The sequence below is a fragment of the Methylobacillus glycogenes JCM 2850 genome, assembly GCF_000617925.1.
GTDB classification, from domain to species: Bacteria; Pseudomonadota; Gammaproteobacteria; order Burkholderiales; family Methylophilaceae; genus Methylobacillus; species Methylobacillus glycogenes.
In genome coordinates this window covers 56,622-114,292 of record NZ_BAMT01000007.1, presented here as the reverse complement: position 1 = coordinate 114,292, position 57,671 = coordinate 56,622, and the positions used below count along the sequence as shown (strand labels likewise).

Genomic DNA, 57,671 nt, shown 5'->3' with positions numbered 1-57,671 from the left:
TGCTGCGGTACACCGTGGAAAAACTGCCCTGATAGAGCCAGGCATCTGGATTGAGTGAATATATAGGCCGCGCAGAATCCACCGTAATCGTGCCAGCAATACTGTCACCGCCCATACTCACCGGGGTGATCCCTGCCAACACACTGATCTTGGCCACAGCGGCGGGGGAGATATAACTCAACGGCGCGTTCATGCTGTTGGCACAGGCCGCCGTCAGCTCAGCACCATCCACCAGAATGCGGATACGGTTGTCATTAAAACCGCGTATCACTGGCAAGGCCGAAACGCCACCCGCCTGATAGGCTTCCACCCCAACAAAATCCTGCAACAGCGCAGCGCTGTCGGCACTATTCACCATGCGCCTGTGCAACTGGCTATCGCTGTCGTGCGCATGCGCCTTCACCTCAACTTCGGGCAAGTGCTGCGTATCGTGCTCATGCTGCGCCACATCTTCAGCGGCCAGCGCCAGGTTGCTGAACGCCTGCGCGCTGAGCAGTTGCGCCATCAGGCATAACTGCCATTTCAACTTACATGCTTTCGCCTGCGGCGCTTTCTTGTTCTTGTTTACCAATGCACTGACCATACTGCCTCCCCAATCTGTAAGCACGCGTAGGCGCAACAACACGCCATTTCGACAAAGCAGCAGATTTTAAAGAAGGCAGCAGGATTTAAGAATGCGACATAATGCCGCACACCTTGATGGGGTAAAGGCTATGCAGCACGCTGTGCTTGCAGTGGCCGCAGGCATATAAATGGGTATAATGGCCGCCTGTGCGGGCGTAGTTCAATGGTAGAACGCTAGCTTCCCAAGCTCGATACGCGGGTTCGATTCCCGTCGCCCGCTCCAGTCCTATGTTAAGTATATGTACCATATATACTTAAGCTCATCCCCAAGGTGCTACTTCGTCAGACTACTACATAGGGAGTCTACGAATGCTTCAAGGTCTTTCTCGACGTTCTAGCGGTGTCAAAATGCTTTTCTAGCAGTTCGGCGTTGTGCTTATTCATGCTCGCCTCCCAGTTCCCGCTCTAGCTGTTCTATGCTTGGCAAGCTGGTTTGCAGTTCTTCAGGTAGGGAGCTATCAATTGGTATTCCGCCACGCCTATAGGTTGGGTTTTGTCGCGTAATGCGTATTCAGCTACCACGGTGTTTTTGCTCTTGCAGAGCAAGAGGCCGATGGTGGGGGTGTCGTGTTCGGCCTTCACCTGCGTGTCTACAGCGGTAAGATAGAAGCTCAACTGACCTAAGTGTTCTGGTTTGAATTTCTCTGCCTTCAGTTCGATCACCACATAGCAGCGCAGCTTGAGGTGGTAGAACAGCAGGTCTATATAAAAATCATCACCACCAACTTCCAGATGTACCTGGCGGCCGACAAAGGCAAAGCCCGCACCCAGCTCCAGTAAAAACTGGGTAATGTGTTTGACCAGTGCCTCCTCGATTTCCCGCTCGTTGGCCTCCTGGCCCACATCTAAAAAGTCGAACAGGTATGGATCTTTAAGGGCTTGCCGCGCTAAATCAGTACCAGCCGCGGGGAGTCGGTCAACAAAGTTGGTAACCGCCTGGCCTTCTCTTTCCAGCAAGCGGGTTTCGATATGGATTTCCAGGGTAGCGCGAGACCAGCCTTGCTCCACAGCACGCTGGGCATAGCCCAGTCGTTGTTCTGTCTGCTTCAGTCTGGCCAGCAACACCAGATTGTGGCCCCAGGGTAATTGTCCAACAGTCTGTTGGACAATTACCGCATCTGGCCAAGCCTCGGCAAATGAACGCATATACATGAGGTTGGCGCGAGAAAAACCCTTCATCTCTGGAAAAGCAGTCTTGAGATCGTGCGCCAGCCGCGCTATGACCTTAGCCCCCCAGCCCTGCTCGGCCTGCCGTTGCAAAATGTCACGACCAATCTGCCAGTAAAGCAGTACCAGTTCGCGGTTGACGGCCTGCGCCGCCCGTTGCTGGGCGCTATGGATACGCTGCTTTAGCTCTCCCAGCCAGTTGGCATAGCTTCTGGCACTGGAGCAAGTGATACAGGTTTATCGCTCATTGCACGACCTGTAACTGGCGGGAGATCTCAAGCTGTTTTTCCATCAGAGGGTCTGGATTACCTGGATTTTGTAGCCCATGGCACGCAGAATGCCAGCCAGCAATTGCTGCATGTCATCCAATTCCAGCTCACTGACCTTGTCCTTGATACGTTCCAGCGCCTGAGACTCGATATCGGCCAATGGGCTCCAGCCTATGGCGGCAATATTGCGCTCCCGAAAAGCGTCATACAGGCTGCCGCCTTCGCCGCGAACCATCCACATACGCGCCATGCTATCTCCCCGTACACCCGATTAATTTTTGTAGATTGAACCAACTTCAATTTTGCAATTATAGCGATGTAAAAAACCCAAGGTCGATTTAGATACCTGCCAAACCCGTTCAGCATTGTTGAACGCGTCAATGAAACAGCAAAATTGCCAAGGCTGCGACAGGCATAGATAATGCTGCCTCGTTTGGCGGATAAACTTTTACTTTCCTCCATACCCGCTATTCATTGGCAAGCTGCTATACCAACACTAGCCGCCGCCAAACCACCCCGGATTCCAAGTGTCGCCCATCACCGCTCCCCAGTCCCTCGCTGCCAGTAAACGTAGGCAAGCGCTATTCCTATTCTTCCTGATCACTGGTCTGGCCTTAGCCTCCTGGGTCACACGCACACCAGCGATTCGTGATCAACTCGGCGTCTCTATCGCGCAAATGGGGCTAATCCTGTTCAGCATTTCGGTAGGGGCCATGAGCGGAATTTTGAGTTCAGGCCACTGGGTGCGGCGTTTTGGCACACGGCCTGTGATTACCACAGGCATGTTCTTGTTATTGGGTGGGTTAGTGGTATTGGCCGTGGGCATTGCATTGGCGCTGACCATGCTGGTGACGCTGGGTTTGGGTTTGTTTGGCCTGGGCGTGGGGCTGGGCGAAATTGCGTTGAATATCGAAGGCGCGGAGGTGGAGCGGCTGACGCAACGGCCGACTTTGTCCATGCTGCATGCCGGGTTCAGCTTTGGCACCTTTGTCGGCGGGCTGCTGGGTATCTGGCTGGCTAGCCTGGCTTTCCCGGTGGCCTGGCATGTGGGGCTGACCGTGCTGTGCTGTTTCCCGGTCACGTTGTATGCCTTGCGTGCGATTCCTGCTGGGTTTGCCCAGCACTTGCAGGGAGAGCATAAAAAGCCTGTGGCCAAAGTCAGTATGTGGCAAGACAAGCAGTTGTTGTTTATTGGGTTGATTGTGCTGGGCATGGCACTGGCCGAAGGGGCGGCGACGGACTGGATTCCCATTTTGATGGTGGATGAGCACGGTTTTGATGCTGCCTTGGGCTCTATGCTGTATACCGGCTTTGCTGGCATGATGCGCTGGGGCGGTTCAGCGGCCATTATTTCCTCACGCGCTTTGGCCGCGTGCGCGTGGTGCGCGCCAGCGCCTTGCTCGGGGTGATAGGCATAGGGCTGGTGATTTTTGCCAGCAATCCCTGGCTGGCAGCGGGGGCGGTGTTGTTCTGGGGCTTGGGCACTTCATTGGGCTTTCCCTTGTCGATTTCCGCCGCCAGCGATACCGGGCCACACCCTGAAGCCCGCGTCAGTGCGGTGGCCACTGCGGGTTATGTGGCTTTTCTGGCCGGGCCACCCTTGCTGGGCTTTGTTGGTGAGCATGCCTCGCTCAGGCATGCCTTGTTGATTGTGCTGGTGCTGGTGGGTACGGCGTTTTTCCTCGCACGCGCAGTGGAGCCCAAGGTCAGGTTTAAGTAACCGTATTTTCCACAATCAAGCACAGTGCATCACGGCATGCGCTAGTGCTCTCAGCAAGGCGGGTGGCGCTAGCGGCTGCTCGCATCCACGCCAGTGCTTTTTCTCACTTTTCGATAACCAAGTGTGAGGCGCCAGCACCATTCACCAGCAGTTTTACTCTTTTTTACGTCCAGCAGCATCTCGCTGCAAGCCATGATTAGTACGGACTTATCCCTATTGCACAAGCCAGATGCCCCAAGGTTTTGGCGGCACTGAGCTGTATAAAATCGCACGGATTCCTTATTAAATTTTCGTGACTAGTTTATGATGTCATGTAACTGAACCTGGGCATCTCCTCATGGACGCTATGCATGCCGCTGATATATCCAGCGGTGCATCTATCAAGCCACCATGACGCCAGGCAGTGGCAGACCCACAGGGCGGCACTGACCTCAAGGCAAAGTAATTTGTGTTCCCCCCTGGACCAAGAACTTTTAAGGCAATCATGAAGAACCTCAATCTCGTCGATACCGCCAAGGTGTTGATACTTGATGACCAAGCTGTGAGCCGTTCCATTCTTTCCAAAATCGTCCGTAATTTGGGCCCTGGCATTAAGACCATAGAGTTTTCATCCCCAGTCGAAGCCCTGGCTTGGGCGCAGGAAAATACTGCCGATCTGTTATTGGTGGATTATGAAATGCCAGGCATGAATGGCCTCAGCTTCATCAATGAGATTACCCGTCTGCCGCTTTACCAATCCGTGCCCACCATCATGATCACCATCAAGCAGGATGTGGAGATACGCTACGCAGCGCTGGATGCAGGGGTTACCGATTTCCTCACCAAGCCAGTGGATATGCATGAATGCATGGCCCGCTGCAAAAACCTGATTACGCTGCGTCAACAGCGCCTGAGCCTGGAAGATAAAAGCCGCCTGCTGGAAGGCATGGTGCGCGAAGCCACGGAAAGCATACTGCTGCGCGAGAAAGAAACCCTGATGCACCTGGCGCGCGCCGGGGAATATCGCGATTACGATACCGCCCAGCATTTGCTGCGTATGTCGCTCTATAGCCGCGTGCTTGCCGAGGCGCTGGGCTTCCCGGAACAAGAAGCCGAACTGATAGAGCTGGCCTCACCGCTGCATGACATAGGCAAGATTGGTATTCCCGATAGCGTGCTGCTGAAAAGCGGGCCATTCACCGGGGATGAAAAGAAGGTGATGCAGCGTCACCCGCTGATAGGCTACGAAATTTTGCAGGGCAGTCCTTCGGTGTTTTTGCAGAAGGGCAGCGAGATTGCGCTGGCGCACCATGAGAAGTTTGATGGTTCTGGTTACCCTTATGGCATTTCCGGCCATGAAATTCCCTTGTCGGCGCGGATTGTTGCCGTCGCCGATGTATTTGACGCGCTAACCAGCACTCGACCGTATAAGGCAGCCTGGAGCCTGGAAAAGGCCATGGAATATCTGCATGCGGAAAGTGGCAAGCATTTCGACCCAGAGTTGATCAAGCTGATAGATGGCGTACGTCCGCTGTTTGAAGAAATTCACGCCCGCCACCCGTCCTGAAACAAGTAGCATTTTTTTCATTATGAGGGCTTGTATATAAAGCCCTCTCAGTGCAACCTATAGCAAAACTGCTGTGATTGCAGTGTGCTGCCCCCGGTTGCAGCGTCCAACAACCGCCTTTGAAGCCTTGCTCAAGCATGAACTCATTGATGCAGTCTCTACACCGGGGAGCACAACACTGGCAGCGTTTGCGCCAGGCTTGCAACCCCCTTGAACTGGAACAGGCCCTGATCCGCATAGGCATTGGCTTTGCGCTGATCAGCTTCCTGCTGTTCCGTCATTTCAGCGGCCTCGCCACCAGCCCCAGTGATGCGCTGGCCTTGCCGATTGCTCTGTCATTCCAGGCGCTGTCCTTTGTGCTGCTGGGCTTGATTCTGTTTATGAAGCGCCATGACAGCCCACGCAGGCTGGCAGGTGCCTGGTTGGATATAGGCAGCACCACCTTGTTCATGATTATGACGGGTGAACTGGGCGTGATGTTGGTGGGCGTGTTTCTCTGGGTGACCTTTGGCAATGGTTTCCGTTTTGGCAAAAAGTATCTGATTCATTCGCAGATATTGAGCCTGCTGGGCTTTCTCTACACCATCAACGTCAATCCCTTCTGGCTGCAACACCAGACCATCAGCTACAGCCTGTTGTTGATGCTGCTGGCCTTGCCGCTGTATGTGGCCACGCTGATCACGCGCATTGAAGAAGCCAGGCAAAAAGCCGAGGTGGCCAATCACGCCAAGACGCGTTTTGTCGCCAACATGAGTCATGAAATCCGCACCCCGCTCAATGGCATCATCGGCATCAGCACCCTGCTGCGCAACACGCCGCTCAACACCGAGCAGGATGAACTGCTGCGCACCCTGGAAAGCTCGTCCAAGGCCTTGCTGTCACAGCTCAACAATGTGCTGGATTTCTCCAAGATAGAGCAGGAGAAAATGCAGGTAGAGCAGACCGAGCTTTCCCTGCAAGCCTTGATAGACCAGACCGTAGAAGTGTTCAAGGGTCAGGCCCTCAACAAGCGCATTGCGCTGGAAGGCAATGTGCAGGTAGAGGCCGGGCGAGTCAAAAGCGATCCTTATATCCTGCAACAGATTCTTGCCAACCTGGTGGGCAATGCGGTCAAGTTTACCGAGCGCGGCTCAGTAACCGTCAGCGTGCATGCGCTGCAAACCACAGGGCAGCAGGGTATTTATCGCTTTGAGGTGGTTGATACCGGGGTAGGCATAGCGCCAGAGCAGCGTGAGCATATTTTTGAGAGCTTTACCCAGGCCGATATCTCCACCACGCGCAAATACGGCGGCAGTGGCCTGGGGCTTACCCTGGCCAAACGTCTGGTGGAAGCCCTGGGTGGCGAGCTTAGCCTGAGCAGCACCCCAGATGTAGGCAGCCGCTTCTGGTTTGACCTATCACTGGAGACTGCGGCCACTCCTGTGATTGAGCCTGTTGTGACCAAGCCTGTCAGCACCCCGGCGCAGACGCAATCACTGCGCATTCTGGTCTGCGAAGACAATGCCACCAACCTCACCATCCTGGTCAAACTGTTGCAACTGCCTGGGCATAAGGTGGCGATTGCGCATAATGCCGATGAACTGCTGGATAAACTCGAAGCTGAGCAATTCGATCTGGTGATTTCCGACCTCAATATGGCGGGCATGACCGGGATAGATGCTCTCAAGCTGTATCGCTTCCTGCGACCGGATGACAGAGAAACCAAGTTCATTCTGTTTACCGCCGATGCCACGGTGGAAACCCAGCTAGCCGCCGAAGTCGCGGGCTTTGATGCTTTCCTCACCAAGCCTATAGAAACCAAGCTGCTGTTTGACACCATAGCCAGCCTCAAGGGTGGTCAGCCAGTGTCTGGCCAGGTGGCGCATCTGTATGTGGGCAAGCAGGCACCTCCAGAAACGGTAGAGACCGCGCAAGAAGTACTCTCTACGGCAACCTTGTCTGAGCTAGAACTACTCGGCGGTCAGGACACCATGTTTGTGCCACGACTGCTGAGCAAATATGTGGCCGACTGTGGTGCCTTGATCAAGCTGATACGCCAGAACCTGGCAGGCAAACGCTTTGGCGAGATTCATGAGTTCTGCCATGCACTCAAGGGCAATAGCTTGAGCATAGGCGCAATGGCGGTGAGCAGGCAGGCCGAGTTGCTGGATAATGCCAGTGCTGCCGAGCTACGTTTCCGCGGCACCATGATGCAGGATCAACTGGAGAAGGATTTTGAGGCCACGCAACAGGCCATCAATCAATATCTGAGCAGCCGTCAGGCAGCTTCCAGCTAACAAAAAGCCAGCCTATTCAGGCTGGCTTCTATTCCGACAGACCTTATCGGCAGCTCTATGGCGATAAGATGCCCCGGCAATAGGCCAGTACCTCACCCTACCGCACGCACCAGTGGCACAGCCTGTTCTGCGGGCGCATCACCCACCTTGGTGTTTTGCGCCCTTACCAGGCGCTCCATCACCTTAAGGTTGCGCTCAGTCAGGCGCATGGCGGCATCTACCCAGATTTCGGTGATATCAATCAACTCTTCACGCGTCAGCTGATTAGTACGTTGCTTGGCTTTCTGTATAGCCTGGAATGAGTTCAGCGATTTATGCGTCTTGCGCACCCAGTCCTGCACGGCTTTCTCGCCTGCGCCAGTTTCAGCCAGCACATCCACCACGCCCATATCGTAAAGTTCTTCCGCGGTGTAAACCTTGCCAGAGCGTACCATCTGCTCGGCGGCACGCATGCCTATGCGGCGAGAAAGGAAGCTCAAGGCCCCCATACCGGGGAACAGGTTGAACAGCACTTCAGGCAGGCCCATGACCGCGCCTTTTTCTGCCACCAGCACATGCGCTGACAATGCCGCTTCAAAACCGCCACCCATGGCCTGACCTTGCACCAAGGCGATAGTCGTAATCGGTGCCTGCATATTGTAGAAAGTCCACAGGTTATCTACGCAGAGGTGGGCATAGGCCAGCAGCTTCTTTCTATCTTGTTGTTCAATGGCATGCTTGAACGCTGCCAGGTCACCACCCAGGTTGAACACACCCTCAATATCAGACGCCAGCACCAGATAGTTGGTTGGATTGAGAGGTTTATGCACGGGGCTGGCATGCGCCGCCTCCAGCTGGGTGTGATGCATGAGCAATTCGCTCAGGCAAGTGCGGTTAAAGCAAGGCCGTGGACTGGGCTGCATAAAAGACCAGGTCACACCAAACTCTGCTTCATAATGCGTACGCAGTTGCTCAAACTGCACACTACTCAACGGATCAAAATCAACAACAGCATTCATGACAAGCCCCCAATTAACGCAAAAATTAGTCGGTAATACGCTCAAACACGCCATGCCGCGTCATTTTTATATGTTATTGATTCACAATTGGTAACGACTGGCACATTAACAGCTATCATCTCGCAAGCTAACCTATGTCGGAACGGAGATTAAAGTGATTAAACGCGCTGTATTCATCGGATTGCTCCTGGGAGTGGGTAATCTCAACTCAGCTTATGCTGCTGGTTTTGCCCTGATAGAACAAAGCGCCTCTGGCTTTGGTAATGCCTATGCTGGCATGGCCGCACGCGGCGATGATGCCAGCACGCAGTTTTTCAACCCGGCCAATCTCTCTCTGTTACCTGCAGGGCGCCAAATGGTGCTGGGGCTGAGCCTGGTAAAACCTAGCGCAAAACTCGACGATGCCAGAGCCAACCAGCAAGGCACTGCCATCCCAGGTAATGGCGGTGGCGATGCCGGAGTGCTGGCCATGGTGCCTAATTTTTACTATGCCGATGACTTGGGCAACAAGCTTAAATTTGGCCTGGGCGTCACCGTGCCCTACGGCCTCAGCTCGGAATATAACAAGGGTTGGGTAGGGCGCTACCATGCGCTGGATTCGGAACTGATGACCCTCAACATCAACCCTGCAATCTCCTGGCAAGCCACGGAAACCCTGGCGCTGGGCGGCGGTATCAATCTGCAATACGTCAAGGCCAGACTGACCAATGCCATAGATTCCAGCGCACTGTGCATGCGCTCACCGCTGGCAGGGGCGTGCCCGGGTGCTGGCCTGGGCCAGATAGGCAATGCCGCTGCTGACAGCTATGTAAAACTCGAAGGCGATGACTTAAGCTGGGGCTTTAATCTAGGCCTGGTGTACAAACCGACAGAAGGCACAACGCTGGGGGCCGCCTACCGCTCGCATATCAAGCACGAGCTCAAGGGTGAGGCAGATTTCCGCCGTTCTCCACAAATCAACCAACTGCCGCAGCTTGCTGGCCGCCTCACAGATGGCGATATCACCGCTGGGCTATCTTTGCCAGAAACCGTCTCCTTAAGCCTGGCACAACGCGTGACCGACAAGCTGGAACTGCTGGCCGATATCACCTGGACCAACTGGAGCCGCTTTAAGGAATTGCGCGTGAAGTTTGATAATGTCGGCCAGGCCGACAATGTCACCACCACCAGCTGGAACGACAGCTATCGTTACTCTCTGGGCGGCAATTACCGTTATAACGATGATGTGACCTTGCGTCTGGGCGTAGCTGGATCAATCAGCAGTACCTGACGCGCAGCACCGCACCCCGCGGATTCCGGATGCAGACCGGGTCTGGTTTGCCGCTGGTGCCAGTTGGAAACTGGATGCCTATAACACCATAGACTTTGGCTATGCCTATCTGCGCATGAAAGATGCCAAAATCAACCACAGCACCGAAGGCCAGGTGAATCACCAATTGCAGGGAGAGTTTTCACCCAAGGTCGATATCATCAGTGTGCAGTGGGTGAGGGCGCTTTAATCGCTAAGCAGCAATACGAAACAAACAGCCCCTGTCAGCATTAAGGCCGACAGGGGCTGTTTGTTGCAAGACTCAATGCGTGAGCTTGGAAGCCTAGATGCGTGAGCCTGAAAGCTTAAACAACTAGTCTTAAGCACTGAAACTAAAACACTGAAACTAGTGTTTCAGCGGTGTATCCGACCAATCCTGCATCGCCTGGTCACCTGGCCTGTCGACCTTGACCTCAGCGTTATCGGTATCGGTCACCCAGCTAACTGGGATGTAATGGTGCTGACCCTTATCATCTTTTTGCAGCTTGATCTGGTCGCTACCTTCCATATGGTCAACCGTCGCAAAACGGCCACCGTTGGAACAGACTACAGGCATACCTGGCAAAATTCCGTGTGAAAGACCCATGATGCTTCTCCTTGTCTATCAATTGATCAACGAGTACTCATCCTAGGCCACACTCATCAACACTATGATCCGCTGCTGGCTGAAAAGCCTGTCAGAATTCATTAAGTCTGCTGTAGGCCATGCCTGCGGCTACTTACCTCTCAAGCAACTCAAGCCTGCGCGCGCACCACCAGCACATCACTAGGCACACTATCAAGAATGCGCGTGGCCACGCTGCCGAGCAACACCCCCAGCAGGCCACTGCGGCCTTGGGTAGCTACCACCACTAAGTCCACCTGTTTATCGGCTACATACTTTTCCAGCAGCAGGTCGGGTTCGCCATATTCCACCACCACTTCAATGCCTGCGGCCCGCTCGCCTGCCACTTCGGCGATAAACTCCTCGCAGTTTTTCAGTGCATCGATACGCAACTCGGACTCATAAGCCACTCGGTCATCCATACGGCTGGCAAAATGCGCATGGGCGGCATGAAACACCACCAGTGACTCCGGCCCAAATAAATCCAGCGCCCGTGCCAATGCTACGCGTGACACGGCTGAAAGATCGGTCGCCACCACAATGCGCTGGTAAGGCTTGCGTGCACGCTTTTTTACCACCAGCACTGGCACTTGCGCCTGACGCGCCAACTCGGTCACGGTGTCACCCAACAGGGCACGTTCAAACACGCCATCACGCTTGATGCCAGTGACAATCAAGCCTGCCGATAACTCCTCGCTCACCTTGAGCACTACCTCGCTGGGTCTACCCGGCTGCACTCTGGCACTCACGGCAGCCGTGATCTCCGCCCCCAACTCAGCTTCAAGCTGGGCTTGCACTGCCATGCCTGGGTCTTGTGGCTGACGCCAGCTAGGCTCATCCAGCACCGCCTGTGGCCGCTCGAATGCATGCACCACGGTCAGTTTGGCTTTCCATTGCGCTGCCAGTTGCAAGGCTCTATCCAGAGCCCGGTCACTGCGTGCACCCAGGTCAGTGGCCAGCACCAGCTGCTGCGGATAATGACTCAAATAATCAGTAGTCAACATGTTCCTTTCTATTGTTCTTCGTCATCTCTGACTTGTGTTCTTCGTCATGCCTGACTTATATGCCAGCCATCACAAGACATCAAACCTTGCACCTATCAAGACAGCATAGGGCAAAGCCAAGGGCAGGACAATCTTACAAGCCAGCCTGAAGCAATTGATAGTGCAAATACGCCTAAACCAGGCGGTAAACCTCAAGACCCAAGAATTTTCTGCGCCATAGCCTGACCAAGCTTGAACAGCGCATACGCATAGCCGCAGAGGCGACAATCACGGTTGTAGCTTTATTAGCGAGATGATTAGGCTAAAATAGTCGCTTGTATTGCGCCGCTGTTGAACTCAGCACCTCAATCAGCAATCCAGTACTGCGCAAACTCACTCAGGACCCATCATGGAAACCACCATCAACCTCATGCCCCCCACAGTACTCACTTTTGCCGCCACTGACCCCAGTAGTGGCGCAGGCTTGCAGGCCGATTTGCTTGCGCTGGCCAGCATAGGCTGCCACCCGCTTTCCGTGGTGACTGCCATTACCGTGCAAGATACCGTAGGCGTGGAAAATGTCGTGGCGCTGGACCCAGACCTGATCAATGAACAGGCCCGCACCATTCTCGAAGACATGCAGATATCTGCCTTCAAGCTGGGCATGCTGGGCAGCGTGGAGAATATTGCCGTCATTGCCGAAATTGTGGCGGATTACCCCGATGTGCCCTTGTTGATAGACCCAGTGCTGTCATCAGGCCGTGGCGATGAACTGGCCAATGATGCCATGCAAGAGGCCATGATAGACCTGCTGTTCCCGCAGGCCACACTGATAACCCCCAACAGTCTGGAAGCGCGCCGCCTAGCTTACGCCATTGATGACAGCGATGATCTGGAGAATGCCTCCATGGATGAAATCGTTGATCGCCTGCTGGCTTTGGGCCCGGAATATGTCTTGGTCACAGGCACCCATGAGCGCTCACCCCAGGTCATCAACAACCTTTACGGTTCGCAAAAGTTACTGCGCTCCTATACTTGCGAACGTTTGCCTGGCAGCTACCATGGCTCTGGTTGCACGCTGGCCTCGGCGATAGCCGCTTGCCTGGCCCACGGCTTAGGCATGGAAGAAGCCATCGCCGAAGCCCAGGAATATACCTGGCAATCCCTGCGCCATGCCTTCAGGCCCGGCATGGGGCAATTTATACCTGATCGCTTGTTCTGGGCGCGTGAAGAAGTCGATGCAGAAGAATAAAGCGGCCTTAGGTGGCCTCTACGCGATCACTGCGGATGACACCGATACCGCGCAGCTGCTAGCGCATGTTGAAGCCGCCCTCAGTGGTGGTGCCCGCATTCTGCAATACCGCAACAAGCGTGTGCATGGCGCGGCGGCACTGGAGCAGGCCCAGCAGTTGCAGGCATTGTGCACCCGCTATGCAGTGCCGCTGATCATCAATGACGATGTGGCACTGGCACTGGCTGTTGATGCAGCTGGCGTGCACCTGGGCATAGATGACGGTGACATCCGCGCTGCGCGCCAGCAGTTGGGCGCTGACAAAATCATAGGTGCCTCCTGCTATAACAATCTGGCGCTCGCCACCCAGGCTGCCAGATTAGGCGCGGATTATGTGGCCTTTGGTGCCTGCTTTCCCTCTGCCACCAAACCCGATGCACCGCGTGCCGAGCCGCAGTTGTTCCGGCAGGCCAGAGATTTGGGCCTGCCCATCGTCGCCATAGGCGGCATCAATCTGGATAATGCGGCTAGCATTATCACGGCTGGCGCTGACGCCATCGCCGTTATTGGTGCGCTATGGCAGGCAGACGATATTCAGGTCCGCGCGCGCGCATTTACTCAACTCTTTTAGTTAACCCATTATTCAAGCGAGTTTGCCATGAGCAAAAACCAGCAATTATTCGAGCAATCCAAAGCCCTGATTCCCGGCGGCGTCAATTCCCCGGTGCGTGCCTTTGGTTCGGTGGGCGGCACGCCTATCTTCTTCAAGCGCGGCCTGGGCTCCAGGCTTTGGGATGAAGACGGCAAGGAATATCTGGACTATGTAGGCTCCTGGGGGCCTATGATTCTGGGTCACGCCCAGCCCGACGTCATTGCGGCGGTGCAAGCTGCTGCGGCCAACAGCCTGTCGTTTGGCGCGCCCACTGTGCTGGAGCTGGAAATGGCCGAACTGCTGACCAAGCTGGTGCCCAGCATGGAGCAAGTGCGCCTGGTCAGCTCGGGCACCGAAGCTACCATGAGCGCAATTCGTCTAGCGCGTGGCTTTACCAGCCGCAGCAAGATTCTCAAGTTTGAAGGCTGTTACCACGGCCATGCCGATTCATTGCTGGTGAAAGCGGGTTCTGGTGCGCTCACCTTTGGCCAGCCCAGCTCAGCAGGTGTTCCACCAGAACTGGCCGCTCACACCCTGACCCTGCCCTATAACGACAGCGCAGCACTGCAACAGCTGTTTGCCGAACTCGGCGCAGAAATCGCCTGCGTGATTCTGGAGCCAGTGGCAGGCAATATGAATCTGGTGCAGCCTAACGCTGAGTTCCTGCAAGCCTTGCGCAGCCTGTGCAGCCAGTCCGGTGCCCTGCTGATCTTTGATGAGGTGATGACCGGGTTCCGTGTAGCGCTCGGTGGTGCGCAGCAGTATTACAACATCAAGCCCGACCTCACCACCTTGGGCAAAGTGATAGGCGGCGGCCTGCCTGTGGGCGCGTTTGGCGGCCGTGCCGATGTCATGGCTTACCTGGCGCCGCTAGGCCCAGTCTATCAAGCGGGCACCTTGTCCGGCAACCCGGTTGCGGTGACAGCAGGTTTGGCTACGCTCAAGCTGCTGCAGCGCCCAGGTTTCCATGATGAGCTGGCAGCACGTACGCGCCAGCTGACCGATGGTCTCAGCGCCGCAGCCAAGCAAGCTGGCATTGCCTTTAGCGCACAGAGCGTGGGTGGCATGTTTGGGATTTATTTCAGCGAGCAATGCCCTAACAGCTTTGCCGAGGTCATGCAGGCGGATAAAGCGGCATTCAACGCTTTCTTCCATGCCATGCTGGATGAAGGTGTTTACCTGGCACCTTCCGCCTTTGAAGCCGGTTTTGTTTCTATAGCACACAGCGAGGCTGATATTAATCAGACCATAGAGGCTGCAAGCCGCGCCTTTGCTTGCTTGAAGTAAGACCCACGCGCGGCCTCAGTGCCGCGCATGAGTGCTGTATGTTGTTGAAATAATTATCATTTACCAAAAAATTTATTGCGCCAAAATCTTGCAATTTACCCGTAGTAATACTAAGGTTTAAGGCTTTCTCGGAAACGCGTACGCCCTGCATCCCAGGCCGCTAACCGCTTCCGAGAGCAGCAGTTGCATGGACTTCCAAACCTATAGTTGGCAAGAGGGTAGCGCAGATGAATTTCGAGTCAGACGGCCAGGCTGTACAGCGTTCTGGGGCACCAGCTCCACAAGGCCTGTACGATCCCCGGCAGGAGCATGATGCCTGTGGCGTGGGCTTTGTCGCCAATATCAAGGGCCGTAAAAGCCATCAAATAGTGCGCAATGGCTTGCGCATATTGGCCAACCTGACGCATAGAGGTGCCACGGGTTACGACCCCAAGCTGGGTGATGGCGCGGGCATACTCATGCAAATCCCCGATGCCTTCTTGCGCAAGGAAGCGCTCAAGCTCAACATCAACCTGCCCGCTGAAGGGCAGTATGCCTGCGGCACCATCTTCCTGCCGCAATCCATCAATGGTCGCCTTGCCTGTGAATCCATCATCACCCGCATCATCCATGAGGAAGAGCAGCACTTCCTCGGCTGGCGCGATGTGCCGCGCGATAACAGCAATATTGCCGATGCTGCCCGCGCCGTAGAGCCTGTGATGCGTCAGGTGTTTATCCAGCAGGGCAGCAGTGTCACTGACCAGGATCATTTTGAACGCAAATTATTTGTCATCCGCAAGCGGGTAGAGCATGCCGTGCGTGCGCTCAAGCTGGACGACATGGCGCAGTTCTACATCCCCTCACTCTCCAGCCGCACCATTGTTTACAAAGGCATGTTGCTGGCCAATGAAGTTGGTGTTTACTATCAAGACTTGCAAGATGAAACCATGGTTTCGGCATTGGCCCTGGTGCATCAGCGCTTTTCCACCAACACCTTCCCGGCCTGGGATTTGGCGCACCCGTTCCGCATGATTGCCCACAATGGCGAAATCAATACCATGCAGGGCAACGTCAACTGGATGGCCGCGCGTCATGAAACCATGCGCTCGGCTTGATCGGTGAAGATCTGGAAAAACTCTGGCCGCTGATAGTGGAAGGCCAGTCCGACTCTGCCGCCTTCGACAACGCGCTGGAATTGCTGGTGGCAGGGGGTTATTCCTTGCCGCAAGCCATGATGATGCTGATTCCCGAAGCCTGGTCTGGCAATCCGCTCATGGATCAGGAGCGTAGGGATTTCTATGAATATCACGCCGCCCTGATGGAACCCTGGGATGGCCCGGCCGCTGTGGCCTTTACCGATGGCCGCATGATAGGTGCCACGCTGGATCGCAATGGCTTGCGCCCCGCACGCTACCTGATCACTGACGACGATCACGTCATGCTCGCCTCCGAGATGGGGGTATTGACCTTCCCTGAAGAGCGCATCGTCAAGAAATGGCGGCTGGAACCCGGCAAGATGTTCTTGATTGATATGCAGCAGGGCCGCATCATTGATGATGTGGAGATCAAGCGCAATCTGGCGCAGGCTCAGCCTTATCGTGACTGGATTGCCCAGTCACGCATCCATCTGGATGAACTGGTCAGCAATAGCAGCGATGCTGATCAGGCCCGGCTCAGGCTCAAGTCACCGCTGATTGATCTGCAACAGGCTTTTGGCTATACCCAGGAAGACCTCAAGTTCATTCTGCAGCCCATGATACAAAATGGCGAAGAAGGGGCTGGCTCCATGGGCAATGACAGTGCCTTGCCTGTACTTTCCAGCAAGGCCAAGCAGCTTTACAGCTATTTCAAGCAGTTGTTCGCCCAGGTCACCAACCCGCCTATAGACCCAATCCGCGAAGAGCTGGTGATGTCGCTGGTGACCTTTATCGGCCCCAAGCCCAATCTATTCGGTGCCAGTGATGGTCATCCGCCATTGCGCCTGGAAGCCAGCCAGCCTGTACTGACGCTGGAGGCACTGGAACAACTCAAGCAGATAGACCAGACCACGGACGGGCGTTACCGCGCCCTGGTGCTGGATGCAACTTATCCGGCCAGCCTGGGTGCCCATGGCCTGGCGCAAGCGGTAGAGACTTTGTGCAAGGCCGCCCGTGATGCGGTGCATGCTGGCTTTAACCTGTTGATTTTGTCTGATCGCAATGCCAGCGCCGAGCGTCTGGCGATTCCGGCCCTGCTGGCCTGTTCTGCCACGCACCAGAAACTGGTGCATGAGGGCTTGCGCACCAGCACTGGCCTGGTGATTGATACGGGTTCTGCGCGTGAGGTGCATCACTTTGCCTTGCTGGCAGGCTATGGTGCCGAAGCGGTTTGCCCGTGGCTAGCCTATGAAACCATACGCAGCATGTTGCCCGAGCCGGCTGACGCAGCGGCGGCTTTCAAGAAATTCATCAAGGCCATCAACAAGGGTCTGCACAAAGTCATGTCCAAGATGGGCATTTCAACTTATCAATCCTATTGCGGCGCGCAAATCTTTGAGGCCGTGGGCCTCAATTCTGGCTTCGTGCGCCAATACTTCACTGGCACTGCCACCACCATAGAAGGCATAGGCATTGCTGAGGTAGCCGAAGAAAATCTGCGCCTGCACCAGGCAGCATTCGGCGATGACCCGGTGCTGGCAAATGCACTGGAAGCAGGTGGCGATTACGCCTTCCGCGTGCGCGGCGAAGAGCATTTGTGGACACCAGAGTCCATCGCCAAGCTGCAACACGCCACACGTACCAACGAGGCCAGCACCTACAAGGAATACGCCCAGCTGATTAACGACCAGACCCGCAGACATATGACCTTGCGTGGCCTGTTTGAGATCAAGCCTGTGGGCTCGCCCGTGCCGCTGGAAGAAGTAGAAGCGGCCAGCGAGATCGTCAAGCGCTTTGCCACGGGCGCGATGTCGCTAGGCTCTATCTCCACCGAGGCGCATGCCACGCTGGCCGTGGCGATGAACCGCATAGGCGGGCGCTCCAACACTGGCGAAGGCGGTGAAGACCCCAAGCGCTTTGTGCGCCTGACTGCGGATAGCAGCATGGCCGCCGTGATAGGCGCTGATGCCATAGAGAAAGATATTCCGCTCAAGGCGGGTGACTCCCTGCGCTCCAGCATCAAGCAGATTGCCTCTGGCCGCTTTGGCGTGACAGCGGACTATCTCGCCAATGCCGATCAAATTCAGCTGAAGATGGCGCAAGGTGCCAAGCCTGGCGAGGGTGGTCAATTGCCCGGCCATAAGGTCAGCCCTTATATCGCCCAGCTACGTCACTCGGTACCAGGCGTTGGTTTGATTTCACCGCCACCGCACCATGATATTTACTCGATTGAAGATCTGGCGCAGCTCATTCATGACGCCAAGAATGCCAATCCCGAAGCCAGTATCTCGGTCAAACTGGTCTCAGAGACCGGCATAGGCACGGTAGCTGCTGGTGTTGCCAAGGCCAAGGCCGATCACATTGTGGTGGCCGGGCATGATGGCGGCACCGGGGCTTCGCCTATCTCTTCCATCAAGCATGCGGGTACGCCCTGGGAGCTGGGCCTGGCAGAAACCCAACAAACCCTGGTCTTGAACCAGTTGCGCGGCCGTATCGTCTTGCAGGTGGATGGTCAGATCAAGACCGGGCGCGATGTGGTGATAGGCGCTTTGCTGGGTGCAGATGAATTTGGCTTTGCCACCGCACCGCTGGTAGTGGAAGGCTGCATCATGATGCGCAAATGCCACCTCAATACCTGCCCCGTAGGTGTGGCCACACAGGACCCAGTGCTACGTCAGCGCTTTACTGGCCAGCCTGAGCATGTGGTGAACTACTTCTTCTTTGTTGCGGAGGAAGTGCGTGAGCTCATGGCACAGATAGGCCTGCGCAAGTTTGATGACTTGATAGGACGTGCCGACCTGCTGGACATGCAGGCAGGCATTGCACACTGGAAAGCCCGTGGCCTCGACTTCACGCGCGTGTTCCACCAGCCTGTGGTGGCCGAGAGCGTTTCTCGCCGCCATGCTGAATTGCAGGATCACGGCCTGGATAAAGCCCTGGATCGCAAGCTGATTGCACAAGCCAGCCAGGCTTTGGAAACTGGTAGCAAGGTGGTGATTGAATCCCCTATCGTCAACACCAACCGCAGTGTAGGCACCATGCTGTCTTACGAAGTGGCACGTCGCTATGGCCGTGCTGGGCTGGCGGATGACACCATCACGGTCAAGCTCAGCGGCACCGCCGGGCAAAGTTTTGCCGCCTTCCTCACGCGTGGCATCACGCTGGAACTGAGTGGTGAGGGTAATGACTACGTCGGCAAGGGCTTGTGTGGTGGCCGCATCATCATCAAGCCGCCCGCCGCCTTCCGTGGCGTGGCCGAGAACAACATCATTGTCGGCAATACGGTGATGTATGGTGCCACCTCGGGCGAAAGCTACTTCCGCGGCGTGGCGGGCGAGCGCTTCTGCGTACGCAATTCCGGCGCCTCAGCCGTGGTTGAGGGCCTGGGTAATCATGGCTGCGAATATATGACCGGAGGCACGGTGGTGGTACTCGGCCCCACCGGGCTTAACTTTGCAGCGGGCATGTCTGGCGGCGTTGCCTATGTGCTGGACGAAGACGGACTGTTCAGCAAGCGCTGCAATCACAGCATGGTCAGCTTGTCTGCTGTAGAAAAAGCCAGTGATGAACTCGCGCATGGCCACCATCTGGGACAGCACGACGAGATTATCCTCAAAACCTTGATCGAAAAGCACGCCAGCCTCTCCGGCAGTGAAAAGGCGCAAAGCCTGCTACAACACTGGGATAGCGCTCTGAGCAAGTTCATCAAGGTCATGCCTAACGAATATAAACGCGCGCTGAGCGAAATGGCCGAAGCCGCACAAAGGAAAGCAGCATAAATGGGTAAGGTCACTGGTTTTCTGGAATTCGAGCGCCTTAATGAGTCCTATCTTCCGGTCGTTGACCGAGTCAGGAACTACAAGGAGTTTGTGCTACGTCTTTCTGACGAAAAAGCTGGCGTGCAGGGCGCACGCTGCATGGATTGTGGCATTCCCTTCTGCACCACAGGCTGCCCGGTCAACAACATCATTCCAGACTGGAATGATCTGGTTTACCAGCAGAATTGGCAGCAGGCGATAGAAGTACTGCACTCAACCAATAACTTCCCGGAGTTTACTGGCCGCATCTGCCCCGCCCCCTGCGAGGCAGCGTGTACGCTGAATATCAACGCCGATGCAGTGGGCATCAAGTCCATAGAGCACGCCATCATAGACCACGCCTGGGAACAGGACTGGGTCAAGCCACAGCCAGCCAAGGACAAGACCGGGAAAAAAATCGCGGTGGTAGGTTCAGGCCCGGCCGGGCTGGCAGCCGCACAGCAACTGGCGCGCGTGGGTCATAGCGTTGTGGTGCTGGAAAAGGAAAGCCGTATTGGCGGCCTGCTGCGTTATGGCATCCCCGATTTCAAGCTGGAAAAATCACATATAGATAAGCGCATGCAGCAAATGCAGGCCGAGGGCGTGGAATTCCGCGTTAATCAATATGTGGGCGTCAATGTAGATGCCGCAACGCTCACCAGCGAATTTGACGCCGTGGTACTGGCTGGCGGTGCCGAGCATCCGCGTGACCTGCCCATCCCAGGGCGCGAGCTGGATGGTGTGCATTTCGCCATGGATTTCCTCGTGGCACAGAACAAGGTAGTGGCAGGCGATAAAGTCGAGGATCAGATTCTCGCCAGCGGCAAGCATGTCATCGTCATTGGTGGCGGTGATACGGGTTCTGACTGCGTAGGCACCTCCAACCGCCATGGCGCAGCCTCGGTTACGCAGTTTGAACTGATGCCGCAGCCACCTGCCCATGAAAACAAGGAACTGGTCTGGCCCAACTGGCCGATCAAGCTACGCACCTCCAGCTCGCACGAAGAAGGCTGTGAGCGTGACTGGGCAGTGATGACCAAGGCGCTGACTGGCGAAAACGGCAAGGTAACAGGCCTGACTGCGGCCCGTGTTGAATGGCGTGATGGCAGGATGCAGGAAATCCCTGGTTCTGAATTCGCGCTGAAAGCGGATTTGGTGTTGCTGGCGATGGGCTTTGTCAGCCCCTTGCAAAAAGTGCTGGATGCCTTTGGTGTGGAAAAAGATGCACGCGGCAACGCACAGGCCAGCACAGAAGGCGCGCGCAGCTATGCCACCTCGCAGCCCAAGGTGTTTGCCGCTGGTGATATGCGGCGTGGTCAATCGCTGGTGGTGTGGGCGATACGCGAAGGCCGTCAATGCGCACGCGCCGTGGATGAGTTTCTCATGGGCAGCAGCACCTTACCGCGCTAGCTCGCGAGTTTTCAGCCCTCTGCTGGGTAGCCAACCAAGCTCTTGCTGGGCTTCAAACCAGGGCCACTGCAGATTCGCGGTGGCCCTTTCCTATTTAGCTACTTTCCTACTTAGCTAGTAAAATAGCCGCTTGATTTTCTGGATACACCCTCATGACGTCCCTAAAGAACGATACCTTCCTGCGTGCCCTGCAACGTGAGCGCACCGCCTACACGCCAGTCTGGATGATGCGTCAGGCCGGACGCTACCTGCCTGAGTACCGGGAAAGCCGCAAACATGCAGGCAGCTTCATGAGCCTGTGCCAAAGCCCGGACTTTGCCACTGAAGTTACCCTGCAGCCGCTGGATCGTTACCCGCTGGACGCTGCCATACTGTTTTCCGACATCCTGACCATTCCCGATGCCATGGGCCTGGGCCTGTATTTCGAAGAAGGCGAAGGCCCCAAGTTTGAGCGCACCTTGCGCGAAGAAAGCGATATTCTCAAACTGGCCGTGCCGGATGTAGGTAGCGATCTCAAGTATGTCACCGATGCTGTCAGCCAGATTCGTGGCGCACTGGATGGCCGCGTGCCCTTGATCGGCTTTTCTGGCAGCCCGTGGACACTGGCCACCTATATGGTGGAAGGCCGGGGCGGTACTGATTTCCTCACGATCAAGAAAATGGCTTATGCCAGGCCAGAGCTGCTGCATCGCATTCTGGATATCACCACGCAAACCGTGATTGCCTACCTCAATGCGCAAATTGCAGCCGGGGCACAGGCGGTGATGATTTTTGATTCCTGGGGTGGCGCACTTTCGCACCATGCTTATGAAGAATTCTCGCTGCAATACATGCGCCGTATCGTCAGCGCGCTGACCAAGGAAAATGAAGGCCGCGCCGTACCCAGCATCGTCTTCACCAAGGGCGGTGGTTTGTGGCTGGAAGCCCAGGCCGAGACTGGCGCTGATGCGCTGGGCCTGGACTGGACCGTATCGCTGGGTGAAGCCCGCCGCCGTGTAGGCAGCAAGGTTGCGCTGCAAGGTAATATGGACCCGGCGATTCTGCTATCCACGCCCGAGGCGGTGGAAAAGGAAGTAGCCGCATTCTGGCCGATTACGGCATAGGCAGCGGCCATGTCTTCAACCTCGGCCACGGCATTACCCAGTACACGCCGCCCGAGAATGCCGAGGCCATGATCAAGGCCGTACACGCCATCAGCAGCAAGTATCATCTTTAAACACTGATTCCAGCTCAGATGCCAGGTTTGCGGAACATTCCTGGCTCAAGGCTGCCATAGCTGATCATGAGCCACAAAGCAGTGTAATGAAGTGCTATGCTGCGCAAACCATTCAATAACATCCACTGGAGATAACCATGAAACTGCTTTCGACTTCCGTTTTAGCTGTATTTCTTGCCAGCTTGGCGCTGGGTGCCTGCAGTAACAAGCAGGAAGAAAATGTAGAAGCTGCCGCTGCCGAAGCAGTAGAAAAATCTCAGGAACATGCTGAGCATGCAGCAGAAGCCAATGCGGCCTCTGGTGAAGCACAAGAGCACGCACAGGAACACGCCGAGCATGCTGCTGAACACGCCAAGGAAGTTGAAGAAGCTGCGGATAAGCCCAAGGAAGGCAGCGAGTAATCTCTAGTCAATGTCACAGGCCGGGTGGCATTGCCCGGCTTGCTGACGATGTGCTTGGCTCAGCCCAGGCTGTTATGTCTTATACCCTGGTTTCATTCTCAAACCATCAGTCAATCCGCCCCTCCAGACTGGCTAGTCCAATTCCTACAGCAGAATCGGCTGGCGGCCTATAATCCCGCTAGCGCAGAATTTCTAGAATGTCCTCACTTTCACGCGAGGACAACAACATGAAAATCCGCACCCTGTTTACTACACTCTCCCTGCTGACCGTCAGTGGCATGCTCATGAGCAACCCCGTTATGGCGGGCAGCGAATTCAAAGGTCGCATAGACGAGCGCCCAACAGGCAATGTTGGTATCTGGACCATCAGTGGCCAGAAGGTGGAAGTCACCGAGAAGACTGATATTGACCCAGATCAAGGCCCGCTGGTGGTGGGTGCCTGTGTTGAAGTGGAGCACAAAAAAGGTGTGGCCACTGAGATAGAGACCATCAAGCCAGAGAAGTGCGGCAAGTAAGGTTCAGCCGACTTTAGGCCAAGACTTGCTTTAGACAAAAACCCGCAGCCGAGCTTTTATTCAGCCTAGGCTGAATACAGCTAAAACTCCTGCGGGTCTACGTCTATGGCCCAGCGTATTTTGTTGCTGAGCGGGTGTTGCCGCAATAAGGGTGTCAGTTGCCTTAACAAGGGCTGCATTACCTGCCTACTGCTAGCCTGCATCAGCAACTGGCCGCGCTCCATGCCTTTCAGGCGTTCCATTTGTGGCCTGACCGGGTCGTAGACCAGCGCCTCGCTGCCAAATTCACGCGCGGTATCGGCGGCATATTGCAGAAAACGCTGCACAGGCACGAAATCATTGGCCTCGGCCTTGATCAGCGCCAAAAACTCATAAGGCGGAAACTGCGTAGTCTCGCGCTCCTGCAACAAGCTCCCGGCATAGGCTGTGAAATCCTGGCTGCGCAAAGCGTTGAACAAAGTATGTTCGGGGAAGGTGGTTTGTATCAGTACTTCACCGGGCTTGTCGGCACGGCCTGCGCGCCCGGCCACTTGCATCAACTGCGCAAACAAGCGCTCTGAGGCACGGAAATCTGGGCTAAACAGGGCGCTATCCGTATCCAGCACGCCGACCAGGGTCAAATTTGGGAAATCATGGCCTTTCGCCAGCATTTGCGTACCCACCAGAACATCCACTTCGCCCGCATGCACCGCCGATAACATATCGCTCAATGCATTTTTCCGCCGCGTGCTATCCCTATCCACGCGCAATACTCTTGCGCCTGGCAGCAACTGATTGAGGGTTTCTTCCAGCCTTTGGGTGCCATGCCCGGTAGGGTGCAAATCTGGATTGCCGCAACTTGGACACTGCCGCACGATTTTCTGCTCATGGCCACAATGGTGGCAACGCAGCCGCCCCTGGCGCAAATGCACGACTAAACGGCTACTGCAGCGCATGCAGGGCGCTATCCAATGACAGGCATTGCATAGCAGCACCGGGGCATAACCACGGCGGTTGATAAACAACAGGCTTTGCTCGCCTTTTTCCATGCGCTCGCGTATGGCCTTGATCAATTGCGGTGATAAACCATCCTGCATGCTGACCTTGGAGACATCCACGCAGCGTATGGCTGGCAATTGCGATTGGCTGACAGCGCGCTGGCGCAGGCTTAACAAGCCATAGCGCCCACTCTGTGCGTTATGCCAGGTTTCCAGCGCCGGGGTGGCAGAACCCAGCAGTATGGGAATCTGTCGCCGCTGCGCGCGCACCAGCGCCACATCACGCGCGTGATAGCGCATGCTGTCCTGCTGTTTGTACGAGGTATCGTGCTCTTCATCGACAATAATCAACTTGAGCCTGGGCATGGGGGTAAATACCGATAGCCGCGTGCCTATGACTATGCGTGCAGCACCCGATTGGGCCAGACGCCAGTTTTGCAAGCGTTCACTCTCGCCCAGATTGCTATGCAGCGAGACCAGCGGAAAATCTGGCAGGCGAGTGCGAAAGCGGGCTTCCAGTTGTGGCGTCAGATTGATTTCCGGCACCAACACCAAGGCTTGATCTTCGTTATTTGCAAGCAGGGATTGCAGCAGGCGAATATAAACCTCGGTCTTGCCACTGCCGGTGATGCCATGCAGCAACCAGGGTTTGAAGCTTTGCGCCTGTTGCAGAATGGCACTCACCGCCTCAGCCTGCTCGGCATTGAGCTCAGGCTGCACACTGGAGGCGGTCAATGCAGTGCGCAAGCCCGCATATACCTGCTGTTCATTTATCCAGCCCAGCTGCTGCAAAGCAGCCATGGCCTTGCGCCAGCCCGGGCTTAAAGCCGTCAATGCCGACTCACTCAGCGCGCCATGTTCCAGCAAGGCGGCATACAGCCTGCGTTGTACTACTTGCCTGGGCGGCAGGGCATCTAGGCCTGCCTGCACGCCAGTGTCATTAAGGCTGTAGCTGAATTGTTGCCTGGCGGTGGCAGGCTCGGTCTGGCGCAGTCTGCCGGGCAAAGCGGAAAGCAAAGCCTGGCCAAAAGGGTATTGGTAGTAATCGGCACAAAAGCGGATCAGGGCAAAGAATTCGGCATCCAGTACTGGCTCTTCACCAAAATGCTGCAACACGGATTTAAGCTTGGCAGGTGCCAAGTCAGTGCTTGCAGGGAGCGCCGTCACTACGCCAACCTGCTTGCGGGCACCAAACGGCACCACCACGCGCTGACCTATGAGCAGAGGATAAGGGCTGTGGTAATCAAACACCCCATCCAGCGGCACATCAATCGCTACCTGGGCGATGTTCAAAGCTTGTGGGCTGTCGGCTGCAGCCATGCTATTGGCTTCCGGCATGGTCATGCGCTGCTGCTGGTATCGGGATGATGGTGGAAGTTCGACAATTGCATATCGGTGCAAGCTTGCAGTAGGTTAAAATGATGCTTTTATTCACGTTTGTAGCCTGCCTTGAAAGCACATCTTACCGAATTACTCCTACAGGCGGCAAAAAGCCTCACTGCCGATGCGGTCACCATCCAGCTGGAGCGCCCCAAGACTGCCCAGCACGGAGATTTTTCCACCAACCTGGCCATGATGCTGGCCAAGCCTTTGCGTCAGAACCCGCGCGCGCTTGCGCAAGCGCTTATAGACGCGCTTCCAGCCTCTGAATATGTAGCCAAGGTGGAAATCGCCGGAGCAGGTTTCATCAATTTCTTCCTCAGCCCGGCAGCGCGACAAGCCGTGGTCAAGGATATCCAACAGCAGGCCGGGCATTACGGCCACAATCAGCAAGGCATGATCATCAAGGGCAGGCGCGCAAGATACAGGTAGAGTTTGTTTCTGCCAACCCTACGGGCCCCTTGCATGTGGGGCATGGCCGTGGCGCTGCCGTGGGCGATTGCTTGTCACGCCTGCTTGCCGCCAGCGGCTGGGCAGTGACGCGTGAGTTTTACTACAACGATGCGGGCGCGCAGATTGATAACCTGACGCTGTCGGTGCAGTCACGCTGCAAGGGGATACACCCAGACAATGCTGCCTGGCCAGAATCCGGCTATAGAGGCGACTATATCGCCGATGTGGCACAGGCTTTCCTCGCCAAAGCGACTGTCACCGCTGATGACCAGCAGGTCACCGCCAGCGGTGACGCCGATGATGCCGAATCGATACGCCAGTTTGCCGTGGCCTATTTGCGCCATGAGCAGGATCTTGATCTCAAGGCTTTCCAGATTCAGTTTGACGTGTTTTCGCTGGAATCCGCGCTGTATAGCGACGGCAAGGTGGAAGCTGCGGTAGATAACCTGATCAAGAGCGGCCACACCTATGAGCAGGATGATGCGCTCTGGCTGCGCACCACGGACTTTGGTGACGACAAGGACCGCGTCATGCGCAAGCGTGAGGGCGGCTATACCTATTTCGTGCCGGATGTGGCCTACCATCTGGACAAATGGCAGCGCGGTTTTGAGCGCGTGATCAATGAGCAGGGCGCAGACCATCACAGCACCATCACCCGCGTACGCGCTGGTTTGCAGGCGCTGAATGTCGGCATTCCGCAAGGCTGGCCAGATTACGTGCTGCACCAGATGGTCACCGTCATGCGCGGCGGCGAAGAAGTGAAAATTTCCAAGCGTGCAGGCAGCTATGTCACCTTGCGTGACCTCATAGAAGAAGTCGGCTGTGATGCCACGCGTTACTTCCTGGCTGCACGCCGTGCCGATTCGCAGCTGGTGTTTGATATTGATCTGGCGCGCGCGCAAAGCAATGACAATCCGGTTTACTACATTCAGTATGCCCATGCCCGTATCTGCAGCGTGCTGAATGAATGGGGTGGCGATATTGCCCACCTCGCCAATGTTAGCCTGGCTGCACTGGACAATGAGCATGAGGCAGCCTTGCTGCAACGCCTCGGTGAGTTCCCTGATACCGTAGCCGCTGCGGCTCAGGAACTGGCACCGCATATCGTTGCCACCTACCTCAAGGAATTGGCTGGAGATTTACACAGTTATTACAATGCGCATAAATTCCTGGTGGAAGACAGCGCCACAACTGAAGCGCGTTTGGCCCTGGTAGCCGCCACGCGCCAGGTATTGCGCAATGGTCTTGCCTTGCTGGGTGTCAGCGCACCGGAAAAAATGTAGCTGAAAAAATAAGCGCATAACGGCATTGAATTATTAGATTTAAAGCATTGTCACAAACTGGCTTCAACGTAAGGCCAGGCCAACTGTTCATGAGGAAGAGGAAATAAAGTGAGTCGAGATTACAAGCCTGCACAGCGCAAGGCCAGCTCCAGCAGCAAGGGCAATAGCCCCTTTCTAACCGGCCTGCTGGTTGGTGTTCTGCTTGGGGTAGGCATCTCAGTTGCCGTGGCAATATTTGTCATGGGCAGTGATAGCCCGTTCAAGGATCATAATGCCAAGCCCAAACTGGCACCGGACGAGGTAGAGCTACCCAAGGAGCAGCCTAGCGCCAAGAATGACAATGCAGGCAGCGAGAAACCGCGCTTTGATTTCTATACCATCTTGCCTGGCACAGAAACCCAGGTAACCGAACAGGAAATCAAGCAGAAGGAAGCCGCCCCCACCCAAACGCAAGAAAGCTATTTCTTGCAAGTTGGCGCTTTCCAGACCGAACAGGAAGCCGATAACATGAAGGCCAAGCTGGCCTTGCTGGGCCTGGAGGCTATCGTGCAGACTGCGGCCATTCCGGGCAAGGGCACCTGGCACCGCGTGCGCGTAGGCCCATTTGCCGATCTCAACCAGATCAACAGCGCCAAAGCCGATCTTGCGCAGAACGGGTTCAAGGCTGACTTGATCAAGGTGAATACACCTGGTCAGTGATTTAGCCAGGTCAGCCAATGACGAAGCCATGCGTTAATGCATGGTAGTCACACAATACAAACCAACACTACAAAACAACACTAGCAAACAACAAGGACATACCATGAAAAAGCTTCTTGCCGCCCTGATGTTATTGGCTTCCACCACTGTGATGGCTGAGCCGCAGCTGGGCAACGACTACAACCAGACCGCCAAGACCATCAAGACGGACAACCCCAGCAAGATCGAAGTCACTGAAATCTTCTGGTATGGCTGCCCACACTGCTATCACCTTGAGCCAGGCCTGGCGAGCTGGGTGAAAAAGCTGCCACAGGATGTCTATTTCAAGCGTGTACCTGGTGTGCCACGTCCAGACTGGGCACCCGCAGGCAAGGCCTTCTACGCTCTGGAAGCGCTCAATCTGACCGAAAAATTGCATACCCAGTTGTTTGATGCCATCCACAAGGCTCGCAACGTCAACCCGGCTTCTGAAGTGCAGTTGATAGACTGGATTGCGCAAAAGGGCGGCCAGGATCGCAAAAAGGTTGAAGAAGCTTTTGCCTCCTTCTCCACCAACAACAACATTGTCCGCGCCATGAACACCTTCCGTGATTCCGGTGCCACTGGTGTACCTGCGCTGATTATTGATGGCCGCTACATCACTTCCAGCTCCATGGCAGGTGGCAATCAGCAGGTACTGCAAGTTGCTGATTACCTGATAGACAATGTACGCAAGGAAAGAGGCGGCAAGTAAGCGCTAAAACGCTTATCGCCAGCTTGCAGGCATGAACCCTGTACCAACACCCGCTGCTAGCCAGCGGGTTTTTATTACCGGAGCCTCCAGTGGCATCGGGCTGGCGCTTGCGCGTCATTATCTGCAACAGGGTGCAACGGTCGCCGTCACAGCACGCAGATTGGAACCCTTGCAGGCGCTGGCGGCGGAGTTTGCTGCAGGTCGCTGCCTGTATTATCAGGTAGATGTGCGCGACCCGCAGGCCATGCAGGCAACCGCGCAGGCCTTTATGCAGCAGATTGGTGGCGTGCCTGATATTGTTATCGCCAATGCCGGGGTCAGCCGCGGCACGCTGACTGAAGCTGCTGAAGACATTGCCAGCTTTCATACCATATTCGAGATCAATGTCTTTGGCCTGGTGCATACCTTTCAGCCATTTATCCAAGCCATGCAGGCGCAAGGCCGCCCTGGACAACTGGTAGGCATAGCCAGTGTGGCTGGCATACGCGGCCTGCCAGGCGCGGGAGCCTATAGCGCATCCAAATCGGCTGCGATAACCTATCTGGAAAGCCTGCGCAGCGAGATGCAGCACCACGGCATAGGCGTCACCACCATTGCCCCAGGTTATATCCGCACCCCAATGACAGACGTCAATCCTTATGCCATGCCTTTTATCATGGAGGCGGATATTGCCGCAGGCAAGTTTGCCCAGGCCATTGCCAGGCGCAAACGCTATGTGGTGATTCCGTGGCAGATGGGCTGGGTGGCGCGCTTGCTGCGCATGATTCCACGTGCACTCTGGGATAGATTGACACGTAACACCCAGCACAAACCACGCGTGCCGCTGGAATAATCCATCCTTTGTAGACCCCGGTAGTGACTAGTCCTTAGTTGAACGCCGGATCAATCCAGACTGACCTTCCACCCATACTTCACGCCTCGATAGGCCGTGACAGTGTTTCGCTTATTTATTTTTTGGTCTTTTCTCTTACTTTTTCATTCACCATGTCAGTCATACATGCCTACCACAGCATGTAGCGTAATCTCACGAAAACAAGGGTTTGGCTTAGTCATTAGCATTATTTTTTCTTATAAAATATTCCAGGCGCATTTATAATAAAAAGATTAAGCAAAAAATATTTTTCAATGACAAGTTGCAATTAATTTTTCTGTCCCCACATCGGTATTAATCAGACATACTTATACCTGTGGTCGAGATTGATTGTGTTGTATTGCGTTTTTCCATCATGTCTTCTATTCAAGGAGTTTTTTATGGTGAGTTCCTCTGCCAACCAACAAAACGAGACCACGGGTAGCTTCAGTGACCTCGTGCTCAAGGATCACGATGCTGCAGGCCATGAGTTACTGGTTGGTCTACATGCAATTGCGCTGGGTTTTGCCGAGCATGAAAATCTGCCGCAGCAAGCCCTGCTACAGCAAGCCGATAGACGCGCTTCATGGCATGCACTCTGGGTGGCGCTGTCGGTAGGTGACAAAGCAAGGCATTCAAGGCCGGGGATCAAGTCTGGCAAAGTGGCCAGTTCTCCGTACCGCCCAATCAGGCTGAAATCATGTTGCTGGATTCGCGCATCATCGACCCATTAGCCCATTGCAGCGTGTCACCCATGCAAAATGCCAGCCTGATGTCATCAGAACTGGTAGTAAAGCGCCTGAAGCTGAACGAGCTACGCCAGAAAAACCCCGCAATATATTGCTGATTGATGCTTTTGCCAGCGCAGGTGCAGAGTTATTAACACGCACCAAAAAACTGGCCAATGTCACAGTGATTGCGACTGCGGCCACACCGCAACTGAAACACTGGTTGCTGGATCAAGGCGCCAACCATGTGATTGATTACCACAAGCCCTGGGACACTCAGCTACAGACCTTGGGCATCAGCCATATCAGTGATCTGATCTGTCTGCGCAAGCTGGATACTGCCACCATTACTGCGCTGTTGTCGGGCTAAGTCGTAAGCACCTCATTTGAATGAGAGCTCACGGCGAGAGAAATTACGGCGGCTTAGAGTTCTCGGCGCAAGGCGCTGTTGAGCTGGTCTATCACCTCAGCCCAATCTGCATCCTGAAGCAAACCCTCGCGCAGGAAAGCCTGCTGTGAGGGGGTCCAGAACGGCGCATCCGCCAGGTTGATTGCATGAGGCAAGGGGGCATGCTGCAGTATGAACTGCTGTATGCCAGCTTCATCACTGGCCAAGCCCAATTGTGCAAACAGTTCGGAAAAACGATGAAAGGTCTGGCTCATATTGGCTACGCTCTAGGTTGGTTGTCGCAGGATTGATTCTGGATAGACTCACTATAGGTGACTCCGTTCCGCCATCCAATAGTTATCCAAGTACTTCCAAGCAATACCTCATCACAGCATGCTGCAAATAACCTAATCCGCTAAGCATATTATTTAATATTTTTTAATATTATAAAAAGATAGCGCTATATTGTCTGGATGAATATCCAGCAACTGCGTATCGTTCGCGAAGCCATACGCCACAGGTTCAATCTCACCGAGGTGGGCAAGGCTTTGTTTACCTCGCAGTCTGGGGTGTCTAAAAGCCTCAAAGACCTGGAAGACGAGCTGGGTGTTGAATTGTTCGAGCGCTCGGGCAAGCGCCTGGTAGGCCTGAGCCCGGCAGGGCAGGCCACGCAAGAAGTAGTGCAACGCATTTTGCTGGATATACAAAGCCTGCAGAAGATAGCCGCGCAATATGCGCAGAGCGCCAAGGGTAATCTGGTGCTGGCCACCACCCATGCACAGGCGCGTTATGCCTTGCCCAACTATCTCAAGCGTTTTGCGCTGGATTTCCCCGATGTACATCTGACCCTGCATCAGGCCAGCCCGGATGAAATCAGCCAGTTGCTGCTGGAGGGAGGTGCCGATATCGGCATTGCCACCGAAGGCTTGCACCAGGCTGAAGGCCTGGTGACCTTTCCCTGGTATGAATGGCAACATGCCATCGTGGCGCATAAAGATCATCCCATCATGCAACGCCAGCACATTACGCTGCATGATCTGGCCGAGTTTCCCCTGATTACTTACCACGCCGGATTAACCGGACGTTCGCGCGTGGATTCAGCCTTTCAGCGCGCCGAGGTTGAACCTGACATCGTGCTCACCGCCCTGGATGCCGATGTTATCAAGACCTATGTAGAGCTAGGCCTGGGCGTGGGCATACTCGCCGATATGGCCTTCAACCCTGAGCGCGATCAAAGCCTGGCCATGGTCAAGGCCGGCTATCTGTTTGGTACTAACACCACGCGTCTGGCGCTACGCCGTGACCATGTGCTGCGTGATTTTGCCTATGAGTTTATTGCCAGATTGGCGCCTGAACTTAACCGCGACACCATACGCAGCCAGCAGCAGTCCGCAGCGCCTTTGTTGTTTCAGGCCACCGCATAATGACCAGCCATTCCCCAAACACCAGCACCGCCGCACGGCTGCCAGCCAGCTGTAGCAAGGCATATGAGCAAAAGTCATGTGTCATGAAAAATGGCGGTTGGACGGCAGAAAACGCCTGACGTTATTCTCGCCGTACTGGGTCTTATAAAGGCCCGCTTATATATACAAAAGGGGAATAACATGCCGACTCAGTTCAGGCGCAAATCCACACTGCTGGCAATTCTAGGGGTACTCAGCACCAGCACCGCCATGACCATGGCTTCAGGTCTCACCGTATTGGGTGCCAGCTTGATCAGCACCGCCCATGCCGAAGAAGAAGCCAGCGATCCCAATCTGCAATCCATCACCGTGTTTGGCCGTGGCGAAACGCGTCAGGTCTCTGAAATCGGCAAGAGCGACATCGCCGAATCCACCCCCGGCTCCAGCCCGCTCAAGGTGCTAGCCCGCCTACCTGGCGTCAATTTCAATTCTGTCGATGCCCAGGGTAATTACGAGTGGGGCAGCCGCATCAGCATCCGTGGCTTCTCGCAAAACCAGCTTGGTTTTACCTTGGATGATGTGCCACTGGGTGACATGAGTTACCGCAATTTCAATGGCCTGCATATCAGCCGCGCGATTTCCAGCGAAAACATAGGCCGCGTGGTGCTGTCGCAAGGCACAGGCTCACTCGGCACAGCTTCTACCAGCAATCTGGGCGGTACCGTGCAGTTCTATACGCTGGACCCCTCCGACAAGCGCGGGGCCACCGCCGAGCAGACCTTTGGCTCCAACCTGCTGCGCCGCACTTATGCCCGTTTTGATAGCGGTCTGTTTCAAAACGGTGCCAAGTTCTCGCTGAGCTATACCGATCAAAATCTGGACAAGTGGACAGGCCACGGCCATCAGGAGCAACAACAGGTCAACACCCGTCTGGTGAAGGACTTTGACAATGCGCGCTTCTCCGCCTTCGTCAATTTCTCAGACCAAAAGGCCGCGGATTATATGGATTTGTCCAAGAGCAGCATTTCGCGCCTGGGCTACGACTGGGACTTCTTTGCACCCAACTGGGATCTGGCCAAGCAAGTGGCGCAAAATGGTTCTTCCGGCAATATCACCAGCCCCGACGATGCCTATTACAACGGGTCTACATTACGCCGTGACTGGCTGGCCGGGGCCACGCTGGATTACTCCTTTAGCGATAATGTTTCGCTAAAAACTACCATCTATCATCACGACCAGAAGGGTACAGGCACCTGGTGGACACCTTACCGTGCCTCGCCAGGCGGCACCCCCATCTCTCTGCGCACGCTGGAGTTTGATATCAATCGCTCTGGCGCCTTGAGTGCATTGACCGTGCAGGCTGGCAAACACAAGCTGGAAACTGGTCTCTGGTATGAGCACAATGATTTTGATCATGCCATGCGCTTCTACGCGCAGGACAACGGCCCAAGCACGCCCTACAGACGGCCTTCCAACCCCTTCTCCACCAACTGGAATTACGCCTTCAAGACCGAAACCCTGCAATTCCACGCCCAGGATACTTTCAAGCTGGATGAGCAGTGGACATTGAGCGCAGGTTTCAAGTCGCCATATAGCAAAACCAGCATCAGCGCCAAGGACGACACCGAGGCAACCACCCTGGTACAAGATGGCTCACTGACAGCAAAGAAGGGCTTCCTGCCGCAAGTAGGTGTTAACTTCAAGCTGGATGAACGCAATGAATTCTTTGCCAGCGCCGCACAAAACATCCGTGCCTATCGCGGCATCGTCAAAGGGGGCACTTCTCCGTTTGATACCACGCAGGCAGGCTTTGATGCGATCAAGCACAGCATCAAGCCTGAGGAATCCATCACCTATGAAGCAGGCTGGCGTTTCCGCAATCAGGAAGTTGAAACTGGCGTCACCATTTACCACATAGACTTCAAGAACCGTTTGCTGGCCTTGCAGCAAGGCACAGGCATACAGGGCAACCCTTCGGTACTGGCCAATGTGGGTGAAGTGCAAACTAATGGTATCGAAGCATCCTTCGACTGGAAGTTTGCCCCGGGTTTCCGCTGGTACAACTCGCTGAGCTACAACGATTTCAAATACAAGGATGACTTCAGCACCACTGATAGTGGCGTGACCACTACCTACCGCAGCAGCGGCAAGCAAGTGGTGGATGCGCCCAAGGTGCTGGCCTACTCGCAAATCAGCTACCAGCACAATGGCTTCTTTGCCAACTTTGGCGGCAATTACACCGGCAAGCGTTACTACACCTACGTCAACGATAACTCCGCCCACGCTTATGTGCTGTGGGACACCTCGGCGGGTTATCGCTGGAAGCAGCAGGTCGGCATTATCAGCGGCTTCAATATCCAGGCTGGCATCAACAACCTGTTTGACAAGAAGTACTACGCCTTTGGCGATAACCCAACCCCAGCCAGTGATCCCAACGGTGAAGCCTATCTCTTCATTGCGGGTACACCACGCACTGGTTTTGTGAAATTCGGCGTTGATTTCTAGCCAGCGCGGCGGGGCAGGGTCTGCCCCGCCAATCCAGCCAGAATCTGCACCTCAGTTAACAGGCAAGACTTAGATATCCACCATGCAACTGCATTACCTACATCTGGGCCTGGCGATCATCTTCGAGATCATCGCCACCTCCGCCCTCAAGGCCAGCGAGGGGTTTAGCCTATGGCTGCCATCCGTGATCGCTGTACTCGGCTATATCGCGGCGTTTTATTTCCTCGCCCTGGCCTTGCGCGGCATTGCCCTGGGTGTGGCTTATGCCATCTGGTCTGGCGTAGGCATAGTGCTGCTGGCCGTGATCGGCCTCGTGCTCTACGACCAGAAACTTGATGTACCCGCCATCATAGGCATCAGCCTGATCATGAGCGGTGTCATTGTCCTGCAACTGTTTTCCCATTCTGTTAGCCAGTGAGTCTGCCATGAGTCTGTTCAATCGCCTGCCATTTCCCCTGATCCTGGTCATTGCCTTATGGATTACCTGCCTGGCTTTACCCGTGGATGCCGCCCAACCTAAGCTGGTGACCGTGGCCTATCAATATGGTGCCAACCCCTCCAAGCTGGCGCAGGCGGAAGGGCGCTATGAAAAAGCCACAGGCAGCAAGATTGTCTGGAAACGCTTTGATAACGGCGCCGACATTGCCACGGCCCTGGCCTCAGGCGATGTGGATATCGGCCTGGTTGGCTCCAGCCCGCTGGCGGCTTTTGCCAGCCGTGGCCTGCCAGTCAAAGCCTTTGTGCTCAGCGGCGTCATCGGTAGCTCAGAAGCCTGGTGGTGCGTGATGGCAGCAACATCCTCAAGCCGCAAGACCTGGCGGGCAAAACCATTGCCACGCCTTATGTCTCCACCAGCCATTTCAGCCTGCTGGCAGCGCTAGCGCATTGGCAGGTGAACGCGCAGCAGGTCAAGATCATCAACTTGGGGCCGACTGAAATCATTGCCGCCTGGAAGCGCGGCGATATCGCCGCTGCCTATACCTGGGACCCGGCGCTGAGCGCCATCAAGCAGAGCGGCAAGGTATTGACCGACTCTGAAGAAGTCGGGCGCTGGGGCAGCCCGACCTTTGAGGCCTGGATAGTGCGCAATGCCTTTGCCGAGCAATATCCGGAATTTGTGCAGGCCTTTGCTGATGTCACTCTGGCAGCCAATCTGGAATACCGCGAATACGGCCACCGCTGGACGCCATCCTCACCGCAAATTCAGGCCATCGCGCGCATCAGCGGCTCACGTGCGGCCGATCTGCCGCAACTGCTCAAGGGCAGCCGCTTCCCCACCGCGCAGGAACAATTGGCCGCTGAGTTGCTAGGCAATGACAAAGCCAGCGGCCTGGCGCGCGTGTTGCAAAGCACTGCCGACTTCCTCAAGGCACAGAAAAAGATAGACCGCGTGCTGCCTGACTACCGCAACATCATCGATACGAAATATGTCACGCAGGCGGCACACAGCCAGGGCAGCAAACTTTCCAGCGCCAGCAGCATGCCTAACAGCTTGCCCAAGCAGGCACGCAACGATGCCTTCAACACGCTGGCAGGCCCAGCCACCAGCGCCGCGGAGGCATTATGAGCCAATTGATTGCCGAGCATGTCAGCAAGACCTATGACGGTGCACGCGGGCCAGTGCATGCCTTGAGTGAGGTTTCAGTCCGCATAGGCCAGGGTGATTTTGTCGTGGCCCTCGGTGCCTCGGGTTGCGGCAAAAGCACCTTGCTATCGCTGCTGGCAGGTTTTCAGACCCCCAGCAGCGGCCGCGTTAGCGTTGATGGTGTGGCCGTCACTGGCCCCGGCTCTGACCGTGGCGTGGTGTTTCAGGACGATGCGCTGTTTCCCTGGCTTACCGTGCTGGATAACGCCGCTTTTGGCCTGACGCTGCGCGGCATCCCCAGCCAGCAGCGCCGTGAACGTGCCAAAGAAATGCTGGCACTGGTGGGGCTGTCTGCATTTGCGCAACACCGCATCAATGAAATTTCCGGCGGCATGCGCCAGCGCGTGGGCCTGGCACGAGCGCTCACCGCCAACCCGTTCTTCCTGCTGCTGGATGAGCCGCTTGGGGCCTTGGATGCGCTGACGCGTGAGCAGATGCAAACCCTGATTCTGGATATCTGGCAAAAGAGCGGTACTGGCATGTTCCTCATCACCCACAGCATAGAAGAGGCGGTGATGATGTCTACGGAACTGCTGATTTTTTCTCCACGGCCAGGGCGTATCGTCAGCCGACACTATTTTGATTTTGCCCGCCGCTATGCCGCAGGCGAGAGCGCGCGCAGCATCAAGCAAGACCCCGCCTTCAGCCAGGCACGCAGCCTGATACTGGAGCACATCATTGCGCAGACGGAGGCCGTATGAGCAGCAGCAAACTGCCTGAACTCACAGGCAACCCTTTTGAAGCCGCCAATCTGGATAGCACTCTGGTTGAAACCGCCACCCCGGCTAGTGCTGTGGCGCCAACTGGTTTGTCCTGGCAATACTGGCTCAAACATGGCCTTAGTCATCAACTGAGTTTGGCCACGGTGACCTTGCTCAGCCTGCTGCTGGCCTGGTGGCTGGCCAGTCATTTCCAGTGGATACCCGAATTATTGCTGCCAGCGCCTTCCACGGTGTTTCACACCCTGCTCACCCTGTTTGATAGCGGCTATATGGATGTCACGCTGGGCGCACACCTGAGCGCCAGCCTGTTGCGCATTGCCTCGGCCCTGGGGCTGGCCTTGTTGTTGGCGATTCCTACTGGTCTCTTGATTGGCCTTAACCGCATAGGCCGTGGCCTGCTGGACCCGGTGATTGAGCTATATCGCCCAGTGCCACCGCTGGCTTATCTGCCGCTAATGGTGATCTGGTTTGGCATAGGCGAGCTATCCAAGGTGTTGCTGATCACGCTGGCAATTTATGCCCCGCTGGTGATTGCTACCTCCAGTGGCGTCAAGCGCGTGGCGGTGAGCGTCTGCAGGCAGCGCGCTCATTGGGGGCAACGCGCTGGCAATTGCTGCGCTATGTCATTCTGCCCAGTGCCTTGCCTGACATTCTCACTGGCTTGCGCATTGCGCTGGGCATAGGCTGGTCCACTCTGGTGGCAGCAGAATTGATTGCCGCCACCGAAGGCATAGGCTTTATGGTCTATACCGCCTCCAAATTCATGATCACCGATGTGGTGCTGGCAGGCATTTTTGTCATCGCCTTTGTCGCCCTGGCCATGGAACTGGGCCTGCGCCGCCTGCAAGCCTGGATCACACCCTGGCAGCACGATCACTGATCTTAATCACACGCTTACATAGCCACGCTTACATACCTACGCTTACTCAACTCAAAGGATAGCGACCACATGACTACCGCAGTTCATACCTCCTCAGCTTACACCACGGACATCAGCCGCCTGCAGGTCACGCGCCTCACTGGCGCCCTGGGTGCCGAGGTGTCTGGCATCTCGCTTAGCGATGCACCCAACCCGGTGTTGCGCGACACCATCAGTGCACTGCTGCATGAGCATGAAGTGCTGTTCTTCCGCAATCAACCGCTTAACTCGCAGCAGCATTATGAGTTTGCGCGCCAGTTTGGCGATTTGCATGTGCATCCGATTTACCCGCATGTGGCCGAAAGGCCAGAGATTCTGATTCTGGATACCCACGGCAAGAATCCGCCCGATGCCATCAACTGGCATTCTGATGTTTCCTGCATAGAACGCCCACCGCTGGGCTCCATACTCGCCATCAAGCAACTGCCGCCAGTGGGCGGAGATACGCTCTGGGCCAGCGCCACTGCGGCTTATGAAGCCTTGAGCGAGCCATTCAAGCAGTTTCTCGCCGGGCTGACTGCGCAGCATTCGCTGATTCACTCCTTTACCGAGGAGCAATATGCCCGCACGCCAGAAGAACGAGTGCACTGGCAAAAGGCCAAGGACAACAACCCTCCGGTGAGCCACCCGGTGATACGCACCCACCCGGTCAGCGGGCGCAAGGCCATCTTCGTCAACGAGGATTTCACCCAGCACATCAATGAACTGAGCCGCCGCGAGAGTGATGCCGTGCTGCAATTCCTTTACCGCCACGTCTCACACCCCAAATTCACTGTGCGCTGGCGCTGGCAGCCAGATGACGTGGTGTTCTGGGATAACCGCATCACTCAGCATATCGCCATCAGTGACTACCTGCCGCATAGGCGCATCGTGCACCGCGCGACCATCACTGGTGAAAAGCCATTCTGACCTGGTTGAATCAAGTGCAAACTAAGCAAGTCAGCGGGCCAGAGCCTGCCTTGCAAGGGCGGAGGCGTACCCGGCCCTTCCATGGCGTGAAATGGCTGACCACCATTATTTATATTGTGTCGGGCTGTGCCCTAGTGCTGGGCCACCAGCGCCTGGGCATCATAGGCCTCACCATCTCTCACTCCTTGTTACTGATGGTATTCAGCTGCCTACAGGATATCCGCTTGATTCTGCAATACTGTTTTTTTGTTGTGTTTGACCTCATCGTCATCAGCCACTGGTTTAGCTGATCCAGACCAAATCCTGGACAAAAAAAAGGCCAGCATGGCTGTGCTGGCCTGGAGTACATGATTGGCGGAGAAAGTTAGAGTGCCAATAATGTTTAGCTGCTATCGTGATTTAAATAAGAATCATTGTCAACAATATTCGCAATAGGGCTTTAGTGTGCTAGTTCTTTAAGCTCATACTCATCCGTAGTTCAAATCTCTGTCATCTAATCATCATATGCAGACCATATAAGCGTCACATGGCCTGCTTAAAGTGCGGGGGTAGCTTGGTTTTATCATCTGTTCCCCCCGAAAGACTGAAAGATTGCCTGAGCTGCCGGGCCCTGACTGTAGTCAGGGCCTTTTTCATTGCAGCGGCTGAGACAGACTGGCTAGAAGATACCGCGCAGTGTCAGCATCAAGCTTTGTGGTTCGCCATACATGGAGGCCCCTGGCGAGGTGTAGTAATGGCGGTCGAACAGATTGTTGACGTTAAGCGCAGCCGTCCACTGCTTATCCAGCTTATAGCTGGCATAGGCATTCCACACTGAGTAGCCGGACTGTTTACGCTCTACCCCAGCATCAATGTAGGAGGTTTCGCTTTGCAAAGTAAAGCCACCGCCCACCGTAAGATTTTCCCAGCTACCTGGCAGGCGATAACTGGTCCAGCTACGTAGCAACTGCCTTGGGTTGTGATCAGAGCTGAGCCTATCGCCTGCGGCATTGCTGCCGGAAGCGCGCAGATACTCGGCATCGTTAAAGGTATAGCCTGCGGATACCTGCCAGCCTGGGCTTAACTCACCATTAATCTCAGCCTCAAAGCCCTGACTCTTGACCTTGCCTGCATTGATGAAACAACCACCACCCGTTGGTGAACCTGGGCAGCCAGTGATGAAAGCCGGGTCGGTCAGCGCCATATTGTCCTGCTTGATGCGGAACACGGCCAAGGAGGTATTCAGTTTGCCACCATAGAACTCACCCTTGATACCCGCTTCGACATTGGTGCCTATTGCCGGATCCAATGGTCTGCCACTGGAGGTGAAGCTGCTGCTTTGCGGACTGAAGATATCGGTATAACTGCCATACAGCGACCATTGCTCATTCAATCGCAACATGGCCGCAGCAAACGGCGTTACTTCATGAGTCTGCTTTCTGCTGACATTGGTCGAGTCTTCATATTCATACCAGCTGACACGCCCTCCCAGAATCACCTTGAGCGCATCCACCACCTGTAGCTTGAGGTTGCCGTAAACGCCCTGACGAATTTCACGCGAGGAGTAAGGTGCGCCATATGTACCCGCATACAGTCTGGGTAGCGATGACAGATCATAGTTGTTGAGGTTGATGCCACGCGCTGGGCTGTAAGCAACATTGGAATTACGGTTTGATGGTGTCTCGTTTTCCTGCCAGTTAGCGCCAAAGAACACCTCATGTTGCTGGCCCCAGGCATCAAATTTGCCATGGACCTGCGCATCCACCGCATTGGTTTCAAACTTGACCTTGGAGAACTCCGCGCGCGTCAGTTGCAAGCCTGTCATGGTCTGCGGGTTGACGTAGCCCGCCGTGCGCATGATGTGGTCTTCTCTATCATTGCTTTGATGCAGCGCACTGAATTTGATTTTCCATTGATCGTTGAAATGATGCGTGACATCACCAAAGATTTCCGTGGTTTCACTGCTGTAGCTGGTCCAGCTCGGCCCCAGGGAAGTGGAACGCGGCAAGCCCAGATCGCTGCCATCGGTAGAAACAGGCAAGCCACCGCGCCAGCGGCCACCTTGCTGCTTCAGATACTGGTAACGCATGCCCACGGCAGCCGTGGTATTAGCGCCTAGGTCTGCCTCCAGCATGCCGTAAAACAGCGGTAGCTTGGATGAGGCTTCATCATAGAAATATTGCCTGTCTTCATACGCCACCACAGTGCGGCCACGCACGCTGCCGCTGTCATTGAGCGCACCTGTGATATCGACATCGGTGCGATAGTAATCCCAGCTACCTGCACGCACCGTGAGCTGAATCTGCTTTTCTGCCTGCGGACGCTTGCGCACCATATTCACCACACCACCAGGATCACCATTACCCACCAGCAAGCCTGGAGCACCACGCAGCACTTCCACTCTATCCAGCATGGCAGTGTCAGGTGCAGTGCCTATGCCACCGTAATCCCCCATGGGTACGCCATCCAGCATAAAGTTGGTAAGGGCAAAACCACGCGAGTAATAAAGACTGTGACCGTAGTTACGGAATTGGCGGGTCACGCCTGTGGCCTGCATCAGCACATTGTCAATGGTGGTGAGGTTCTGGTCATCCATGCGCTGACGCGTCATCACGGTGACCGACTGCGGGGTATCGCGCAGGGATTGCTCACCCTTGCCCACAGTTACGGCGCGTGCCGCGTATGAGCCTGTGCCTTCACTGGTGGCGCGGGATTCGCGCTCGGCACTGGCCTTGACCGTCACTTCTGGCAAGGCTGCGCCATTTTGCTGGGTGTGCTCATCATGCACGCTGGCTGCCTTGCGCAAGGCATAGCCTGCGCTGGTCTTTTCCGCAGCGTAGCCTGTACCTGCCAGCAGCAGACCAAAGCCTTCGTTTAAGTGATAGCTGCCTTTGAGGCCGCGGGTATTGAGACCTTTGAGTGCTTGTGCATCGACCGCCACCGAAATGCCAGCCTGTTGCGCAAAGCGGGTGAGGGCAGGCGCGAGTGCACCAGCGGGAATATCGTAATTGATTTGCTCGGCTTGACTGCTCTCTGCCTGTGCCAGGCTGCTGCCCAGCATGAGGGCAGCAGGGGTGAAGGAGAGTTGCAGCGCAAGTACGAGTGGGCTGAGCCTGAAATGGCTGGAGAATCGCATTTTTTAATCTTGTCCCTAGGTTAACGTTCAATTACCAAGACACGCAGCAATTGAAAACTGGAACCATTCAGGAAAAAAATGCTTAGCTTTGATGTCGCATAAGTGGCCTATGGCCGTGCATCCACCATCACCCACCACGGCGTATAGCTGCGTATGCGCAAGGGTAGGCTATCGGCCAACAGTTGCAGCGCCTGCTGGCTATCATCCAGCGGCAGCACCGCCGTCACGCGCAGGTGTTGCAGGCTGGCCTGGTCATAGCTGATATGGCCATGCGTATGGCGTGACAATGCAGCCAGCACCTCGGGCAAGGGTCTATCCTGCACCACCAGCTGGTGCAGGCGCCAGGCGTCTTCCAGGCTGGCAGCGTCTATGCTGTGCACAGGGCCAAGCTCATTACTGTGTATGGCAATGCCCTGGCCCTGGCTGACCACAGCAGGGCTGCTTTCAGTGGCAGGCATGGCCTTGACTTGGGATTCCAGCATGGATAACTGCGTGACATCGGCCTGACGGCTGACAATAAAGCGGGTGCCCAGGGCGGTGACGCTGCCATGGGCGGTCTTGACGATAAAGGGCCGCGCCGCATCCTTTGCCACATCCACCAGCACCTCGCCTTGAACCAGCGTGATCACCCGCTGGCTGGCATCAAAATCAATATCCACCGCGCTATTGCTATTGAGGGTGATGCGGCTGTTATCTGCCAGGGTTTGCGTCTTCCATTGTGCGGTGCCGCTGTGGATATCCGCCAACAGATAATCCAGGGGGAAATGTTGCAAGGCCAGCCAGGTGGGCAAGGCGAGTGCGAGCAAGCCCAGCGTCAGGGTAGTGGCGTGCTTGCGCAGGGTATGCGCCTTGTTGTTCACAGACCAGCCTGCACTGAGGGCGGAATGGGCAGAGTCGCGCTGGGGCCGCAAGCCTTCCAGCTGCTCTATCATGGCCTGCATGGACTGCACGGCCTCAGCATGGCGCGGGTCAGCCTGCTGCCAGGCATGGAAAGCACGCAGTTCTTCCTCGCTGGCATCCTCAAGCCGGGTCAGCCAGTCAGCCGCCTGGGCCGCAATGCTGGCTTGCATGGTGTTGGTGGCTGCTTGCAATTAGTGCATCTCCAACTAACCTGCCACCTTGGCGGGTTCTGCCAGCGCCGCATGGCAATGCAGCAGCGCCTGCACCAGATACTTCTGCACCATCTTGGTTGATACCTGCAATTGCGCGGCAATCTCGGCATGGGCCATGCCATCGAGGTAGCGCATGAGGAAGGCCTGCCTGGCTTGTGCGCCAGGCCTTGCAATACCAGGCTGATTTGCTCCAGTGCTTCCACCGCAGCCCGTACTTGCTCGGCTGAGGGGGCATATTGCTCGCCCAGCGCCATCACCCCGGCCAGATAGGCTTCTTCTATGGCGCGCCGTCTGGCCTGATTAAGCAGCAAATGCTTGGCGGTGGTGGTGAGATAGGCGCGTGGCTCCTGCATTTGCAGCAGGGCATCGCGCGAGTTGAGGATGCGCATGAAAGTATCTTGCGCCAGATCTGCAGCCTCATGCGGGCACCCCAGCTTTTTTCTCAGCCAGGCAAACAGCCAGCCGTGATGATCACTGTAAAGCGCGGTCATGCGCTGGGTGATCGAGGGCGGCGTGGAGGACATGAAAATGAGATCTGCTAATAAAAACAATTCTCATTTTATGCTGTTTTAGCCTGTACTGACAAGCCAGCCCCCGCCCAGGGCACGGTAGAGATCAACCGAGGATTGCAATCTGAGCTGGCGTAACTGTAGCTTGAGATCCTGCGCGGCAAACAACGTGCGCTGGGTATCCAGCATGGTGAGCAAGGTCTCGGCCCCGGCACGGTAGCGCGATTCTGCCAGCGCAAATGCGCGTTCTGCATTTTCCAGCTCCAGCGCCTGCGCCTGGGCCTGCTGCTCCAGCCCCTTGATGAGGTTAAGCGCCAGTTCTACATCGCTGAAGGCATTGATAATGGCCTGGCGATAATTGGCCAATAACTCCTCGCGTCTGGCTAGGGCCACATCGCGCTGCGCTGCCAGCCTGCCCGCATTGAAGATGGGCGCAGTGAGCCCGGCCGCCAGGTTGTAAAGTGGGTTACTCCACATGCCACGTAAGTGCTCGCTCTGCGTAGAAACCCCAGCAGTCAAGGAAATACTAGGCAGCATGGCTGCACGCGCCACCTCAATATTGGCATCCGCTGCCAGCAGGCTGGCTTCGGCACGGGCGATATCCGGACGGCGGATTAATAGCTGCGAGGGCAAACCTGCCTGGGCTTGCGGAATATTCAATGCCAATAGGCTACTGCTCTGTACCTCCAACGCAGTCACCGGGCGTGACAGCAGGGTGGCGAGTGTGGCCTCTGCCGCCGTTGCCTGCTGTTGCAGCAAGGCACGACTGCGTTGCTGCGCCGCCACCAGCCCACGTTGCTGCGCCAACTCTATGGCGGTGGCAGCACCTGCTGCAAAGCGCGCTTGTACCAACTGCAACACCCGCTCGGCGTTTTCCAGATTGCGTGCTGCAATCTGCACGCGCTCGCGCAAGCCTGTGGTTTGCAGCCAGCTATTGGCAATGCTGGCGCGCAGCGTGAGGCCTATGGTGTCGCTGTCATATTGGCTGGCCTGTAGATTGGCCAGTGCCGCCTGATAGGCTGCGCGGTTCTTGCCCCAGAAATCAATCTCATAACTGGCGGCAATGCCAGCGCCATACTGGCTCAAGGGTGCGCTATTGCCCAGCCCGGCCAGCGGGCGCTGCCTGCCCAGGCTGGCGCTGCCATTAACCTCGGGCAGCAGTGGCGCACCCGCCACCACGGCTTGCGCCTGGGCTTGCCTTACCCGTGCTGCCGCCGCCGCGATATTGAAGCTTGCGCTGTCTGCACTGGCAATCAGCGCATTCAGCTCGGCATTGCCAAAGCTTTGCCACCATGCCGCCTGCTGGCTGGCTTGGGCATCTGGCGCTGTGCTCCCTGCATGCCGCCATTGTGCGGGGGCGGCCACAGTATCTTGCGGCTTGAGTGTTTGCGGTGGCAGGTTGCGGCAAGCAGGCAACAGCACGAGCAGCAGGGCTAGGGTAAATGGTTTCATGTTATTCATTGGCAAGCGCAGCTTATTTATTGAAAAGCGCAGCCTACTCATTAGCGAGAGCTACAACGGGGTCCAGCCGCGCCGCCTGGCGTGCGGGCATAAAGCCGAAAATAAGTCCGGTCACTACCGAGCAGCCAAAGGCCCCGGCAATGGCCGTCAGTGAAAAGATGACCGGGACATCCCAGAAAATCAGCGCAGCGCCTATGCCCAGGCCCAACACAACGCCAGTAACGCCGCCCACGGTGGAGACCAGCACCGCCTCGGTAAGAAACTGGTGCAGGATATCGCTCTGGCGTGCCCCTGTGGCCATGCGTATGCCTATCTCGCGCGTACGCTCGCGCACCGTCATCAGCATCACATTCATCACACCTATGCCACCGACAATCAGGGAAATGGCGGCGATCAAGGCCAGCATCAGGCGCATGGTGTCCTGGGTTTCGGCTTCGGCGGCAATTGAGGCGGCGGCATTGCGCATGCCGTAATCACGGATGCGGTGGCGCGCAAACAGCAATTCATCCACGGCTTTTTCCGCCGCAAAGATATCCTTCATATCCGCAACCTGCATGATGGTGTAGGTGGGCTCACGCTGGCCAAACACGCGCGTGCCTGCAGTGGTGAAGGGAATCATGATCAGGTCATCTTCATCCTTGTCGCCCGTGAGTGCGCCTTTGGAGCTGAGCATACCTATCACCTGAAACGGCACATTGCCTATCAGTATGGTCTGGCCCACCGGGTTTTCTATGTCCGGCATCAGGTTGTGCGCGACTTTCTGCCCGAGCACGGCCACGGTTGCCATATTGCGGTCGTCTTCTTCACTGAAAAACTCGCCATAGCGCGTGGGCCAGGATTGTATGCGTGGCATCTCGGCACCCGTGCCGCGGATATAGGTCTGCACATCGGTATTGCCGTAGCGCACCACCTTGTTACCCGTGACATTGGGCAGCACATGAGCGATTTGCGGAATATCGCGTATCGCCTCCAGGTCAGCCAGGGTGATGCTGCGGCCCGGGATTCGCGAGCTTTCGCCTATGGAGCTCATATACAGCAGGTTGGAGCCAAACGCGCCCAGTTTCTCTACCACGCGCTGCTTGGTGCCCAGGCCTATGGCCAGCATCACAATCACCGAGGCTACGCCTATGATGATGCCCAGCAAGGTGAGCGCGGTACGAAAGCGGTTGATCCACATCACACGCCAGGCAGCGCGACAGGCCTCCAGCATATCGCCGCGCCAGCGCGCAGGCTCGGCACGGTAATGCATGTCAAAACCCGGCCCGGATTTGGCTGGCCGCTTACCTTGATCACTGATAATCAGTCCATCGCGTATCTCAATCACACGCTGGGCGCGCGCGGCCACCTCTCTGTCATGGGTGATGAGGATGATGGTGTGGCCCTTGTCAGCCAGCTCGGCCAGCAATTGCATGACTTCTTCGCCACTGCGGCTATCCAGCGCGCCAGTGGGTTCATCCGCCAGAATGATGCGGCCACCGTTCATCAGCGCACGTGCGATAGATACCCGCTGCTGCTGACCACCGGAAAGCTGGTTGGGGCGGTTTTGCATGCGCTCACCTAGGCCAAGCCGCTCCAGCAGCGCTTGCGCACGCGCAGCACGTTCTGCCTCGGGCACGCCTGAGTATAAGGCAGGGATTTCTACGTTTTCCTGCGCCGATTCGGTGGCAATCAGGTGATAACCCTGAAACACAAAGCCAAACGCCTCACGCCTGAGCCAGGCCAGTTCGTCACTATCAAACTCGGCGATATCACGTCCGGCAAAGTGGTAGCTACCCGCGCTGGGTTTATCCAGGCAGCCGAGGATATTCATCAGCGTTGATTTGCCCGAGCCTGAGCTACCGACTATCGCTACAAATTCCCCGGCGTGGATATCCAGTGATAGCCCGTGCAAGATATCAACTTTAGGCTTATCACCACCGCCATAGTGCTTGCGTATCCCTGCCAGCGAAATCAGTGGCGGGCTATGCGCTATATCAGCTGCACCAGCGCTCAAAGCTGGAATCTCCGCGGGCCGCGATTTTCTGTCTTCTCACCAGTAATGATGCGCTCGCCTTCCTCTACGCCAGACCGCACCTCGGCACGCAGGCGATTACGTACGCCTATGCTGACCTCACGGGTTTGCACCTCATCATCAGCGCCCAGCACACGCAACTGGAATTGACCGGGTTTACCCTCTATGGCCGTCAGCGCAGGCACGGGCACTGCCACCACTTGCCTGGCGGCTGCAACAATAAACGACACTTGCGCCGTCATCTGTGGCATCAACTCGCCATCGGGGTTATCCACATCGAACAGTACGGTGTAGAGAATGACCTTGTTACTGCTGGGGGCCAGTGGCGTACTGGTGCTGGTGCCTTCTGGCTTGGGCGGTGCAGGCAGCACCTGACGCACCGTGCCCTGCCAGCGCCTGTCGTCCGCACCCAGGGTCTTGAAATACACCGCCATGCCGGGTTTGACCTGACGTACATCGGCTTCTGACACCTCGGTCCACACCGTCATGGTGGAGAGGTCGGCAATGCGTAACAGCGTAGGTGTCTGATAGGTGGCGTTCAAGGTTTGCCCGGCCTTGGCCTCTATGGAGATGACAGTGCCGGACATGGGCGCATAGATATTGGTAAAGCCGAGCAGGGTTTCATTCCCCTGCAAGGTGGATTGGGTCTGCACGATCTGCGCCTGCAGGTTTTTGATGCGTGCAGCCGCGGTTTTCAGCGCAGCCTCGGCCTGCTGCACTTCTTCGCTGCGCGTGGCACCATCGGCAGCCATGCGCTGCTGACGTTCGGATTGCAGTCTGGCCAGCTCCCACTGCGCCTGTTGCTCTTCCAGTTGCGCCTGCAAGCCTGCCAGCGCGGCACGGCCTGCATCTACCGTGGCCTGCGGCACGCGCGGTCTATCTCCGCCAGCAACTGGCCTTTTTTCACCTCAGTGCCTGGCAGCACATGCAATTGCATGATCTGCCCGGATACCTGGGCACCCACATCGACATAGCTCAGCGGCTGCAACGTGCCTATGGCGGTGACGGTATGTTCTATATCCTCACGCTGCGCATCGCTGGTTTCAAAAGCGCGCAGCACGCGGCCATCCCACCACACCCAGGCCGCAATCAAGCCCAAGGCCAGCAACAACAAGAATAAGGGCAATATGCCTATGCGTTTGCGCGCCATTTACTGCCTGGCCTCAGCGCTGGATGCCGCAGGCACCACAAAGCTCAGGGTTGCCGTATGGCGTACATCCTCATATTTCTTGCCCTGGTAAGTCATGCTGCCGTTGACGCGTGCGGTCACTTCCAGCAGATACAAACCGGGGAAAGGCGTCTCCAGACTGACACTGCCATCCTCGGCAGGCTTGAGGCTGCGTAGCCAACCCGCACTGGTAGTGACGTTGACCTGAGAGGCGGCGACCACTGTGCCTTTCCACACCAGCTTGAAGGTATTGCCGTTACTGGTGGTGGGCACCAGTTCCAGATCATTGACGGCCTTGGTTTCCTCGCGGCCAAATCTGGCCTGGTAGAAATTCAGCACATTGCCTGCACTGACAGCCTGCGCACTCAGTCTGAGGTCTGCCGCGGACGGGCTGGCTATGGCAATCGCTTCAGCCGTGCGCGTGAGGTTTAAGTCTGCGCCATCCTGCAAAAAGGCGCGGGTGGCCGTCAGGCCAGCAGGGTTGAGGCGCTCGCTTTCATACAAGCCCCAATAACCTTTAATGCCGTCTTCAGCCTGCTCCAGCCACAGATAATTGGCCTGCGCAGGCGTGATAATGCTCAGCAGCTCAATGCCAATAGCGCCCAAAGGCGCGCCCAGTGTGATGTCATGTCTTTTTTCCATGTTCTTGTGCTTCTTATCTGTAATGACACGCGAGAATGAAAAACAGACACCCTGCCAGAAAAATAAAACCTGATAAAACCTAATAAAACCTGAAATAAAAAACGGGGCACCAGGCCCCGTTTGTGATTCCAGCTGGCTAAGCCAGTGGCGATAGTGTTAGTAAACGTCGCGCAGGTAGCGCTTTTCGCGCTTGAGCTGGTTGACGTAAGCCGTGGCAGCTTCGGCATCCAGGCCACCATGCTCGGCAATCACGTCGTGCAGGGCCTTGTCCACATCCTTGGCCATGCGGCTGGCATCGCCACAGACATAAAAGTGACCACCTTCTTGCAGCCAGGCGTAGAGTTCCTTGCCGTTTTCGCGCATGCGCGTCTGCACATAGATCTTTTCTTGCTGATCACGCGAGAAGGCCAGGTCCAGCCTGCTCAGCACGCCAGCCTTCATCAGGCTGGTCAGCTCATCTTCATAGATGAAATCACTGCTGCGGGTCTGGTCACCAAAGAACAACCAGTTACGGCCAGCGGCACCCGCTGCCTGACGCTCTTGCAAGAAGGCGCGGAATGGCGCGATACCCGTACCAGGGCCAACCATGATCACAGGCGCATGCTGATCTACAGGCACGCGGAAGGATTTATTCACGCTGACAAAGATGCCAGCCTGATCGCCTTCAGCCACGCGGTCCGCCAGATAGGTAGAGCAGACGCCACCACGCTCACGGCCAGCATTGTTGTAGCGCACGCTGGCAACGGTCAGGTGGATATGGTCAGGGTTAGCCAGCGAGCTGGAGGAGATAGAGTAGCGCGGTGTTGCAACGGCTTGAGCAGGCTGACGAACTCATCTGCACTCAGGCTGACACCAGGGTTAAGTTGCAGCAGATCCAGCGTGTCCTTGCCCCACAACCAGTTATCCAGGCCTTCCTTGTCGCCGCTTTGCAGCAGACGGCTCAAGTCTTCATTGCCCGCACGTTGTTCTATGGCGGCAATCAATTCACGTGAAGGCGTGGAGATTTCAAAATTGCGTGTCAGCAATTCGGCAAGCGGCTTGTCCTGCTTGGCAACGGCTGTATCTGCACCCACGTTGAGGCGGTTCAGAATCAGGCTGACCAGCGCAGGGTCATTCTCGGGAATTACATTCAGCGCATCACCAGCTTCGTAGTGTATGCCGCTATCGCCTAAGGCAAATTCGTAATGGCGAATTTCCTTGGCTGAGCTATCACCAGACAGACGGCGGTTCACCGCCAGGGTAGATTGATACGGGTTTTTGCGGTTGAAGGCAGAAGCAGCAGGGGCGGCTTCTTCCGCCGCTGGCGCTGCCGCCACTTCATCCGCGCCACCTTCCACTTCGGCAAACAAGGGCAAGGCCGCTTCTATCCAAGCGTTGGCAGGCTCGTCAAAGTCCACATCGCAATCCACGCGTGCCAGCAGCCTGTGCGCACCCAGTTGCTCCAGGCGCATATCAATCAGCTTGCCCGCCTCGCAGAAGCCGTCATAGCCAGTATCGCCTATGGCCAGCACGCCAAAGGTGGTTTCTTCTATGCGTGCGGCGGTGGGGGAGGAAAGCGCTTCCCAGAACAGTTCGGCATTGTCCGGCATTTCGCCTTCGCCATAGGTGGAAGTTACCACCAGCACGCGGCGCATCTTGCCCAGGGCCTCCATTTCCACTTCATCCAGCGACTGCACCACTGGCTCCAGGCCATGCTGCTTGGCACTGGCGGCGGCGGTTCTAGCCAGGCCTTCGGCATTGCCAGTCTGGGAACCGTAGAGGATATAGATGGGCGGCTTGCTGCGACCACCCGCATCTGCGGTATTGATCAAACGCGTTTGCAAGCCAGCCATGAAACCAGCCAGCCAGGCTTTCTGGTCTTGATTGAAGGGTGAGTCTTCAGGGATATAGGGCATGTTCATTATGCGATTATTACTCAATCAGCATGCATGCCGCGCCATGGGGCGCGGCATGCTGCGTACAGTCAGGGTTTAATTGGATTTAAGCGTAGTGGCCAGTTCCAGCAGCGAGGCCTTGGCAAACAAGGCTTCCAGGCTGGGCAGGGCACCCATGAGGGCGACATTCTTGCTGCTCTGATGGATGATCCAGCCATAAGTGCCTGGACTGTCCATGGAGAGGATGTTGCGCTGGCTCATGGCTGATTTGTAATCACGCAGACGCTTGTCCGCAATCAGCACCGCCAGTTCCTGGTCGTTATAGCTGTCTATGGCTTCACGCGCATAACGCTGCAGCTTCTGCATCAGCACAAAGTCTTCGGTCAGCAACAGATTGCGTACCGCCTTCTGTACCGCTGGGTCTGCCACATCCGTGGCCTGCGGCACTTTTGCCAAAGCCACTTGCTGCGCCATATTGAGCACGGTGTAGTTATTCAACAGCTCATACATGGTTTCGCTGTCGGTCTCGCCATAGCCTGGCACCTTGCCATTCAGCACGGGCTTGCCATCACGGTAAGCCAGTTTGAACTTGCGTACCTGGTGGCTGGCCAGCGCTGTGGACAGCTCTTCCAGCAATTCCTTGCGGGGCTTTGCCTTGAGGATTTCCTCGCTGTCCTGATACAGCAGCAGGGCGCGTGGCATCACATAGACAAAGTGCTGTTGCTCGGTTTCCCAGTTTTCAAGCAGCCAGATGGCACGCTTGGAGCCTGTGGCCTCAACATGCCATTGCAACAGTTGCTGAATCGCCTGCGCATGTACCTTGGCCATTTCGCTGCCATCGGTAATCGAACCCAGCAAGACGGAATCTGCCGCGGCCTTGCCTGCCAATTGGCTGTATGGGTCGTACTGGTAAGCAAAACCACCGCTCATGCCATTGCCGAAGCCCTTGCCGAAAGCACCCAGGTTGAGCACCGCGCCATTGGTCATGTATTCGCAGGCAAAATCACCCACGCCTTCAACCACGGCACTAGTGCCGGAGTTACGCACCGCAAAGCGGTCACCCGCCTGGCCTTCAACAAACAAACGGCCACCCGTGGCGCCAAACAGCGCAAAGTTACCCACCAGCACATTGCCACCTGCCTGCTCGGAACCACCACCAGGTGATACGACAATAATTTCGCCACCGTTCTGGCCCTTGCCTACGCCATCGTTACAAGTACCGCTGTGACGCATCACCATGCCGTCGTTGCAGAAAGCACCGTAAGACTGACCAGCAGAACCACTGGTGTTCACCAGCACGCTGCGTGGCTTGAGGAAGCGACGACCGCGCTTATCCACCGCCGCTGCAGGCAGGCTCAGTGCCTGCTCAGCACTAAACTCGTGGTTGAGCATGCGCTCGATATCGATGGCCAGTTGACCACCAACGGTCTTGTTGCAGTTGTTGAGCCTGCGGCCTTCGCCCAGGCTGACTTGCTGTTGCTTGCCATCAACCAGGTTGGCACGCAGCAGGTCGATAAAGGCATCATCCAGCGCAAAATCTTTTTCCATATAGACCGGGCTGGCAATCTTGACTTCAGGCACCACGGTCAGCATGGCGCGCAGATCAAGCTGGCCCACGCTGGAGGGGTGATCCAGCAATTGCAGCAGATCGGAGCGACCACGCGCCTCAGCCAGGGAGTGCAGGCCTATCTCGGCCAGAATCTCGCGGGTTTCGTGCGCCACGTTCAACAGATATTGGGCCAGTGCGCGTGGGTCACCATCAAACACTTCGGCATTGGTGGTAAGACCTGCCGGGCACTTGACGTTGCAGTTCTTCGCCATCACGCATTTCAGCATCATCAGCGCGGTGGTGCCGAATTCAAAGCTATCACCACCGAGCATGGCCGACTTCACCACATCGCTGGCAGTTTGATGCGCGCCTGAGCAACGCAGGATGACTTTATCGCGCAGACCGTTGGCGCACAGCGCCTGATGCACTTCAGCGATACCAATTTCCGCAGCACGGCCTGTGTACTTGAGGCTGGTGACTGAAGCCGCACCAGTACCGCCAGTATTACCCGCCACGTTAATCACATCGGCACCAGCCTTGGCTACGCCTACCGCAATGGTGCCTATGCCTTCTGAGGACACCAATTTGACGATCACACGCACACGGGCGGCCTTGCAGTCATGAATCAGCTGCGCCAGATCTTCAATGGAATAAGTATCGTGGTGGGGTGGTGGGGAAACCAGCTCTACACCAGGTGTACCACCACGCGCAGCGGCAATTTCCACTGTCACCTTGGGCGCAGGCAATTGACCACCTTCACCAGGCTTGGCACCCTGGCCTATCTTGATTTCCAACTCTTCCAGCATGGGGTCAGCCAGATAGCCCGCCCAGACGCCAAAGCGACCAGAAGCCAGCTGCTTGATGCGTGAGGCACGCAGGGTGCCGTAGCGGGTGATGTGTTCGCCACCTTCACCGGAATTGGACATGCCGCCCACCATATTGGTACCGTGCGCCACTGCCTCATGGGCCGGGGCCACCAGCGCGCCATGACTCATGGCACCGGAGGCAAAGCTGCGGGTAATTTCGCTGGCTGGCTGCACTTCTGACAATGGCAAGCTGGCAGGTGCCACGCGCAAGAGCTTGAGGTAGGCCGCAGCCTGACCTTGGGCTTCAACTGTCAGGGCGCTGCCTTCCAGCCAATGGCCGCTGATATCTTTGCCAAAGCGTGCAATCAGCGCTTGCGCCAGGGTGGACAGACGGTTGATATCTGCGGACTTGGCACCGCTGAGTTGCAGGCTGAAACGGCCATTGCCTTGATCCTGGCACTCCAGGCCGCGCAGCATGATGCTGTTGTTGCCAAACACGGCAAAGCGCGCCAGCACACGGGCAAACTCTTGCTCAGTAGACAGCTGGCTGAGATCAGCAGGGAATTCCAGCACATCGCGCAGGGCGGCAGGGCGCTTGGCGCGCTCTTCTGCCATCATGTGCGAGAAGCTGCGGTAGCTCTTGGTGAGCTGGAAGTTATCGATATCGTCTTTGGACAGGCGATCAAAACTGCCCTTGCTGAACGCGTCTTCCTTCTTCAGGGCAAACGCATCTTCCAGACGCGACAGTGTCATCAGGCGCAGGAAGTCATCTTCCGCACGCTGACCCACCTTGTCGAAATGGATTTTTTCCTCGGTCATATCGACAAAACCACGCACGGCGATGGTGCCGAAGGAGTGACCCGCACCCTCAGAGCGCTCCTTGAACAGGCCCAACAGCGGCACGCTGTTTTCGTCGGTCACGGTCAGGGCACGTTGATGCCAATCCACCACCATCTGCGCAATCACGGCAAAATCAGCGCCGCCGACTGGGGTTTTGAGGTTGGGGAAGTATTTCTTCAATACACGGTCATTGGTATTGAGGAAGTTAGGCTCGAAGAATTCGCCGCTATATAGCTTTCCACAGTGCACAGGCCGACCTTGCCCATGGTCTTCATCAGGGCTTTTTCTGCGGCCTTTGCGTACTTCTTGAACGCCTTGTCGGCATCGTCGCCGTATTTCTCTTCGGCACGCACCTGCACACCCAGTGGGTAGACGGCAGATGCACCAAAGCCCAGGGCGGCAGCAATATGGTGCGAGGAAGCTACCTGACCGCTCTCGGCAATCAGGGAAACATCCAGACGCAGACCTTCATCAATCAGGCGTTGATTGATGGCAGATACCACCAGCAGCAACGGCATGGCCGCCAGGCTGGAAGAAACATGACGGTCAGAAATGACGGCTATGCCGCCTTCTTCACGCGCAAACGCCACTACTGCATTGGCAAGCTCGTCTATGGCTTTTTCCAGCGCCTGTTCATTGGCCGTGGCATTGTTCAGCACCGGGGCATAGAGCATCTCGAAACGGCGATAAGGCGTTTCTTGCTGGTCACGCAGCTTGAGCATGTCCAGATGATTGATGATGGGTGAAGCGATAACGATCTGCCTACCTTTGCCCTTGTTCATATTGGGCTTGGCACCCAGCGCCACGCGCAGGGTCATGCCATCGGCTTCACGGATGGAATCCAGTGGCGGGTTGGTCACCTGCGCAAAACGCTGCGAGAAGTAGTGTGCAACGCCGCTTCATGATCGGTCAGCGCATTGATGGCATTGCCGTAGCCCATGGCGGAGATTTTCTCAGCGCCAGTAGCCAGCATGGGGTCCATCATGAACTTGAAGCTTTCCTGATTGTGGTAGTAAGCCACAAAGCGCTGGTAGCGCTCCAGATTGCCTTGATAACGCTGTGGTGAGCCTGCAACTTCTGCTGCTACCGCAGGCAGGCTGCTGAGATCAGCCTGGCCTTGGCCAGCAGTGCTGCGTAATCACGTTGGCCAGCCAGCATTTCCAGGGTATCCAGCGTGCCGAAAGAGCGCTGCTGGGCATGGTCGAAGTACAGCATGCCGCCCGCTTCGATACGGCCACGATTCAGCACGGACTCAGCCGGGAAGTTGATCTGGCCAGCTTCGGACATCACGCAGAGGTATTCTGCGGTTTCCACGCTACGCAGTGGGCGCAGGCCCAGACGGTCAAGGCGAGCACCCACTACGGCACCATTACCAAAGATCAGCGCAGCCGGGCCATCGTTCTTCTCTTCATAAAGGGAGAAGTACTCCAGCATGGCCTTGATATTGTCTGGCAGGGTCTCATCGTTTTCCCAGGCAGGCGGCATCATGGACACCACAGCGGTGACCAGGTCCAGGCCATCATCCATCAGGCGGCTGTTCAGGGTTTGATCCAGACGTGAGCTGTCAGACTGACCCTTGGGACGGAAAATCTTGCCATTGCGGGCACGCGCCAGCGCGGCCTCGGCAATGCGGTTTTTACGGTCGGTGTTCAGTTCACCGTTGTGCGCCATCATGCGGAAAGCTGCGCCATGCTGGGGTGCGGGTCAGTATTGGTGGAGAACCGTGTATGGAAATACATGGTGTGCACCGCATGATCTTCTGCCATCAGGTCATGGAAGTAGGGAATCACCTCATTGGAATTGAGGCGGCCCTTGAGTACCTGGGTATGCGCAGACATGGACAGTGGATAAAGACCAGCCAGACTATCGGTGGTGTATGCCTGTTCTTCAATGACCAGCAATGCCTGGTAAATGCTGCGGTCAAATTGCTGCGCATCCAGGCTGGCAGGCGCTGCGAAAATCCATTGCTGAATAGGCAGCTGATAGCGCACTGCGGCAGGGCGGATGGCATCGTTATCGACAGGCACTTCACGCACCTGCAGCACTTCCAGACCTTTGTCAGCCAGTGCCTTGCGTATGATGTCTTCAGCCGCAGCATGGGCTGCCACATCGCTAGGCAGGAAGAAGTTACCTACGCCAAAGCGGCCAGCTTCTAAGGACAGGCCAGTGACGCGGCTAAAGAAGGCCAGCGAGAGATCAATCGAAACGCCCGCGCCATCGCCCACGCCTTCGGCTGACATGCCGCCACGGTGAGGAATGGTACAGAGTGCCTCATGCCCCTTGAGCAGCACGTCGTGCGTCTGCACGCCGTCCTTGCGGGTAATGAAACCAACACCACAGTTGTCCTTTTCCAGGGAACTGTCATACAAGCCTGTGTTGTTAACAGGGCTGTCGCTCAAGGTCTGATTGATGATGCTCAAGTGTACTTCTCCAGCAATTTCTAAAGAATTCTGTGACGCCTGCCGCCAAGACTTTGACTAAAGCACAACATGGTGTATCTTTGACCTCAGTCCTCAGCGCAAGCACACCCACTGATTTTAGTGGGGCTTAAGCCGTAAGCAAGGTTTATGCCACAGACCAAGCGCACACTTACCCTCGCCAGAATTTCTTACTCATGCCAAATAAGGCAATGAATTACAAGTAATTAATTCGTGCCCACTCCCTGCAAAATCTTCCCCTCTCCACGCACCTGAATTACAAAATCGCACTAAAACCGTGCCCATAGGTGATTTATGCACAATTTCAGTGCAAAAACCCTGGTACTTAATTTTATGATTTATACAAGTCGTTGTTTTATATAAAACTCTTATGGCAGCTTGTTATTGCAGCATGAAAAAAGCGTGCCCCTTATTTGCATTTCGCCTATAGGCCAGGCTGCGGACAATATGATTTATTCCTTTTATTTCAATTATATAAGATGCCATTTCATCTTCAGCACTCACTGCAACACGGCACCAACTCTGTGCGCCAATAAAAAAGGGGCTTGCGCCCCCTTGCTTAGCCAAACCCGGCTTAGAACTGATAGTTGAAAGTCAGCATGGCATTGCGTGGCGTGCCATAGAAACCCATATTCGCCCCAGTATTGGTGTAATAGGTTTTGTCGAACAGGTTGTTGAGGTTGAGTGCGGTATAGAAATGATCATTCCACTGATAGCGCGCCATCAGGTTGACCACGGCATAGCTGCCCTGGGTAAAGCGTTGCGCAGCTGGCCCGGTATCATTGGTGTAGATACGGCTCTGCCAGTTAACACCACCGCCCAGCACCAGCTTGTTCCACTCGCCGGGCAAACGATAGCTGGTGAACAGCTTGAACAGGTTTTGCGGCGTTACCGTCTGAATCTTGTCGCCATTAGCTTTTTGCGAAATACGGAAGGTATAGCCACCGCCAACCTGCCAGCCAGGGGCCACTTCCCCATTGATCTCGCTTCAAAGCCACGGCTTAGCGTGCCCTTTTCAGCCGTATAGGCAGCGCCACCATTGGGAGCCAGACGTGTGCCATCGCGCACCGCTTCATTATCCTGCTCTACACGGAACACAGCGAGGCTGGTATTGAGGCGACCACCATACAGCTCATGCTTGATCCCTGCCTCATAGCTATGACCTTCCAATGGGTCAAGATAATTGCCGTTCACATCCATACTGGTTTGTGGGCTGAATATCTTGGTGTAGCTGGCATACAGCGATGCCTGAGAGTTGAGGTCGTAAGTAGTGGCCAGATAGGGCGTGAACACGCCAGTTTCCGCGCGACCCGCATGGGCATACGAGCCATTGACGCCGTAGGTATCTGTAGAGCGATGCCAATGGATAACACGTCCACCCGCCAGAATGGCCCACTGGTCAGTAGGTTTAAAGCGCGCAGTCAAGTAAGCG

The 57,671-nt window shown here is 56.0% G+C and carries 46 protein-coding genes, 1 tRNA gene and 6 pseudogenes (2 of these 53 cut by a window edge); 31 read left to right on the top strand and 22 right to left on the bottom strand.

Annotated elements, in window-relative coordinates; all coding sequences use genetic code 11:
• A protein-coding gene (locus JCM2850_RS10840) for a TonB-dependent receptor (RefSeq protein ID WP_234406208.1) crosses the window boundary here: on the bottom strand, nt 1-526 show its 5' end (the start). Its footprint begins 1,595 nt before the window's first position; the window shows 526 of its 2,121 coding nt (coding positions 1-526); the start codon lies at nt 524-526; its stop codon lies off the left edge, out of view.
• 247 nt (nt 527-773) lie between these two features.
• Here JCM2850_RS10840 and JCM2850_RS10835 point away from each other — a divergent pair.
• A tRNA-Gly gene (locus tag JCM2850_RS10835) sits at nt 774-847 on the top strand.
• Nucleotides 848-1,038: 191 nt separating this feature from the next.
• On the opposite strand, the gene JCM2850_RS18695 is transcribed toward JCM2850_RS10835, so the two are convergent.
• Together JCM2850_RS18695 and JCM2850_RS10825 are read right to left on the bottom strand one after the other, a co-directional pair.
• Nucleotides 1,039-1,920, bottom strand: coding sequence for a PDDEXK nuclease domain-containing protein (locus tag JCM2850_RS18695; protein ID WP_234406219.1), 882 nt, complete (start codon nt 1,918-1,920; stop codon nt 1,039-1,041).
• A 162-nt stretch (nt 1,921-2,082) separates the two neighbouring features.
• Nucleotides 2,083-2,310, bottom strand: coding sequence for a hypothetical protein (locus JCM2850_RS10825; RefSeq protein ID WP_199898319.1), 228 nt, complete (start codon nt 2,308-2,310; stop codon nt 2,083-2,085).
• Between the two features lie 277 nt (nt 2,311-2,587).
• On the opposite strand from JCM2850_RS10825, the gene JCM2850_RS18690 reads away from it, so the two are divergent.
• The 4 genes from JCM2850_RS18690 (at nt 2,588) to JCM2850_RS10810 (ending at nt 7,602) form a co-directional block, all read left to right on the top strand.
• Nucleotides 2,588-3,469, top strand: coding sequence for an MFS transporter (locus JCM2850_RS18690; RefSeq protein ID WP_199898318.1), 882 nt, complete (start codon nt 2,588-2,590; stop codon nt 3,467-3,469).
• Entirely contained in the window at nt 3,439-3,780 is a 342-nt protein-coding gene (locus tag JCM2850_RS21950) for an MFS transporter (RefSeq protein WP_199898317.1), read from the top strand. The genes JCM2850_RS18690 and JCM2850_RS21950 overlap by 31 nt, the downstream gene beginning before the upstream one ends.
• 484 nt (nt 3,781-4,264) lie before the next feature.
• Nucleotides 4,265-5,326 carry a response regulator gene (locus tag JCM2850_RS10815; protein WP_025871804.1) on the top strand — a complete coding sequence of 354 codons (1,062 nt, stop codon included), beginning with the start codon at nt 4,265-4,267 and terminating at the stop codon, nt 5,324-5,326.
• A 137-nt stretch (nt 5,327-5,463) separates the two neighbouring features.
• Entirely contained in the window at nt 5,464-7,602 is a 2,139-nt protein-coding gene (locus JCM2850_RS10810) for an ATP-binding protein (protein ID WP_234406207.1), read from the top strand.
• A gap of 92 nt (nt 7,603-7,694) precedes the next feature.
• Here the strand turns inward: JCM2850_RS10810 and JCM2850_RS10805 are convergent, their stop codons facing one another.
• A complete protein-coding gene (locus JCM2850_RS10805) occupies nt 7,695-8,600 on the bottom strand; it encodes a crotonase/enoyl-CoA hydratase family protein (RefSeq protein WP_025871800.1) in 906 nt (301 codons plus the stop codon).
• A 154-nt stretch (nt 8,601-8,754) separates the two neighbouring features.
• Here JCM2850_RS10805 and JCM2850_RS18685 point away from each other — a divergent pair, with 154 nt between their 5' ends.
• Nucleotides 8,755-9,870 (top strand): OmpP1/FadL family transporter, encoded by a 1,116-nt coding sequence (locus JCM2850_RS18685; protein ID WP_159105158.1) that lies wholly within the window; start codon nt 8,755-8,757, stop codon nt 9,868-9,870.
• Nucleotides 9,848-10,099 carry an outer membrane protein transport protein gene (locus JCM2850_RS23455; RefSeq protein WP_081775034.1) on the top strand — a complete coding sequence of 84 codons (252 nt, stop codon included), beginning with the start codon at nt 9,848-9,850 and terminating at the stop codon, nt 10,097-10,099. The genes JCM2850_RS18685 and JCM2850_RS23455 overlap by 23 nt, the downstream gene beginning before the upstream one ends.
• Nucleotides 10,100-10,255: 156 nt before the next feature.
• On the opposite strand, the gene JCM2850_RS10795 is transcribed toward JCM2850_RS23455, so the two are convergent.
• Both JCM2850_RS10795 and JCM2850_RS10790 read right to left on the bottom strand, forming a co-directional pair.
• Complete coding sequence (locus JCM2850_RS10795) at nt 10,256-10,495, bottom strand: DUF2171 domain-containing protein (RefSeq protein WP_025871798.1); 240 nt, start codon at nt 10,493-10,495, stop codon at nt 10,256-10,258.
• Nucleotides 10,496-10,644: 149 nt separating this feature from the next.
• On the bottom strand, nt 10,645-11,517 hold the full coding sequence (locus JCM2850_RS10790; RefSeq protein ID WP_051525377.1) for a universal stress protein: 873 nt from the start codon (nt 11,515-11,517) through the stop codon (nt 10,645-10,647).
• A 388-nt stretch (nt 11,518-11,905) separates the two neighbouring features.
• Here JCM2850_RS10790 and thiD point away from each other — a divergent pair, with 388 nt between their 5' ends.
• The 8 genes and pseudogenes from thiD to JCM2850_RS10745 all read left to right on the top strand — a co-directional run bounded on the left by thiD (nt 11,906) and on the right by JCM2850_RS10745 (nt 23,120).
• The gene (gene thiD, locus JCM2850_RS10785) at nt 11,906-12,748 is read left to right on the top strand and encodes a bifunctional hydroxymethylpyrimidine kinase/phosphomethylpyrimidine kinase (protein ID WP_051525376.1); all 843 of its coding nucleotides are present in this window, start codon (nt 11,906-11,908) and stop codon (nt 12,746-12,748) included.
• Complete coding sequence (gene thiE / locus JCM2850_RS10780; protein ID WP_088177756.1) at nt 12,735-13,358, top strand: thiamine phosphate synthase; 624 nt, start codon at nt 12,735-12,737, stop codon at nt 13,356-13,358. Before thiD ends, thiE begins: the two co-directional genes overlap by 14 nt.
• A 27-nt stretch (nt 13,359-13,385) precedes the next feature.
• Nucleotides 13,386-14,666: a glutamate-1-semialdehyde 2,1-aminomutase gene (gene hemL, locus JCM2850_RS10775; protein ID WP_025871791.1), complete on the top strand. Its 1,281-nt coding sequence runs from the start codon at nt 13,386-13,388 to the stop codon at nt 14,664-14,666.
• Nucleotides 14,667-14,893: 227 nt separating this feature from the next.
• A pseudogene (locus tag JCM2850_RS18680) lies at nt 14,894-19,560 on the top strand (glutamate synthase-related protein).
• Nucleotides 19,561-20,988: a glutamate synthase subunit beta gene (locus JCM2850_RS10765; RefSeq protein WP_025871789.1), complete on the top strand. Its 1,428-nt coding sequence runs from the start codon at nt 19,561-19,563 to the stop codon at nt 20,986-20,988.
• A gap of 152 nt (nt 20,989-21,140) precedes the next feature.
• Nucleotides 21,141-22,204, top strand: a pseudogene (gene hemE / locus JCM2850_RS18675) (uroporphyrinogen decarboxylase).
• Nucleotides 22,205-22,341: 137 nt separating this feature from the next.
• Nucleotides 22,342-22,605 (top strand): hypothetical protein, encoded by a 264-nt coding sequence (locus JCM2850_RS10750; RefSeq protein ID WP_025871787.1) that lies wholly within the window; start codon nt 22,342-22,344, stop codon nt 22,603-22,605.
• Between the two features lie 227 nt (nt 22,606-22,832).
• Nucleotides 22,833-23,120, top strand: coding sequence for a DUF5666 domain-containing protein (locus JCM2850_RS10745; RefSeq protein WP_025871785.1), 288 nt, complete (start codon nt 22,833-22,835; stop codon nt 23,118-23,120).
• A gap of 80 nt (nt 23,121-23,200) precedes the next feature.
• Here JCM2850_RS10745 and JCM2850_RS10740 read toward each other — a convergent pair whose 3' ends face one another.
• Nucleotides 23,201-25,441 (bottom strand): primosomal protein N', encoded by a 2,241-nt coding sequence (locus tag JCM2850_RS10740; protein ID WP_234406206.1) that lies wholly within the window; start codon nt 25,439-25,441, stop codon nt 23,201-23,203.
• 105 nt (nt 25,442-25,546) lie between these two features.
• Here JCM2850_RS10740 and argS point away from each other — a divergent pair.
• From argS to JCM2850_RS10710, 6 genes and pseudogenes are all read left to right on the top strand, one after another.
• Nucleotides 25,547-27,213 (top strand): annotated as a pseudogene (argS, locus tag JCM2850_RS18670) (arginine--tRNA ligase).
• A gap of 108 nt (nt 27,214-27,321) precedes the next feature.
• Nucleotides 27,322-27,912 (top strand): SPOR domain-containing protein, encoded by a 591-nt coding sequence (locus JCM2850_RS10730; protein WP_025871781.1) that lies wholly within the window; start codon nt 27,322-27,324, stop codon nt 27,910-27,912.
• A 103-nt stretch (nt 27,913-28,015) separates the two neighbouring features.
• The gene (locus tag JCM2850_RS10725) at nt 28,016-28,645 is read left to right on the top strand and encodes a thiol:disulfide interchange protein DsbA/DsbL (protein ID WP_025871780.1); all 630 of its coding nucleotides are present in this window, start codon (nt 28,016-28,018) and stop codon (nt 28,643-28,645) included.
• A gap of 31 nt (nt 28,646-28,676) precedes the next feature.
• On the top strand, nt 28,677-29,477 hold the full coding sequence (locus JCM2850_RS10720; protein WP_025871778.1) for an SDR family oxidoreductase: 801 nt from the start codon (nt 28,677-28,679) through the stop codon (nt 29,475-29,477).
• A gap of 419 nt (nt 29,478-29,896) precedes the next feature.
• The gene (locus tag JCM2850_RS10715) at nt 29,897-30,229 is read left to right on the top strand and encodes a hypothetical protein (protein ID WP_025871777.1); all 333 of its coding nucleotides are present in this window, start codon (nt 29,897-29,899) and stop codon (nt 30,227-30,229) included.
• Nucleotides 30,230-30,233: 4 nt separating this feature from the next.
• The gene (locus JCM2850_RS10710; RefSeq protein ID WP_025871775.1) at nt 30,234-30,593 is read left to right on the top strand and encodes an MDR/zinc-dependent alcohol dehydrogenase-like family protein; all 360 of its coding nucleotides are present in this window, start codon (nt 30,234-30,236) and stop codon (nt 30,591-30,593) included.
• A 53-nt stretch (nt 30,594-30,646) separates the two neighbouring features.
• Here JCM2850_RS10710 and JCM2850_RS10705 read toward each other — a convergent pair whose 3' ends face one another.
• A complete protein-coding gene (locus JCM2850_RS10705; RefSeq protein ID WP_025871773.1) occupies nt 30,647-30,886 on the bottom strand; it encodes a DUF2789 domain-containing protein in 240 nt (79 codons plus the stop codon).
• 198 nt (nt 30,887-31,084) lie between these two features.
• On the opposite strand from JCM2850_RS10705, the gene JCM2850_RS10700 reads away from it, so the two are divergent.
• From JCM2850_RS10700 to JCM2850_RS10660, 10 genes are all read left to right on the top strand, one after another.
• Nucleotides 31,085-32,035 (top strand): CysB family HTH-type transcriptional regulator, encoded by a 951-nt coding sequence (locus JCM2850_RS10700; protein WP_025871771.1) that lies wholly within the window; start codon nt 31,085-31,087, stop codon nt 32,033-32,035.
• 180 nt (nt 32,036-32,215) lie between these two features.
• Nucleotides 32,216-34,519 carry a TonB-dependent receptor family protein gene (locus JCM2850_RS10690; RefSeq protein WP_025871768.1) on the top strand — a complete coding sequence of 768 codons (2,304 nt, stop codon included), beginning with the start codon at nt 32,216-32,218 and terminating at the stop codon, nt 34,517-34,519.
• Nucleotides 34,520-34,601: 82 nt separating this feature from the next.
• Nucleotides 34,602-34,937 carry a DMT family transporter gene (locus tag JCM2850_RS10685; RefSeq protein ID WP_036265982.1) on the top strand — a complete coding sequence of 112 codons (336 nt, stop codon included), beginning with the start codon at nt 34,602-34,604 and terminating at the stop codon, nt 34,935-34,937.
• Nucleotides 34,938-34,944: 7 nt separating this feature from the next.
• Nucleotides 34,945-35,400, top strand: a complete 456-nt coding sequence (locus JCM2850_RS21945) for a hypothetical protein (protein ID WP_199898316.1) — start codon at nt 34,945-34,947, stop codon at nt 35,398-35,400.
• Entirely contained in the window at nt 35,298-36,086 is a 789-nt protein-coding gene (locus tag JCM2850_RS18665) for a taurine ABC transporter substrate-binding protein (protein WP_199898315.1), read from the top strand. Before JCM2850_RS21945 ends, JCM2850_RS18665 begins: the two co-directional genes overlap by 103 nt.
• Nucleotides 36,083-36,865, top strand: coding sequence for a taurine ABC transporter ATP-binding protein (locus tag JCM2850_RS10675; RefSeq protein ID WP_025871765.1), 783 nt, complete (start codon nt 36,083-36,085; stop codon nt 36,863-36,865). The genes JCM2850_RS18665 and JCM2850_RS10675 overlap by 4 nt, the downstream gene beginning before the upstream one ends.
• A complete protein-coding gene (locus tag JCM2850_RS18660; RefSeq protein WP_199898314.1) occupies nt 36,862-37,569 on the top strand; it encodes an ABC transporter permease in 708 nt (235 codons plus the stop codon). The genes JCM2850_RS10675 and JCM2850_RS18660 overlap by 4 nt, the downstream gene beginning before the upstream one ends.
• Nucleotides 37,476-37,766, top strand: a complete 291-nt coding sequence (locus JCM2850_RS21940; protein WP_369384879.1) for an ABC transporter permease subunit — start codon at nt 37,476-37,478, stop codon at nt 37,764-37,766. The genes JCM2850_RS18660 and JCM2850_RS21940 overlap by 94 nt, the downstream gene beginning before the upstream one ends.
• A 69-nt stretch (nt 37,767-37,835) precedes the next feature.
• Nucleotides 37,836-38,714 (top strand): taurine dioxygenase, encoded by an 879-nt coding sequence (gene tauD, locus JCM2850_RS10665; RefSeq protein WP_051525374.1) that lies wholly within the window; start codon nt 37,836-37,838, stop codon nt 38,712-38,714.
• A 14-nt stretch (nt 38,715-38,728) separates the two neighbouring features.
• On the top strand, nt 38,729-39,004 hold the full coding sequence (locus JCM2850_RS10660) for a hypothetical protein (protein WP_148301242.1): 276 nt from the start codon (nt 38,729-38,731) through the stop codon (nt 39,002-39,004).
• 368 nt (nt 39,005-39,372) lie between these two features.
• Here the strand turns inward: JCM2850_RS10660 and JCM2850_RS10655 are convergent, their stop codons facing one another.
• The 14 genes and pseudogenes from JCM2850_RS10655 to JCM2850_RS18635 form a co-directional block, all read right to left on the bottom strand.
• Nucleotides 39,373-41,829, bottom strand: coding sequence for a TonB-dependent siderophore receptor (locus JCM2850_RS10655; protein ID WP_025871759.1), 2,457 nt, complete (start codon nt 41,827-41,829; stop codon nt 39,373-39,375).
• Nucleotides 41,830-41,936: 107 nt separating this feature from the next.
• Complete coding sequence (locus JCM2850_RS10650) at nt 41,937-42,920, bottom strand: FecR family protein (protein WP_234406205.1); 984 nt, start codon at nt 42,918-42,920, stop codon at nt 41,937-41,939.
• Nucleotides 42,860-43,465: a sigma factor gene (locus tag JCM2850_RS24300; RefSeq protein WP_439645861.1), complete on the bottom strand. Its 606-nt coding sequence runs from the start codon at nt 43,463-43,465 to the stop codon at nt 42,860-42,862. Before JCM2850_RS24300 ends, JCM2850_RS10650 begins: the two co-directional genes overlap by 61 nt.
• 45 nt (nt 43,466-43,510) lie before the next feature.
• Complete coding sequence (locus JCM2850_RS10635) at nt 43,511-44,902, bottom strand: efflux transporter outer membrane subunit (protein WP_025871754.1); 1,392 nt, start codon at nt 44,900-44,902, stop codon at nt 43,511-43,513.
• A 43-nt stretch (nt 44,903-44,945) separates the two neighbouring features.
• Complete coding sequence (locus JCM2850_RS10630) at nt 44,946-46,904, bottom strand: MacB family efflux pump subunit (RefSeq protein WP_025871751.1); 1,959 nt, start codon at nt 46,902-46,904, stop codon at nt 44,946-44,948.
• Nucleotides 46,901-47,791, bottom strand: coding sequence for an efflux RND transporter periplasmic adaptor subunit (locus JCM2850_RS18650; RefSeq protein ID WP_081775032.1), 891 nt, complete (start codon nt 47,789-47,791; stop codon nt 46,901-46,903). The genes JCM2850_RS10630 and JCM2850_RS18650 overlap by 4 nt, the downstream gene beginning before the upstream one ends.
• The gene (locus JCM2850_RS22820) at nt 47,773-48,072 is read right to left on the bottom strand and encodes a biotin/lipoyl-binding protein (protein WP_234406204.1); all 300 of its coding nucleotides are present in this window, start codon (nt 48,070-48,072) and stop codon (nt 47,773-47,775) included. The genes JCM2850_RS18650 and JCM2850_RS22820 overlap by 19 nt, the downstream gene beginning before the upstream one ends.
• Nucleotides 48,073-48,732 carry a hypothetical protein gene (locus JCM2850_RS10620; RefSeq protein WP_025871750.1) on the bottom strand — a complete coding sequence of 220 codons (660 nt, stop codon included), beginning with the start codon at nt 48,730-48,732 and terminating at the stop codon, nt 48,073-48,075.
• A gap of 156 nt (nt 48,733-48,888) precedes the next feature.
• Nucleotides 48,889-49,467 (bottom strand): ferredoxin reductase domain-containing protein, encoded by a 579-nt coding sequence (locus JCM2850_RS22815; RefSeq protein WP_234406218.1) that lies wholly within the window; start codon nt 49,465-49,467, stop codon nt 48,889-48,891.
• A gap of 11 nt (nt 49,468-49,478) precedes the next feature.
• Nucleotides 49,479-50,633 (bottom strand): flavodoxin domain-containing protein, encoded by a 1,155-nt coding sequence (locus tag JCM2850_RS22810; protein WP_267879270.1) that lies wholly within the window; start codon nt 50,631-50,633, stop codon nt 49,479-49,481.
• Nucleotides 50,634-50,702: 69 nt separating this feature from the next.
• A complete protein-coding gene (locus JCM2850_RS21935) occupies nt 50,703-54,050 on the bottom strand; it encodes a glutamate synthase-related protein (RefSeq protein ID WP_199898312.1) in 3,348 nt (1,115 codons plus the stop codon).
• Nucleotides 53,978-54,774: pseudogene (locus JCM2850_RS21930) on the bottom strand (glutamate synthase central domain-containing protein). Before JCM2850_RS21930 ends, JCM2850_RS21935 begins: the two are co-directional and overlap by 73 nt.
• A 110-nt stretch (nt 54,775-54,884) precedes the next feature.
• Nucleotides 54,885-56,092: pseudogene (locus tag JCM2850_RS22805) on the bottom strand (class II glutamine amidotransferase).
• A 721-nt stretch (nt 56,093-56,813) separates the two neighbouring features.
• Nucleotides 56,814-57,671 (bottom strand): annotated as a pseudogene (locus JCM2850_RS18635) (TonB-dependent siderophore receptor) (it continues 1,376 nt past the right edge of the window).

What these genes read in the sequence shown, in the direction of transcription:
- JCM2850_RS10825 (WP_199898319.1), bottom strand. Translation starts at nt 2,310, where the DNA reads ATGGCGCGTATGTGGATGGTTCGCGGCGAAGGCGGCAGCCTGTATGAC.
- JCM2850_RS10815 (WP_025871804.1), top strand. Translation starts at nt 4,265, where the DNA reads ATGAAGAACCTCAATCTCGTCGATACCGCCAAGGTGTTGATACTTGAT.
- JCM2850_RS10810 (WP_234406207.1), top strand. Translation starts at nt 5,464, where the DNA reads ATGAACTCATTGATGCAGTCTCTACACCGGGGAGCACAACACTGGCAG.
- JCM2850_RS10805 (WP_025871800.1), bottom strand. Translation starts at nt 8,600, where the DNA reads ATGAATGCTGTTGTTGATTTTGATCCGTTGAGTAGTGTGCAGTTTGAG.
- JCM2850_RS10795 (WP_025871798.1), bottom strand. Translation starts at nt 10,495, where the DNA reads ATGGGTCTTTCACACGGAATTTTGCCAGGTATGCCTGTAGTCTGTTCC.
- JCM2850_RS10790 (WP_051525377.1), bottom strand. Translation starts at nt 11,517, where the DNA reads ATGTTGACTACTGATTATTTGAGTCATTATCCGCAGCAGCTGGTGCTG.
- thiD (WP_051525376.1), top strand. Translation starts at nt 11,906, where the DNA reads ATGGAAACCACCATCAACCTCATGCCCCCCACAGTACTCACTTTTGCC.
- thiE (WP_088177756.1), top strand. Translation starts at nt 12,735, where the DNA reads ATGCAGAAGAATAAAGCGGCCTTAGGTGGCCTCTACGCGATCACTGCG.
- hemL (WP_025871791.1), top strand. Translation starts at nt 13,386, where the DNA reads ATGAGCAAAAACCAGCAATTATTCGAGCAATCCAAAGCCCTGATTCCC.
- JCM2850_RS10765 (WP_025871789.1), top strand. Translation starts at nt 19,561, where the DNA reads ATGGGTAAGGTCACTGGTTTTCTGGAATTCGAGCGCCTTAATGAGTCC.
- JCM2850_RS10750 (WP_025871787.1), top strand. Translation starts at nt 22,342, where the DNA reads ATGAAACTGCTTTCGACTTCCGTTTTAGCTGTATTTCTTGCCAGCTTG.
- JCM2850_RS10745 (WP_025871785.1), top strand. Translation starts at nt 22,833, where the DNA reads ATGAAAATCCGCACCCTGTTTACTACACTCTCCCTGCTGACCGTCAGT.
- JCM2850_RS10740 (WP_234406206.1), bottom strand. Translation starts at nt 25,441, where the DNA reads ATGACCATGCCGGAAGCCAATAGCATGGCTGCAGCCGACAGCCCACAA.
- JCM2850_RS10725 (WP_025871780.1), top strand. Translation starts at nt 28,016, where the DNA reads ATGAAAAAGCTTCTTGCCGCCCTGATGTTATTGGCTTCCACCACTGTG.
- JCM2850_RS10720 (WP_025871778.1), top strand. Translation starts at nt 28,677, where the DNA reads ATGAACCCTGTACCAACACCCGCTGCTAGCCAGCGGGTTTTTATTACC.
- JCM2850_RS10715 (WP_025871777.1), top strand. Translation starts at nt 29,897, where the DNA reads ATGGTGAGTTCCTCTGCCAACCAACAAAACGAGACCACGGGTAGCTTC.
- JCM2850_RS10705 (WP_025871773.1), bottom strand. Translation starts at nt 30,886, where the DNA reads ATGAGCCAGACCTTTCATCGTTTTTCCGAACTGTTTGCACAATTGGGC.
- JCM2850_RS10700 (WP_025871771.1), top strand. Translation starts at nt 31,085, where the DNA reads ATGAATATCCAGCAACTGCGTATCGTTCGCGAAGCCATACGCCACAGG.
- JCM2850_RS10690 (WP_025871768.1), top strand. Translation starts at nt 32,216, where the DNA reads ATGCCGACTCAGTTCAGGCGCAAATCCACACTGCTGGCAATTCTAGGG.
- JCM2850_RS10685 (WP_036265982.1), top strand. Translation starts at nt 34,602, where the DNA reads ATGCAACTGCATTACCTACATCTGGGCCTGGCGATCATCTTCGAGATC.
- JCM2850_RS21945 (WP_199898316.1), top strand. Translation starts at nt 34,945, where the DNA reads ATGAGTCTGTTCAATCGCCTGCCATTTCCCCTGATCCTGGTCATTGCC.
- JCM2850_RS10675 (WP_025871765.1), top strand. Translation starts at nt 36,083, where the DNA reads ATGAGCCAATTGATTGCCGAGCATGTCAGCAAGACCTATGACGGTGCA.
- JCM2850_RS18660 (WP_199898314.1), top strand. Translation starts at nt 36,862, where the DNA reads ATGAGCAGCAGCAAACTGCCTGAACTCACAGGCAACCCTTTTGAAGCC.
- tauD (WP_051525374.1), top strand. Translation starts at nt 37,836, where the DNA reads ATGACTACCGCAGTTCATACCTCCTCAGCTTACACCACGGACATCAGC.
- JCM2850_RS10655 (WP_025871759.1), bottom strand. Translation starts at nt 41,829, where the DNA reads ATGCGATTCTCCAGCCATTTCAGGCTCAGCCCACTCGTACTTGCGCTG.
- JCM2850_RS24300 (WP_439645861.1), bottom strand. Translation starts at nt 43,465, where the DNA reads ATGTCCTCCACGCCGCCCTCGATCACCCAGCGCATGACCGCGCTTTAC.
- JCM2850_RS10635 (WP_025871754.1), bottom strand. Translation starts at nt 44,902, where the DNA reads ATGAAACCATTTACCCTAGCCCTGCTGCTCGTGCTGTTGCCTGCTTGC.
- JCM2850_RS22820 (WP_234406204.1), bottom strand. Translation starts at nt 48,072, where the DNA reads ATGGCGCGCAAACGCATAGGCATATTGCCCTTATTCTTGTTGTTGCTG.
- JCM2850_RS10620 (WP_025871750.1), bottom strand. Translation starts at nt 48,732, where the DNA reads ATGGAAAAAAGACATGACATCACACTGGGCGCGCCTTTGGGCGCTATT.
- JCM2850_RS22810 (WP_267879270.1), bottom strand. Translation starts at nt 50,633, where the DNA reads ATGAACATGCCCTATATCCCTGAAGACTCACCCTTCAATCAAGACCAG.